At 71.6% G+C, this 55,808-nt stretch carries 56 protein-coding genes, 1 pseudogene and 1 riboswitch (1 of these 58 running past the window's edge); of the genes and pseudogenes, 22 read left to right on the top strand and 35 right to left on the bottom strand.

Going from position 1 to position 55,808, the window contains the following annotated elements:
- The 4 genes from OJ997_RS14365 to OJ997_RS14350 form a co-directional block, all read left to right on the top strand.
- A protein-coding gene (locus OJ997_RS14365) for a serine/threonine-protein kinase (RefSeq protein ID WP_270025807.1) crosses the window boundary here: on the top strand, positions 1-640 show its 3' portion. It extends 254 nt beyond the left edge of the window; only the last 640 of its 894 coding nucleotides appear in the window; its start codon lies beyond the left edge, outside the window; it ends in the stop codon at positions 638-640.
- Positions 641-763: 123 nt separating this feature from the next.
- Positions 764-1,909 (top strand): hypothetical protein, encoded by a 1,146-nt coding sequence (locus tag OJ997_RS14360; RefSeq protein WP_270025806.1) that lies wholly within the window; start codon positions 764-766, stop codon positions 1,907-1,909.
- Positions 1,910-2,018: 109 nt separating this feature from the next.
- Positions 2,019-3,134, top strand: a complete 1,116-nt coding sequence (locus OJ997_RS14355) for a hypothetical protein (RefSeq protein WP_270025805.1) — start codon at positions 2,019-2,021, stop codon at positions 3,132-3,134.
- 81 nt (positions 3,135-3,215) lie between these two features.
- Positions 3,216-4,328, top strand: coding sequence for a hypothetical protein (locus tag OJ997_RS14350; protein WP_270025804.1), 1,113 nt, complete (start codon positions 3,216-3,218; stop codon positions 4,326-4,328).
- Here the strand turns inward: OJ997_RS14350 and OJ997_RS14345 are convergent.
- Both OJ997_RS14345 and glyA read right to left on the bottom strand, forming a co-directional pair.
- Entirely contained in the window at positions 4,325-6,286 is a 1,962-nt protein-coding gene (locus OJ997_RS14345; RefSeq protein ID WP_270025803.1) for a hybrid sensor histidine kinase/response regulator, read from the bottom strand. The genes OJ997_RS14350 and OJ997_RS14345 overlap by 4 nt on opposite strands.
- Positions 6,287-6,301: 15 nt before the next feature.
- On the bottom strand, positions 6,302-7,585 hold the full coding sequence (gene glyA / locus OJ997_RS14340) for a serine hydroxymethyltransferase (protein WP_270025802.1): 1,284 nt from the start codon (positions 7,583-7,585) through the stop codon (positions 6,302-6,304).
- Positions 7,586-7,639: 54 nt separating this feature from the next.
- Here glyA and OJ997_RS14335 point away from each other — a divergent pair, with 54 nt between their 5' ends.
- Together OJ997_RS14335 and OJ997_RS14330 are read left to right on the top strand one after the other, a co-directional pair.
- Positions 7,640-8,167, top strand: coding sequence for an RNA polymerase sigma factor (locus tag OJ997_RS14335; protein WP_270025801.1), 528 nt, complete (start codon positions 7,640-7,642; stop codon positions 8,165-8,167).
- Between the two features lie 5 nt (positions 8,168-8,172).
- Positions 8,173-9,069 carry a hypothetical protein gene (locus tag OJ997_RS14330; RefSeq protein WP_270025800.1) on the top strand — a complete coding sequence of 299 codons (897 nt, stop codon included), beginning with the start codon at positions 8,173-8,175 and terminating at the stop codon, positions 9,067-9,069.
- Here OJ997_RS14330 and OJ997_RS14325 read toward each other — a convergent pair.
- The 7 genes from OJ997_RS14325 to OJ997_RS14295 form a co-directional block, all read right to left on the bottom strand.
- Positions 9,050-9,796, bottom strand: a complete 747-nt coding sequence (locus OJ997_RS14325) for a hypothetical protein (RefSeq protein ID WP_270025799.1) — start codon at positions 9,794-9,796, stop codon at positions 9,050-9,052. The two genes, OJ997_RS14330 and OJ997_RS14325, sit on opposite strands and share 20 nt — an antisense overlap.
- Before the next feature lie 104 nt (positions 9,797-9,900).
- Positions 9,901-10,449 (bottom strand): L-threonylcarbamoyladenylate synthase, encoded by a 549-nt coding sequence (locus OJ997_RS14320; RefSeq protein WP_270025798.1) that lies wholly within the window; start codon positions 10,447-10,449, stop codon positions 9,901-9,903.
- Positions 10,449-11,270 (bottom strand): peptide chain release factor N(5)-glutamine methyltransferase, encoded by an 822-nt coding sequence (gene prmC, locus OJ997_RS14315; protein ID WP_270025797.1) that lies wholly within the window; start codon positions 11,268-11,270, stop codon positions 10,449-10,451. Before prmC ends, OJ997_RS14320 begins: the two co-directional genes overlap by 1 nt.
- Positions 11,267-12,316, bottom strand: coding sequence for a peptide chain release factor 1 (gene prfA / locus OJ997_RS14310; RefSeq protein WP_270025796.1), 1,050 nt, complete (start codon positions 12,314-12,316; stop codon positions 11,267-11,269). The genes prmC and prfA overlap by 4 nt, the downstream gene beginning before the upstream one ends.
- Before the next feature lie 13 nt (positions 12,317-12,329).
- Entirely contained in the window at positions 12,330-13,262 is a 933-nt protein-coding gene (locus OJ997_RS14305; protein ID WP_270025795.1) for a DUF1385 domain-containing protein, read from the bottom strand.
- Between the two features lie 50 nt (positions 13,263-13,312).
- On the bottom strand, positions 13,313-13,534 hold the full coding sequence (gene rpmE / locus OJ997_RS14300; protein ID WP_270025794.1) for a 50S ribosomal protein L31: 222 nt from the start codon (positions 13,532-13,534) through the stop codon (positions 13,313-13,315).
- A gap of 31 nt (positions 13,535-13,565) precedes the next feature.
- Positions 13,566-14,267 (bottom strand): CARDB domain-containing protein, encoded by a 702-nt coding sequence (locus OJ997_RS14295; protein WP_270025793.1) that lies wholly within the window; start codon positions 14,265-14,267, stop codon positions 13,566-13,568.
- A 40-nt stretch (positions 14,268-14,307) separates the two neighbouring features.
- Between OJ997_RS14295 and OJ997_RS14290 the strand changes: the two genes are divergently transcribed.
- Positions 14,308-15,537: a Zn-dependent hydrolase gene (locus tag OJ997_RS14290; protein ID WP_270025791.1), complete on the top strand. Its 1,230-nt coding sequence runs from the start codon at positions 14,308-14,310 to the stop codon at positions 15,535-15,537.
- On the opposite strand, the gene OJ997_RS14285 is transcribed toward OJ997_RS14290, so the two are convergent.
- The gene (locus OJ997_RS14285; RefSeq protein ID WP_270025790.1) at positions 15,501-16,505 is read right to left on the bottom strand and encodes a TIGR03842 family LLM class F420-dependent oxidoreductase; all 1,005 of its coding nucleotides are present in this window, start codon (positions 16,503-16,505) and stop codon (positions 15,501-15,503) included. The genes OJ997_RS14290 and OJ997_RS14285 overlap by 37 nt on opposite strands.
- Before the next feature lie 63 nt (positions 16,506-16,568).
- On the opposite strand from OJ997_RS14285, the gene OJ997_RS14280 reads away from it, so the two are divergent.
- Entirely contained in the window at positions 16,569-18,098 is a 1,530-nt protein-coding gene (locus OJ997_RS14280; RefSeq protein WP_270025789.1) for a hypothetical protein, read from the top strand.
- Here the strand turns inward: OJ997_RS14280 and hydA are convergent.
- Positions 18,095-19,474 carry a dihydropyrimidinase gene (hydA, locus tag OJ997_RS14275; protein WP_270025788.1) on the bottom strand — a complete coding sequence of 460 codons (1,380 nt, stop codon included), beginning with the start codon at positions 19,472-19,474 and terminating at the stop codon, positions 18,095-18,097. The two genes, OJ997_RS14280 and hydA, sit on opposite strands and share 4 nt — an antisense overlap.
- 20 nt (positions 19,475-19,494) lie before the next feature.
- Here hydA and OJ997_RS14270 point away from each other — a divergent pair, with 20 nt between their 5' ends.
- Entirely contained in the window at positions 19,495-19,959 is a 465-nt protein-coding gene (locus OJ997_RS14270) for a DUF427 domain-containing protein (protein WP_270025787.1), read from the top strand.
- A gap of 170 nt (positions 19,960-20,129) precedes the next feature.
- Here the strand turns inward: OJ997_RS14270 and OJ997_RS14265 are convergent, their stop codons facing one another.
- The 8 genes from OJ997_RS14265 to OJ997_RS14230 all read right to left on the bottom strand — a co-directional run bounded on the left by OJ997_RS14265 (position 20,130) and on the right by OJ997_RS14230 (position 27,262).
- The gene (locus OJ997_RS14265) at positions 20,130-20,834 is read right to left on the bottom strand and encodes a hypothetical protein (protein ID WP_270025786.1); all 705 of its coding nucleotides are present in this window, start codon (positions 20,832-20,834) and stop codon (positions 20,130-20,132) included.
- A 626-nt stretch (positions 20,835-21,460) separates the two neighbouring features.
- Positions 21,461-23,158, bottom strand: a complete 1,698-nt coding sequence (locus OJ997_RS37565) for an electron transfer flavoprotein-ubiquinone oxidoreductase (RefSeq protein ID WP_270025785.1) — start codon at positions 23,156-23,158, stop codon at positions 21,461-21,463.
- Entirely contained in the window at positions 23,158-24,129 is a 972-nt protein-coding gene (locus OJ997_RS14255; RefSeq protein ID WP_270025784.1) for an electron transfer flavoprotein subunit alpha/FixB family protein, read from the bottom strand. Before OJ997_RS14255 ends, OJ997_RS37565 begins: the two co-directional genes overlap by 1 nt.
- Complete coding sequence (locus OJ997_RS14250; RefSeq protein WP_270025783.1) at positions 24,126-24,920, bottom strand: electron transfer flavoprotein subunit beta/FixA family protein; 795 nt, start codon at positions 24,918-24,920, stop codon at positions 24,126-24,128. The genes OJ997_RS14255 and OJ997_RS14250 overlap by 4 nt, the downstream gene beginning before the upstream one ends.
- Before the next feature lie 59 nt (positions 24,921-24,979).
- The gene (locus tag OJ997_RS14245) at positions 24,980-25,489 is read right to left on the bottom strand and encodes a TetR/AcrR family transcriptional regulator (protein WP_270025782.1); all 510 of its coding nucleotides are present in this window, start codon (positions 25,487-25,489) and stop codon (positions 24,980-24,982) included.
- Positions 25,490-25,589: 100 nt separating this feature from the next.
- Positions 25,590-25,991 (bottom strand): cobalamin B12-binding domain-containing protein, encoded by a 402-nt coding sequence (locus OJ997_RS14240; RefSeq protein WP_270025781.1) that lies wholly within the window; start codon positions 25,989-25,991, stop codon positions 25,590-25,592.
- A 30-nt stretch (positions 25,992-26,021) separates the two neighbouring features.
- Complete coding sequence (locus tag OJ997_RS14235) at positions 26,022-26,195, bottom strand: DUF1059 domain-containing protein (protein ID WP_270025780.1); 174 nt, start codon at positions 26,193-26,195, stop codon at positions 26,022-26,024.
- Entirely contained in the window at positions 26,192-27,262 is a 1,071-nt protein-coding gene (locus OJ997_RS14230) for an EAL domain-containing protein (protein ID WP_270025779.1), read from the bottom strand. The genes OJ997_RS14235 and OJ997_RS14230 overlap by 4 nt, the downstream gene beginning before the upstream one ends.
- Before the next feature lie 95 nt (positions 27,263-27,357).
- Here OJ997_RS14230 and OJ997_RS14225 point away from each other — a divergent pair, with 95 nt between their 5' ends.
- From OJ997_RS14225 to OJ997_RS14210, 4 genes are all read left to right on the top strand, one after another.
- Positions 27,358-28,878, top strand: coding sequence for a GAF domain-containing sensor histidine kinase (locus OJ997_RS14225; RefSeq protein ID WP_270025778.1), 1,521 nt, complete (start codon positions 27,358-27,360; stop codon positions 28,876-28,878).
- On the top strand, positions 28,865-30,640 hold the full coding sequence (locus tag OJ997_RS14220) for a PAS domain S-box protein (RefSeq protein ID WP_270025777.1): 1,776 nt from the start codon (positions 28,865-28,867) through the stop codon (positions 30,638-30,640). Before OJ997_RS14225 ends, OJ997_RS14220 begins: the two co-directional genes overlap by 14 nt.
- Positions 30,641-30,682: 42 nt before the next feature.
- Positions 30,683-31,027 carry a response regulator gene (locus OJ997_RS14215; RefSeq protein ID WP_270025776.1) on the top strand — a complete coding sequence of 115 codons (345 nt, stop codon included), beginning with the start codon at positions 30,683-30,685 and terminating at the stop codon, positions 31,025-31,027.
- Positions 31,028-31,097: 70 nt separating this feature from the next.
- A complete protein-coding gene (locus OJ997_RS14210) occupies positions 31,098-31,745 on the top strand; it encodes a response regulator (protein WP_270025775.1) in 648 nt (215 codons plus the stop codon).
- Positions 31,746-31,780: 35 nt separating this feature from the next.
- Here the strand turns inward: OJ997_RS14210 and OJ997_RS14205 are convergent, their stop codons facing one another.
- Positions 31,781-33,478 (bottom strand): sensor histidine kinase, encoded by a 1,698-nt coding sequence (locus tag OJ997_RS14205; protein WP_270025774.1) that lies wholly within the window; start codon positions 33,476-33,478, stop codon positions 31,781-31,783.
- On the opposite strand from OJ997_RS14205, the gene OJ997_RS14200 reads away from it, so the two are divergent.
- Positions 33,465-33,917 carry a hypothetical protein gene (locus tag OJ997_RS14200; RefSeq protein WP_270025773.1) on the top strand — a complete coding sequence of 151 codons (453 nt, stop codon included), beginning with the start codon at positions 33,465-33,467 and terminating at the stop codon, positions 33,915-33,917. The two genes, OJ997_RS14205 and OJ997_RS14200, sit on opposite strands and share 14 nt — an antisense overlap.
- A gap of 20 nt (positions 33,918-33,937) precedes the next feature.
- Entirely contained in the window at positions 33,938-34,840 is a 903-nt protein-coding gene (locus OJ997_RS14195) for a hypothetical protein (RefSeq protein WP_270025772.1), read from the top strand.
- On the opposite strand, the gene OJ997_RS14190 is transcribed toward OJ997_RS14195, so the two are convergent.
- The 3 genes from OJ997_RS14190 to OJ997_RS14180 are packed head-to-tail and all read right to left on the bottom strand — an operon-like array spanning position 34,789 to position 37,882.
- On the bottom strand, positions 34,789-35,910 hold the full coding sequence (locus OJ997_RS14190) for an acyl-CoA dehydrogenase family protein (protein WP_270025771.1): 1,122 nt from the start codon (positions 35,908-35,910) through the stop codon (positions 34,789-34,791). The two genes, OJ997_RS14195 and OJ997_RS14190, sit on opposite strands and share 52 nt — an antisense overlap.
- Positions 35,907-36,692: an HAD family hydrolase gene (locus OJ997_RS14185; RefSeq protein WP_270025770.1), complete on the bottom strand. Its 786-nt coding sequence runs from the start codon at positions 36,690-36,692 to the stop codon at positions 35,907-35,909. The genes OJ997_RS14190 and OJ997_RS14185 overlap by 4 nt, the downstream gene beginning before the upstream one ends.
- Before the next feature lie 17 nt (positions 36,693-36,709).
- On the bottom strand, positions 36,710-37,882 hold the full coding sequence (locus tag OJ997_RS14180) for an acetyl-CoA C-acetyltransferase (RefSeq protein WP_270025769.1): 1,173 nt from the start codon (positions 37,880-37,882) through the stop codon (positions 36,710-36,712).
- Between the two features lie 17 nt (positions 37,883-37,899).
- Between OJ997_RS14180 and OJ997_RS14175 the strand changes: the two genes are divergently transcribed.
- From OJ997_RS14175 to OJ997_RS14165, 3 genes are read left to right on the top strand one after another with little or no spacing between them, the layout of a single operon-like run.
- The gene (locus OJ997_RS14175) at positions 37,900-39,312 is read left to right on the top strand and encodes a leucyl aminopeptidase family protein (protein WP_270025768.1); all 1,413 of its coding nucleotides are present in this window, start codon (positions 37,900-37,902) and stop codon (positions 39,310-39,312) included.
- 40 nt (positions 39,313-39,352) lie between these two features.
- Positions 39,353-40,744 carry a hypothetical protein gene (locus OJ997_RS14170; protein ID WP_270025767.1) on the top strand — a complete coding sequence of 464 codons (1,392 nt, stop codon included), beginning with the start codon at positions 39,353-39,355 and terminating at the stop codon, positions 40,742-40,744.
- A gap of 12 nt (positions 40,745-40,756) precedes the next feature.
- Positions 40,757-42,130 (top strand): pyridoxal phosphate-dependent decarboxylase family protein, encoded by a 1,374-nt coding sequence (locus OJ997_RS14165; RefSeq protein WP_270025766.1) that lies wholly within the window; start codon positions 40,757-40,759, stop codon positions 42,128-42,130.
- Here OJ997_RS14165 and OJ997_RS14160 read toward each other — a convergent pair.
- Genes OJ997_RS14160 through meaB form a run of 3 tightly spaced genes read right to left on the bottom strand, consistent with a single transcriptional unit; the run spans position 42,117 to position 46,082 of the window.
- Positions 42,117-43,565, bottom strand: coding sequence for a hypothetical protein (locus tag OJ997_RS14160; RefSeq protein WP_270025765.1), 1,449 nt, complete (start codon positions 43,563-43,565; stop codon positions 42,117-42,119). The genes OJ997_RS14165 and OJ997_RS14160 overlap by 14 nt on opposite strands.
- 39 nt (positions 43,566-43,604) lie before the next feature.
- Positions 43,605-45,050 (bottom strand): Ig-like domain-containing protein, encoded by a 1,446-nt coding sequence (locus OJ997_RS14155; protein ID WP_270025764.1) that lies wholly within the window; start codon positions 45,048-45,050, stop codon positions 43,605-43,607.
- Positions 45,051-45,107: 57 nt separating this feature from the next.
- Positions 45,108-46,082, bottom strand: a complete 975-nt coding sequence (gene meaB / locus OJ997_RS14150) for a methylmalonyl Co-A mutase-associated GTPase MeaB (protein ID WP_270025763.1) — start codon at positions 46,080-46,082, stop codon at positions 45,108-45,110.
- A 29-nt stretch (positions 46,083-46,111) separates the two neighbouring features.
- On the opposite strand from meaB, the gene OJ997_RS14145 reads away from it, so the two are divergent.
- Positions 46,112-46,717, top strand: a complete 606-nt coding sequence (locus tag OJ997_RS14145; protein ID WP_270025762.1) for an acyltransferase — start codon at positions 46,112-46,114, stop codon at positions 46,715-46,717.
- The gene (locus tag OJ997_RS14140; RefSeq protein WP_270025761.1) at positions 46,714-46,953 is read left to right on the top strand and encodes a DUF3253 domain-containing protein; all 240 of its coding nucleotides are present in this window, start codon (positions 46,714-46,716) and stop codon (positions 46,951-46,953) included. Before OJ997_RS14145 ends, OJ997_RS14140 begins: the two co-directional genes overlap by 4 nt.
- Positions 46,954-46,967: 14 nt before the next feature.
- Here the strand turns inward: OJ997_RS14140 and OJ997_RS14135 are convergent, their stop codons facing one another.
- The 4 genes from OJ997_RS14135 to OJ997_RS14120 all read right to left on the bottom strand — a co-directional run bounded on the left by OJ997_RS14135 (position 46,968) and on the right by OJ997_RS14120 (position 51,129).
- Entirely contained in the window at positions 46,968-47,561 is a 594-nt protein-coding gene (locus OJ997_RS14135) for a transglycosylase family protein (RefSeq protein WP_270025760.1), read from the bottom strand.
- A gap of 38 nt (positions 47,562-47,599) precedes the next feature.
- Positions 47,600-47,759: riboswitch (cyclic di-AMP (ydaO/yuaA leader) on the bottom strand.
- 58 nt (positions 47,760-47,817) lie between these two features.
- Positions 47,818-49,092, bottom strand: a complete 1,275-nt coding sequence (locus tag OJ997_RS14130) for a 1,4-alpha-glucan branching protein domain-containing protein (protein WP_270025759.1) — start codon at positions 49,090-49,092, stop codon at positions 47,818-47,820.
- Positions 49,089-49,856, bottom strand: a complete 768-nt coding sequence (locus OJ997_RS14125; RefSeq protein ID WP_270025758.1) for a class I SAM-dependent methyltransferase — start codon at positions 49,854-49,856, stop codon at positions 49,089-49,091. Before OJ997_RS14125 ends, OJ997_RS14130 begins: the two co-directional genes overlap by 4 nt.
- 13 nt (positions 49,857-49,869) lie before the next feature.
- The gene (locus OJ997_RS14120) at positions 49,870-51,129 is read right to left on the bottom strand and encodes a cryptochrome/photolyase family protein (RefSeq protein WP_270025757.1); all 1,260 of its coding nucleotides are present in this window, start codon (positions 51,127-51,129) and stop codon (positions 49,870-49,872) included.
- A gap of 34 nt (positions 51,130-51,163) precedes the next feature.
- On the opposite strand from OJ997_RS14120, the gene OJ997_RS14115 reads away from it, so the two are divergent.
- A complete protein-coding gene (locus tag OJ997_RS14115) occupies positions 51,164-51,787 on the top strand; it encodes an LON peptidase substrate-binding domain-containing protein (RefSeq protein WP_270025756.1) in 624 nt (207 codons plus the stop codon).
- On the opposite strand, the gene OJ997_RS14110 is transcribed toward OJ997_RS14115, so the two are convergent.
- The 4 genes from OJ997_RS14110 to OJ997_RS14095 are packed head-to-tail and all read right to left on the bottom strand — an operon-like array spanning position 51,777 to position 54,661.
- A complete protein-coding gene (locus tag OJ997_RS14110; RefSeq protein ID WP_270025755.1) occupies positions 51,777-52,379 on the bottom strand; it encodes an ankyrin repeat domain-containing protein in 603 nt (200 codons plus the stop codon). The genes OJ997_RS14115 and OJ997_RS14110 overlap by 11 nt on opposite strands.
- A 1-nt stretch (position 52,380) precedes the next feature.
- Positions 52,381-52,785 carry a hypothetical protein gene (locus tag OJ997_RS14105; RefSeq protein ID WP_270025754.1) on the bottom strand — a complete coding sequence of 135 codons (405 nt, stop codon included), beginning with the start codon at positions 52,783-52,785 and terminating at the stop codon, positions 52,381-52,383.
- On the bottom strand, positions 52,782-53,120 hold the full coding sequence (locus OJ997_RS14100; RefSeq protein ID WP_270025753.1) for a hypothetical protein: 339 nt from the start codon (positions 53,118-53,120) through the stop codon (positions 52,782-52,784). The genes OJ997_RS14105 and OJ997_RS14100 overlap by 4 nt, the downstream gene beginning before the upstream one ends.
- Before the next feature lie 2 nt (positions 53,121-53,122).
- Positions 53,123-54,661: a Na+/H+ antiporter gene (locus tag OJ997_RS14095; RefSeq protein WP_270025752.1), complete on the bottom strand. Its 1,539-nt coding sequence runs from the start codon at positions 54,659-54,661 to the stop codon at positions 53,123-53,125.
- A 20-nt stretch (positions 54,662-54,681) separates the two neighbouring features.
- Between OJ997_RS14095 and OJ997_RS14090 the strand changes: the two genes are divergently transcribed.
- Entirely contained in the window at positions 54,682-54,903 is a 222-nt protein-coding gene (locus OJ997_RS14090; protein WP_270025751.1) for a sulfurtransferase TusA family protein, read from the top strand.
- Here the strand turns inward: OJ997_RS14090 and OJ997_RS14085 are convergent.
- Positions 54,886-55,808 (bottom strand): annotated as a pseudogene (locus OJ997_RS14085) (hypothetical protein); the annotation flags it as partial. The gene OJ997_RS14090 and the pseudogene OJ997_RS14085 overlap by 18 nt on opposite strands.

Below are 55,808 nucleotides of genomic sequence, written 5' to 3'. Positions count from 1 at the left end.
GCTCGAGCGCCTCGCGCACCCGGTGGTCGTGCGCGGGTTCGGGTCCGTCGTCGACGGACCTTTCCCCCACCTCGTCCTCGAGCACCTGGATGGCCCGACGCTCGATGAGCTGCTCGCCCAGGGCGGTCCGCTCGCGATCGAGCAGCTGCTGCCGCTCGGCCTGCACGTCGCCAGCGCGCTGCACTACCTCGCGAACGAGGGCATCGTGCACCTCGACGTCAAGCCGAGCAACATCGTCATGGGCGGCCCGCCGCGGCTCATCGACCTCAGCGTCGCGCGTGAGCTCGCCGAGGCGGCGGCGCTGCGTAGCCCGATCGGCACCGACGCCTTCATGGCCCCCGAGCAGTGCGCGCCGGACGGCCGCCTCGGCCCGCCCGCGGACGTCTTCGGCCTGGCCGCGACGCTCTACACCGGGTTGACCGGCGCCCGCCCCTTCCCGCCGTGCGAGGACCGCTGGCCGCAGCTCACCACGCAGGCCGGCCCGCTCCCCCGCCGCACCCCGCCGGCCCTGGCCGAGATCGTGACGGCGGGCCTGGCGCCGGATCCGAGCGCGCGTCCCAGCGCCCGCGACTTCGCCGTGGCCCTCGAACCGCTCGTCGCGGCCCTCCCCCGCCGGATGACGCTCGGCCGCCGCGGCTAGCCTCAACCGATCTCTCGCCCGTCCTCACGCACCGCGCTCGCCGCCGGCACGCTCCTCGGCGCCATCACGCTCGTCCTGCTGCACGAATGGCGCGGGCTCGAGTACTGGAACTACAGCGAGGGCGTGTACGCGCTGACGTCGAAGCTGTGGCTCGACGGCGCGGACCTGTACGGGCACGTCGTCGTCGCGCAGCCGCCGTGGCAGTTCTTCTACGGCGCCGGTGCCCTCGCGCTCGACGACTCGATGACGTGGCTGCGACTCGCGGTCGGGCTCGCGCAGCTCGGCGGGGGCGTGCTCGGCGCCGTCGCAGTCAAGCGCCTCACGGACAACCCGTGGGCGATCGCAGCAGCGCCCGCCCTCACGCTCCTCACGCCCTGGGCGGTGCGTGAGCACGGCGCGCTCACGCCGGAGCTGCTCGCGCCGCCCGTGCTGCTGGGCGCGGCGCTGCTCGCGTCCAAGCCCAAGACGGCGCTGGCGGCGGGTGCGCTCGCATCCGTCGCGGTGTTCCTGAAGTGGCCGTACGCGCTGCCGGTGCTGGCACTCGTGCTCTTCTCCGCGGCGCCGAAGCGGGTGTTCGTCGGTGCCGTGGTCGCCGGCGTCGTGCAGGCGGTCGTGTTCACCGCGATCTTTGGCTGGGGCCTGTGGGACGACACCGTGATCGCCCAGATGGCGTCCGAGCGGCGCGGCTTCGACGTCCTGCGCGGCGTCTGGGGCCAGGCGTTCTGGAGCCTGATCGGGCTCACCGCGCTCGCCTTCTTTGCCTGGCGTCACCGCGAGAAGGCGCAGGACCGCGCGCTGCTGAAGGTGCTGCTCGCGCTCGCGGTCGGCATGCTCGCCACCCTGGCGTCGAACACCAAGGACGGCACGGGCCTGAACATCCTCGTGCCGATCGAGACCGCGCTCGTGCCGCTCGCGCTCGCCGGCGCCGTGTTCTCTGGCCGCCGGCTCGTCCCCGCGCTCCTGCTCGCCTTCACGCTCGCGCAGTCGCTCTCGCTGATCATCACCCCGCGCAGCGCGACGCCGTTCATCTACCCCACCTCAGAGCGCGGCGCCTGGGGCATCGCGGGTGACGAGCGGGCCGTCGAGCGCGCGATCGAGCAGGCCGCTGCGTGCCCGCCCGGCGTCGTCTACTCGGGCGCGCCGTACCTGGCGTTCCTCACCGACCGCCCGATGCCCGACGGCCAGCCCGACCAGTTCCTCCCGCTGCACTCACCGCACCTGAAGGACGTCGGCGCGGCGATCAACGCCGCCCAGCCCCGCTGCCCCTAGAAACCTAAAGAGGGACTGTCCCTCTTTAAGGTTCTGGCGGCGCGGCGACAGGCCCCGTACGGCCAGCCGCACCACCTCGCGTTGCGCTCCCTGAGAGCGTGAGCGCATCATGAGAGTTCCAGCGCGCCGGGAATCCGAAGTGGCCGCGCAGCGCCGCCGCGAGCCACCGCCGCCGCATCCGCTCCTCGCCCTCCAGCAGAGCGCCGGCAACCAGGCCGTCGTCCGTCACCTCGCCCGCTTCGCCGAGCCCGAGCTGGACACGGAGCAGGTCATGGAGCGGCTCGCGTACGGCCGTCAGACGCTGTTCGCCGCGATGCGCAGCGCCAAGGATGAGAAGGAGCGGCGCCTGCGCACGATGGCGCTGCGCGCGTTCGACGCGCCGTGGCTCGCGCGGCTCCGCGCGGCCGGCACGGACAAGCAGCATCCCGACCCCGACGTGCAGGACATGGTCCTCGCAGCGCTCCAGCTCGAGGCGATCAGCACCGCCGAGGGCGTGCTCCGCGACCCCGAGGACGCGGCGCGGATCACCAAAGACTCCGTCGGGATGCGCGACGACCACCTCCCGCCGAAGGAGAAGTACGACTGGTGCGGCTTCTTCGCGGTCGACAAGTTCATGGAGTCCGACCTCGACCGCGAGCTCAAGGCCGGCTACTTCCACGTCGCGAACGTCTACGCGTACTTCACCTACGTGTACGGCAAGCGCGTGCCGCAGTGGATCTACGCCGACGACGCCTGGCACGAGACGCGCGAGTACCACAAGCTCCGCGGTGCCGAGCGCCGGTGGCTGACCGCCGAGGACATGGAGTGCCAGGAGGAGCTGGACATCCGCCCGGGCGACCTCGCGCTCGTCGACCACTCGTGGGGCGGCCGCGGCGACCACATCGTGATGGTCCACTCCTTCAACCCGCAGACCCGCGTCCTGCACACGATCGGCGGCAACGACTCCGGGCTGCAGGTGGACACCCGCAAGGGCGAACATGCGCCCGCGAACGAGAAGGAGGGCCGGCTCGAGGACGCCACGGGCACGCCGCTGCGCACCTACCGCAAGGGTGACGACCGCGTCGGCATGCGCGAGTACGACCTCGCCCACCAGCCGGACGTCACCGAGCGCACGCGCGACTACACGAAGATCCGGATCGCCGCGATCGGCCGCCCCTCGATCGTCGACTTCGAGAACCACCGCTACTCGGGGGAGGAGTTCCCACCCGCGACGGCGCCCCGCTGAACATAAAGCGGGACTGTCCCTCTTTAAGTTCGGGGTGGGCTCCCGATTGTCGGATCAGGGCGCCGGTGGGACGGTGGCGAGGTGCGCGAATACGCCCCCACGAGCCCCGAGCACCCGTCGCGGCGACGCCAGGCGCCGGACCTCCCGACGCACGCGCTGCTCGCGCTCCAGCGCACGGCGGGCAACCAGGCGGTCGCCCGCTACCTCGCGCGGCGCGAGGCCACGCCGACCGACGAGGTGCCACTCACGGCGCGGCACCGGACGGCGATGGAGGAGCTCGCGCGGACCCGCCTGAAGCTCTTCCTCCAGATGCAGGCCGCGCCCGACGAGGCCGAGCGGCGCACGCGGACGATCGCCCTGCGCGCCCACGACGCGCCGTACCTGGCCGACATCCGCAGGTTCGCGCCGTCGCCGCAGCAGCGGTTCGCGCACGAGGATCCGGTCGTCCAGGACGCGGTGCTCGCCGCCATCCAGCTCGAGGCCGTCGCCGACGCCGAGGGGGACCTCGCGAGCCCCAAGGACGCCCACAAGCAGGCCTACGAGGCGGCGGGCATGGCGCCCGAGCACCAGTGGTGCGGCTTCTTCGCGCTCGAGAAGTACCTGACCTCGAACTTCGACCAAGAGCTGCGCGCCGGCCTCTTCCACACCAACGACATCCAGCGCTTCTTCACGTACACCTACACGTTCGGGAAGGGCGCGCGGTCGCTGAAGTGGATCTACGCCGACGGCGAGTGGCAGGACGTCCGCGCCTACCACGCCAAGCGCGGCTCGCTCCGGCAGTGGATCTCGTCCGACCAGATCAACGGCCGCTCGTCGCTCGACATCCGCCCCGGGGACATCGTCACGGTCGACCACTCCGGGACGGCCGAAGCGGACCACATCATGATGGTCCACTCCTTCCACGCGGCCACCAACACGCTGTTCACGATCGGCGGCAACGACGGCGGCTACATGGTCGACACCAAGCCGGCGGCCAAGCGCGCCGACGATCCCAAGCGCGACCAGCTTGAAGCCGCGAGCGGCCAGTCGCTCAAGCCCGGCGGCGGCGGGAAGGTCGCGATGAACTCCTACGACCTCGACGACCAGGGCCGGATCCGGCTGCGGATCGCGGGCGTGGGCCGGATGTCGATCTCCGACTTCGAGGATCACCGCTACGACAGCACCAGCGAGAAGCACCCGCCTAAGACGGCCTAGGCGCCGTCCAGCACCTCACGCACCTTCGTCGTCAGCGCACGCTCGGTGAACGGCTTCTCGATGAACGCCGCCCGCTCCGACAGCACGCCCTGGCGCTGCACCGCCGCGTCGGAGTAGCCGGACATGAACAGGATGCGGACCGCCGGCGCCGCCGTGGAGATCCGCTCGGCCAGGGAAGGGCCGCTCACGTCGGGCATCACCACATCGGTCAGCAGCAGGTCGACGCCGAGCTCCACGCACGCGCGCTCGGCCTCGTAGGCGTCCTGCACCGTGAGCACCTTGTAGCCGTTGTGCTCGAGCAGCAGCCGGACGAGGTCGCGGACGTTCGTGTCGTCCTCGACCACGAGCACGGTTTCGGTGCCGCCGACGGGGTCGGACTCCACGACCACCTCGGCGGGACGGGCCGCGGGGCGCTCCGCCGCCGGCAGGTAGATCTTGAAAGACGTGCCGCTGCCGCGCTCGCTGTAGACGTAGATCCCGCCGCCGCTCTGCTTGACGACGCCGAACACCGTCGCCAGCCCGAGCCCGGTCCCCTCGCCGCCCTGCTTGGTGGTGAAGAACGGCTCGAACAGGTGCGCGCGGACCTCCTCGTCCATGCCCACGCCCGTGTCGGACACGGCGAGCAGCACGTGCGGGCCGTTCAGGTCGTCCTCGCCGTAGTGCTCGAGCTCGATGTTGGCGGTCTCGATCGTGAGCGCGCCGCCGTCGGGCATCGCGTCACGCGCGTTGGCGGCGAGGTTGACGATCACGCGCTCGATCTGCGCGCGGTCGGCCTTGACCGGCGCGAGGTCGGCGGCGAGGTGCGTCGCGACGCTCACGTCGTCGCCGATGATGCGGTGCAGCATCGACTCCATCCCGGCCACGATCTCGTTGAGGTCGAGCACGGTCGGGTGCAGCACCTGCCGGCGGCTGAACGCGAGCAGCTGGCGCGTGAGCCCGGCGGCCTGGCGCGCGGCGCGGGCGATCTCCTCGATCTCCTCCCCTTTGTCGCGAGCGCGCAGGATCTCCGCGTAGCCGGAGATGACGGTCAGCAGGTTGTTGAAGTCGTGCGCGACGCCGCCCGCGAGGCGCCCGATCGCCTCCATCTTCTCGGCGTCCGCGAGCCGCCGCTCGAGCCGCTTGCGCTCGCTCACGTCGTGCGCGACGACGAGCGCGGCGCGCCGCCCCTCGAAGTCGATCCGCCCGGACGTGATCTCCACGTCGATCAGCGAGCCGTCCGCGCGGCGGTGGCGCCAGGTCGCGGAGTTGCGGGACCCCGGACCGCCCTGGCTGGCGACGTCCGCGAGCAGCTTCGGGACGTCCTCGGGCGGCCGGATGTCCTTGATCGACATCGCCAGGAACTGCTCACGCGCGTAGCCGTAGTGCTCGACGGCGGCGTCGTTGACGGCGAGGAAGGCGAGCGTGTCCGCGTCGTAGACCCACATCGGGGTCGGCGACGCCTCGAACAGCATCTGGGTGCGGGCGCGGGTGCGGTCGGACTCGATCGCCGCGGCGGTGCGGCGGCCGATCTCCGTCATCAGCTCGAGCTCGGCGTTGCCGTAGTGGCGCTCGGTCGCGAGCAGCGAGAGCGTCCCGATCGCGCGGTTGCCGGTGCTCAGCGGCACGCACATGGCGGACTTCAGGCCGAGCTCGCGCATCACCGCCAGCGCCGCCCAGTTCCCACGCGCCGCAGCGAACAGCGCGTCCTCGGTCACCTCGCGCACGAGCTCGGGCTCGCCCGTGCGCATCACGATCGCGGGCCCGTGTGGCGCGTCCGGCGGCAGCGGCGGGAACGCCTTCGGGAGCGCGACCCGCCGTTCGAGCTCGCCGTGCTCACCTTCGAGGTCGATCGCGCACCAGCCCGCGAAGGCCGGCACGAGCAGGTCCGCGACGCGTTCGAGCGTCTCCTGGCGCGGCAGGCCCGACCCGAGGATCGCCCCCACCCGCGCCAGCAGCGTCAGCTGTGCCGCGGCTCCCATCGGAGCAAGTGTGGACTAAACGGCGGTAGGGGCGCCCAGTTGGGCGTAGAGCGGGAACTTGTCGGCGATCGCGGTGACGCGCTCGGTCAGCTCGGCCTTCGCGGACTCGAAGTCGGGCTGCAGCGCGCGGGCGATCAGCTTGCCGACCTCGACGAAGTCCTCCTGCTGGAGGCCGCGCGTGGCCAACGCCGGCGTGCCGACGCGCAGGCCGCTGGTGACCATCGGCGGGCGCGGGTCGAACGGCACCGCGTTGCGGTTGACGGTGATGCCGATGCTGTGCAGCCGGTCCTCGGCCTGCTGGCCGTCGAGCTCGGAGTCGCGCAGGTCCACGAGCACGAGGTGCACGTCGGTGCCGCCCGTGAGGACGTCGCTGCCGGCCTCCAGCAGCTCGGCCGCCACGGCCTGAGCGCCGGCGACGGTGCGCTCCTGGCGCTCCTTGAAGAGGTCGGTCGCGGCGATCTTGAAGGCGACGGCCTTGGCGGCGATCGCGTGCTCGAGCGGGCCGCCCTGCTGGCCCGGGAAGACCGCGGAGTTGATCTTCTTCGCGTACTCCTCGCGGGAGAGGATGAGGCCGGAGCGCGGGCCGCCAAGGGTCTTGTGGACGGTCGTGGTGACGACGTCGGCGTACGGCACCGGGTTCGGGTGCACGCCCGCGGCGACGAGGCCGGCGAAGTGCGCCATGTCCACCATCAGGAGCGCGCCGACCTCGTCGGCGATCTCGCGGAAGCGCGGGAAGTCCAGCACGCGCGGGTAGGCCGACCAGCCGGCGAGCAGCAGCTTGGGGCGGTGCTCCTTGGCGAGCCGCTCGACCTCGTCCATGTCGATCCGGTGGTCGGTCGGCGAGACCTCGTACGGGACGATGTCGTACAGCCGGCCGGACACGTTGAGCTTCATGCCGTGGCTGAGGTGACCGCCGTGTGGGAGGCTCAGGCCCATGATCCGGTCTCCCGGCTGCAGCAGCGCGTGGTAGACGGCCGTGTTGGCCTGCGCGCCCGCGTGCGGCTGGACGTTCGCGTGCTCGGCGCCGAACAGCGACTTCGCGCGGTCGATCGCGAGCTGCTCGATGATGTCGACGAACTCGCAGCCGCCGTAGTAGCGCTTGCCCGGGTAGCCCTCGGCGTACTTGTTGGTCAGGACGGAGCCCTGACACTCGAGCACGGCCTGGGGCACGAAGTTCTCTGAAGCGATCATCTCCAGCGTGCGCTGCTGGCGCTCCAGCTCATGGCCGATGGCCTCGGCGACCTCGGGGTCGACTTCGGCGAGCGGCCGATCGAAGTAGTCGGGCTGCAGGGCGGTCATGACAATTGACGGTAGCGCGTCACAAAGACGATCCCGGACGCCAGTAAGGCAGTGGTGGACGACGACGAGCTCCTGTCCCGCAGCGTGCGGGATCCCTCGGCCTTCGGGCTGTTCTACGAGCGCCACGAGCGGCTCGTGCTCGGCTATTTCGTGCGCCGGGTCCACGATCCGGAGCTCGCGGCCGACCTCGCCGCGGAGACGTTCGCCGCGGCGATGCTCGCGGCGCGCCGGTTCCGCGGCAACGGCGCGCCCGCCTCGGCGTGGCTGCTCGGCATTGCGCGGCACGTGCTGCTCGGGTCGCTGCGCAAGGCCCGCGTGGAGGACAAGGCGCGCCGGCGGCTCGGCATGGAGCCGATCGCGCTCGACGACGAGCTGCTCGACCGGATCGGGCGGATCGACATCGAGACGCTGCTCGCCCGCCTCGGACCCGACCAGGCCGCGGCGGTTCGCGCGCGGGTGCTCGACGACGAGGACTACGGCGTGATTGCCGCGCGCCTGCGCTGCTCGGAGAGCGTCGTCCGCCAACGGGTGAGCCGCGGCCTGGCGACCTTGCGAAAGCTGTACGAGGAGGAAGTCTCGTGACCGAGATGCCGGCCCTTCGAGACGCGTTGGTGCGCGCGGGTGAGCGGCGCCGTCGGCGCCGTCGCACGGTCGGCGCGGCCGTGCCGACGTTCGCCATCGCGGCCGCGGCGGTCGTGTTCGTGCTCGCACAGCCTTCGTCGCCCGAGCGTGACCTCACGCCCGCGAGCACACCGCTCGCGCGCACGTTCTCGGTGTTCGCGCGCCCGCAGACGTATCTGGACCGCACGCTGCCCGAGACGATGGCGTCGGCGATGACCGAGGGCAACCTGGACCCGGCGCTCACGCGGAGGGTCAGCGGCGCCTACGTGCTCGCGACCACCACCGGCTCCGTGTGCATCACGCAGCGCGACGGGGACCAGATCACCGGCAGCTGCGCACCCGCCGAGCTGGTCGTCGCCGGCGCACGGGTCGCGGCGCGGACCGCCGAGTCCCTGACGCTGCTGGTCCCGGACGGCGTGCGCGACATCCGCCTCGACTACCGGGACACCGCGCAGATGGTGTCCGCGATGGCGCAGGACAACGTGATCGCCGCCGTGAATCCCGACAAGCTGGCGTACCTGTCGTGGACGGACGCCGACGACGTCCGCCGCATCCAGCAGTACGGCAAGCGGCAGCGCTGGGCCGGCGGCAGGCGGTGCGTCGGCGTGTTCCCGTTCGACGCGCTGCCCGCCGACGCCGCGGCACTCGCGCGCCGCCAGGCGCTGCTCGACGCCGTCCAGATCGAGCCGACGGCCGCGTCGGCCCGGGTGCTGAGCGTCGAGGTCGCGCCGAGAACGCAATGCTCGAGGGACGTCTCCCAGCGCCTGGTCAAGGTCAAGATGGAGTTCGACGCGCGGCCGCAGACGGTGCTCGTCGGCTGGACCAAGGGCAATGCGCAGACGTTCAAGCCCCCGGCACGGTGAGCGTGACCGTCTTGCCGACGCGCAACCGGTTGCCGTTGAGGCGCAGCCGCACCAGGTCGTTCCCGCGCAGCCTCGGGACTTCGAAGCGGCGCACGCGCTGGGTGACGGTGTCGAGCGCCTGCACCCACGACGCGTCGCCCTGGTTGAGGGTGTAGGCCCAGCGGCCGTCGGTGGCACGGGCGGTCGGCAGGCCGGAGGCGGGCGCCGAGATCGCTTCCGGCGCGCCGGGGTTCCCGCGGTCGAAGACGACCACCTCCGAGCGGCTCGGGTCCCGCGACGGTGCGGTGTAGCGCTGCAGGTAGACGTAGCGGCCGTGCGGCGAGATCGCGGTGACGCTGTACCAGCCGGGGAACGAGAACCGCTCGATCCGGTGGAAGCGGGTCGGGTTCATGATCAGGAGCCTCGTCCGGCGGATCGGGAACGTGCGCGGAATCTCGGTAAGCACGAGCACCCGGCCATCCGCGGACAGCCCGGTCATCGAGCCGTCGTAGCCGACCTGCGGCACGCCGTAGCGGCCGGAGAAGTGGCGCCAGCGGTCGATCTCGCCGCTCCAGCGCTGCACGGCGGCGACGAGCGTGCCGCGCTCGGTCGGGAGCGTCACGTAGGTGTACACGCGGCCCGGCGCGCTCGCGCCTTGGCCGCCCCAGTTGGCGCTCATGCCGCCGCCGGACGCATGTGCCACGGCCGGCACGAGCAACGCCGCGGCGAGCGGGAGTGTGAGGCGCATGCCCCGACTACGCGCACCGCCGCCGGGGAGGTCCGAAAGTTAAACGTCCTGGACGTTTATTGACGCCGCAACCACATCCGCGGGGACGGCGTCGCAGGCCGAACCTAAAGGCCCTGGGTCTTTATTGACGCGGCAACCACATCCGCGGGGACGGCGCCCTGGCGCAGAATCGACCAGTCGCCCGTCGCTTCGTACGCGCGCAGGTCGATCACGGTGGAAGGCGTGCCGGGGAGCTCGCCGCCGTCGAGCACGAGGTCGGCCGCCGCGCGGATCTCCGCCGGGACGTCCTCGAGCCGCCGCGCGTCCGGGCCGCCGGAGAAGTTCGCCGAGGACTGCATGATCGGCCGGCCGACCGGCGCGAGGAACGGCACGCGCACGCCGAGTCCGCCGGGCAGGATCAGCGTCACGCCGCCGGGAAGCAGCCGGGTGACGGCCGCGTCGGTGCGCTCGCCCACCTTCGGCACCGACTCCACGTCGAAGTACATCGTCGCCGACGGCTTGTCGGGCGCACGCCCCTTGAGCGCGTAGAGCCGCGCGATCGCGTCCGCGTTGTCGGGGTCGCACGCGAGCCCGTACACGGTGTCGGCGGGGAAGACGGCGACGCCGCCCGCGGCAACGCACGCGCCGAGCGCGGCCGCGTCGTCGGGCGACATCACGCCGCGGCCTCGCGGCGCGCCACCGCGACGCGTTCGATGCCCGCGAGGTCCCGGACCCGTGACACGTCGTCGAAGTCGGCCTCGCGCAGCAGCGCCTCGATCGCGTCGGCCTGGCCCAGGCCGTGCTCGAGCGCGAGGAACGGCACCGGCGCGGCCACGAGCCGGCGAATCACGTCGAGGCCGTCCTCGCCGGCGAACAGCGCGCCGTGCGGCTCGAACATGCCGACGTCGGGCATCAGCCGGGAACCGGTCTCCACGTACGGCGGGTTCGACACCACCGCGTCCGCCTCGAGCCCGGCCCACAGGTCCCCCGCGACGAACGTGACGTCCAGCCCGAGCCGCAGCGCGTTGTGGCGCGCGACGTCGAGCGCGTCCTCGGACACGTCCGTCGCGACCACGTCCAGGTCCGGCCGCTCGTGCTTCAACGCCAGCGCGATCGCGCCCGAGCCGGTTCCCACATCCACGACCCGCGCCCCCGACGGCAACGACAACGCCGCCTCGACCACGAACTCGGTCTCCGGCCGCGGGATCAGCACGCGCCGGTCCACCGCCAGCTCGATGTGGCGGAAGCCCTTGCGGCCCGTGATGTAGGCGACTGGCTCGCGCTCGCGGCGCCGGCGCACGGAGTCCATGAACACGCGCGCGGCCGGCCCCGCCACGTCCCGCCGCGAGTCGGTGATCAGCTCGAGGCGCGAGATGCCCAAAGCCGCCGCGAGCAGCACCTCCGCGTCGAGCCGCGGCGTGTCGCAGCCCGCCGCGGTCAGCGGGATCGTCGCGGAGTCGAGCGCGTCGCGGACCGGAGTGCCCGCGCGGGTCACCCGACCGCTTGCTCTTCGAGCCGCCGGCGCTTCTCGGCGTCCTGCAGCGCGGCGCTGATGTCGTCCAGCTCGCCGGCCAGCACGGCCTCGAGGTTGTGGACGGTCAGGTTGATGCGGTGGTCGGTGATCCGGCGCTGCGGATAGTTGTAGGTGCGGATCTTCTCCGCGCGGTCGCCGGTGCCGACCTGCGACTTGCGCTCCGCCGACAGCGCGTCCTGCTGCTTCTGCAGCTCGGCCTCGTAGAGCTTCGCGCGCAGCAGCTTCATCGCCCGCTCGCGGTTCTGCAGCTGGGACTTCTCGTCCTGCATCGAGATCACGATCCCGGACGGCTTGTGCGTGATGCGCACGGCCGAGTCCGTCGTGTTCACCGACTGGCCGCCCGGCCCGGAGGAGCGGAAGACGTCGATCTGCAGGTCGTTCTGGTTGACCTCGACCTCGACGTCCTCGACCTCGGGCAGCACCGCGACCGTCGCCGTAGACGTGTGGATGCGCCCCTGCGACTCGGTCTCGGGCACGCGCTGCACGCGGTGCGTGCCGCCTTCGAACTTGAAGATCGAGTAGGCGCTGTCGCCCTTGATCTCGAACGTGTACGCGCCGTCGTCCGCGCTCATCGTCTCGAACTTGTAGCCCAGCCGGGCCGCGAACCGCTCGTACATGCGGAACAGGTCGCCGGCCCAGATGCCGGCCTCGTCGCCGCCCGCGCCGCCCCGGATCTCGACGATGACGTTCTTGTCGTCGTTGGGGTCCCGTTCGACCATGGCGAGCCGGAGCTCCTCCTCCAGGCGCTCGATCCGCGCCCGGGCGTCCTCCAGCTCGGCGCGCATGTCCGCGTCCTCGCCGCCCTCCTCGAGCATCTCCTTCGCGCCCTCGGCGTCCGACTGCGCCAGCCGCCACTCCCCCGCCAGCTTGTGCGCGGGCGCCAGGCGGTTGTACGCCCGTCCGGCCTCGGCGAAGCGCTCACGATCTCCGATCACGTCGGGGTCGGACATCGACGCCTCAGCTTCGGTGAAGCGCGCTTCGATTTGCTCGACGAGGGACTCGATCATCTCGAGTCCAAGTCTAGGCGGCTACTTCAACCCCCACGCGCGCCTCTTCCGAAGCGCTTCGAGGATCCTCGACCGCGAGCACCGCCTCCAGCGCCGTGATGGCGACGACGACCTGGTCGTCCTCGGGCTCACGCGTGGTCAGCTTCTGCAGCTGCATGCCCGGCCAGATGATCAGCTGGACCCACGCGCGGCCGCGGTTGCGCCCCGCGAACTTGATCAGCTCGAAGGAGACGCCGGCGACCAGCGGCACGCCGATCACGCGCGTCAGCAGCAGGATCCACCAGGCCGGAAGGCCGACCGGCGCGAAGACGAAGATCGCGACGACCATCACCACGAGCAGGAAGGACGTGCCGCAGCGGGGATGCAGGCGCCCGAAGCGCTGCACGTTCTCGACGGTCAGGTCCTGCCCGGCCTCGTAGCACGAGATCGTCTTGTGCTCGGCGCCGTGGTACTGGAAGAGCCGGAAGAGATCCTTCGCGCGCGCCAGCATCCAGATGTAGCCGAGGAAGATGACCGTGCGGACGACGCCCTCGACGAGCCAGAACAGCCACGCGGAGCCGAGCTGCTCCTTGATCAGGCTGGTCAGCAGCACCGGGACGGCGAAGAAGAGCCCCGTCGCCAGCGCCAGCGCGGCGACGATCGTGAACGCCCAAGTGCCCTTGCCGATCGGCGGGGCGTCCGGGTCTTCTTGCGCGTTGGCGCTGATCTCGAGCGCCTTGAAGCCGATCGACATCGACTGCGCGAGCGCGACGACGCCGCGGACGACCGGCCAGCGGAGCGCGCGAGAGCGCGTCACCCAGGACACGACCGGATGGGTCTCGACGGCGATCTCGCCGTCCTTGCCGCGGGTCGCCACCGACCAGGTGGAGACGCCGCGCATCATCACGCCCTCGAGGACGGCTTGACCGCCGACGGGGGCATCGCGCTGCTCCGGGCTGTTGCTCACACCTAGGTGATCGGCAGCCCGGAGCGCGCCTGAAGCGCCAAAGCGCTCCGCTAGCTCTTGTTACGCGCGGCGCCGGACTTGGCCAGCTTGCGCTGGAAGCGCTCGACGCGTCCACCCGTGTCGACAAGCTTCTGCTTGCCGGTGTAGAACGGATGGCAGTTGGAGCAGATCTCGACGCTGATGTCGCCCTTGGTGGAGCGAGTCACGAACTCGTTCCCACAGGTGCACCGAACGTTCGCGACTGCGTATTCGGGGTGGATCTCGGTCTTCATCGTTCTTCTTAGTGTAGGCCGGTGTTCAAGGTCAGCAGGAGGCCGTGAGGGAGTCGTTCTCCTCGTTGGCCTCGTCCACTTCCGAGCGGGGGTCGACGACCGCCTCGAGCGCCTCGCCGTCCGTGCAGGCCGCGCCGGGCATGAACACGTCGATCGACTCGCCCGGCGCCAGTCCGGCGACCCGCGCGCTGCCCAGCGGGACGCCGCCGACGATGAAAGAGACGTCGAACGGGCCGGCGGCCGAGCGGCCCCGGTTGACGACCTGCGCGACGTAGCCCGCCGAGTCGTCGGCGACGTCGCGCAGGACCAGGTCCGGTCGCGAGTCGGGCACCTTGCAGACCGGCGACGTCGCGCGCTCGCTCTTGATCGTGCGCCCCTTGGCATTGCGCCAGCGGAAGTTCACCAGCGTGCGGTAGTTCGAGCCCGGCAGCAGCCCTTCGACCGTCTTGTCGTACGTGTACTTGGCGAAGCCGCCCGGGATGCTGATCCACTCGCCGAAGCCGTCGGCCTCGACCGTGCGCCACTTCGCGCCCGCGGCGGACACCTGCAGCGTGAACTTCAGCTGCATCTTGCTCTCGCGGAACGCGGCCATGCGCCCCTGGAAGACGGCCGTGCCGGCCTTCGGGTCGCAACTGCCCAGCGTGGCCTTGCCGAGCCCAGCGGCGTTCGCCGCCGGCGTGACCAGGCAGAACAGGGCAACGCAGAGCCCGATGATGCGCCTCCAGCGAATCATGCGAGCCACAAAACCCACGAACGTCGCGTAAGTTGCGCCTATGCCCTCCTACGACTGGGAACGTTCGCTCACTGACCTGAAGGAGCTCGCGGACTTGACCGGCGGGCCCGAAGGCGCGCGCCGGCTCGCCTGGAGCGAGGACTGGCGCACCGCGCGCGAGTGGCTGCTCAAGAAGCTCGAGGAGACCGACGCGTCGGTGGAGCGCGACGTCGCCGGGAACCTGTGGGCGACGGTCCCCGGCGAGAGCGAGAAGATCGTCGTGGTCGGCTCGCACATCGACGCCGTCCCGCACGGCGGCTGGCTGGACGGCTGCCTGGGCGTGTGCGCCGCGCTCGAGGTGCTGCGCGCGCACAAGGGCGAGACGCCGAAGGTGACGCTGAAGCTGATCGACTGGGCCGACGAGGAGGGCGCGCGCTTCGGACGCTCCCTGCTGGGTTCGAGCGCCGCCGCCGGCACGCTCGTGCCCGACGAGGTGCGCCACCTCAAGGACGCGCAGGGCATCACGCTCCCGGACGCGCTGGCCGAGAACGGCGTCGACCTGGACACGATGGGCGAGGCGGAGCTGCCGGAGATCGCCGCCTACCTGGAGCTCCACATCGAGCAGGGTCCGCGGCTGGAGGAGGCCGGCAAGCCCGCCGCGGCGGTGATCGGCTGCTTCGGCGTCGAGCGCCACAGCATCACCTTCACCGGCAAGGCCAGCCACGCGGGTTCGACCCCGATGAACCTGCGCCGCGACGCCTTCCTGGCCGCGGCCCGGTTCGGCCTGGCGGCGCGGGAGAGCGCGATCGAGCGCGGCGGCGTGGCCACGATCGGCACCGTCACCGCCGAGCCCGGCATCCCGACGATCATCAACCAGCGCTGCGAGGTCACGCTCGACCAGCGCGCGTTCACGCCCGAGCAGTTGAAGGACATGCTCGCCGATGTGAAGGCCGCGGCCGACCGGATCGCGGACGAGGACGGCGTGAGCGTCGAGTGGAAGCGGATCTGGCAGATCGACCCGATCCCGTTCGACTCGCGGCTGGTCGACCTCGCCGCGCAGGCCGTCGGCGAGATCACCGGCGACGAGGACCCGCCACGGCTGCCATCCGGCGCGCTGCACGACGCCGCCGAGGTCGCCCGCCGCTACCCGACCGTGATGGTGTTCTCGTCCAGCATCGACGGCGTCAGCCACAACCCGACCGAGGACACCAAGGAGGAAGACCTGCGCGTCGCCCTCCGGGCCTACGGCCGGCTCTACGACTTGACCGCGGGGATGATCTCCGAGCCGTAGGCCTCGAGCGTCTCGTCCTGGCCCTCGGTCATCAGGTAGACGATCCACTCGTCGACGCCGATCGCCTCCAGGCCTTTCAGGCGCTCCACGACCTGAGAGGCCGAGCCGATCACGGTGAAGCGATCGCAGATCTCGTCGCTGACGAACGAGCCGTGCGCCGCGCCCACGCGCGAGTGGTCCTTGTAGTCGTAGGCGTCGCGCTGCTTGATGTAGTCCGTGAGCTCGCGCGGGATGTCGGACGTCTCGCCGTGCACGCGGATGATGTCGGCGACGTGGTTGCCGACCATCGCCGGGAACCAGCGCACCTCGTCGCGCGCCTGGGCGATGTCGTCGGTGACCTTCGACGGCGCGCACACCAGGCAGCGCAGCGCGGCCGGATCACGCCCGGCCTCCTCGGCCGCGCGTCGCGCCGTGGCCATCGTCCACTCGATGATCGCGGGGTCGGCGAGCTGGATGATCACGCCGTCCGCCACCCGCCCGGCGACGCCCAGCGCGCGCGGCCCGTACGCGGCGACGTAGAGCGGGATCTCCGGCTTGTCCTGCGCCCACTTGAGCTGGATCTCCGTGCCCTCCCAGTCCACCGGGCGGCCGTTCATGAAGTTCTTGATCATCGCGCAGCGCTGCTCGAACATCGCGATCGGCGTGGGCTTGCGCCCCATCACGCGCACGGCGCTGTCGCCGCGGCCGATCCCCATGACCATGCGGCCGCCGGAGATGTCCTGCAGGGTCGCGTGGGCGGAGGCCGTCACGGCCGGCTCGCGCGTGACCGGGTTGGTCACGCACATGCCGATCCGCATGGTCGACGTGCGGTCGGCGAGCAGCGTGATGAGCGGGTACGGCTCCTGCCAGAGGATCGGGGAGTCGTAGGTCCAGCCCGAGTCGAAGCCCAGTGACTCGGCCTTCACGACGAGGTCGACGAGCCGCTGGAACGGCGGATCGGGCAGAACGGTGACACCGAAATCGAGCACCGCCGGACCGTACTAGACGAAGGTCGCGGGCGGTGCCCCAGCCGCCTCGCGACGATCACCGGCGTGGCCCACTTGCTCAAGGTTCTCGCCGTGCTCCTCGCCGGCCTCGTCTTCGCTGCCCCGGCGTCGGCCGGGACGATCAACGTCTCGGCGTCGATCTCGGGCGCCGGCTCGATCACCAGCGGCTCGGGTGGCTGCGCGCGGTCCGGAGTGACCAACGGGACGCTCACGCCGTGCGGAACCATCGTCGGGAACACGATCCTCGTGCTCAACGCCACACCGACCGGCAACGGGACCTTCACGCGCTGGGACGGCACCGGCTGCGCGGGGCAGGGCAGTCAGTGCGTGATGGTCGACGGCTCCGCGGGCTCGTCCTCGTTCGCGCCGCGCGCGGTCTTCACGGACTCCACCGGGCCGACGCTCGGCGCGCCCGTCGCCACGCTCTCCACCGTCACCGACCGCACGGTCACGGTGTCCTGGACGACGGACGAGACGCTGACCGCCGCCGAGTGCGTGATCGACGGCACCGCCCGCCCCTGCTCCGGCCTGGGCTCGCACACCGCGACGCTCGCGGAAGGCGCGCATACCTTTCGCGTCCGCGGCTTCGACATCAACGGCACCCCCGGCGCGCTGACGACGGCGATCTCGTTCCGGATCCTCGACACGGCGCTGGTGAGCACGCCCGCCGCGAGCTCCAACGACAAGAACCCGACGTTCGTGTTCTCGTCGGTGACCGGCCTCTCGTTCGACTGCAGGCTCGACCTGCCCGCCTTCGCGGGCTGCGGGAACAAGAACCCGGGCGACAATCGCGGCTCGATCACGCTGTCGAACCTGGCCGACGGCACGCACACGTTCCGCGTGCGGGCTCGCGACAACACGGAGCTGGACGCCGTGCCCGCGATCTACACCTGGACGGTCGACACGGTCGCGCCGACCGCCACGCTCGGCGCGGCCGGCCCGGGCGAAGGCGCGCTGCAGGCCGTCAACCGCGAGACGTTCGTCTTCTCCTCCAGCGAGGTCGGGACGTTCGAGTGCCAGCTCGACAGCGCCGGCTTCGCGCCCTGCGCGTCCGGCATCACGCTCGAGAACCTGAGCGCCGCCCCGCACCGCTTCGAGGTCCGCGCCGTCGACGCCGCCGGCAACGTCGGCGCCGCCGTCGCGCGCAACTGGGTCGTCTTCGCCTTCCCGGCCGCCGCCCCGACCCCGCCGGTCGTGGTGAACCCCGCGCCGAAGACCGAGCAGGTCCTCGTCACGCTCGCGTTCTTCGTCAAGGCCGGCAAGAGGACGACGAAGTTCTCGTCGCTGCAGGTCAAGAACGTGCCGCTCGACGCGACCGTCAAGGTCACGTGCGCCGGCAAGGGCTGCCCCTCGGGTCTGAAGGGCAAGGGCTTCACCAAGACCAAGGCGTTCGGAACCGTGACGCTCGCGAAGTTCATCAAGAAGCCGCTCAGGGCGGGCGACAAGATCACGGTCACGGTGTCCAAGCCGAACGCGATCGCCGCGGTCAAGGTCCTCACCGTCCGGGCGGGCAAGAAGCCGCTGATCGCGACCCGGTGCGTGCCGCCCGGAACGGCGAAGCCGGTGACCTGCTAACCCATCGCGGGCTCGAACAGGGAGCGCTTGAGGAAGCGGCCGCGGCCGGGCTCGGAGATGATCTTGCCGTCCGCGTAGACCGTCTCGCCGCGAGAGAGGGTGAAGCGCGGCTTGCCCTGCACCTCCCAGCCCTCGAACGGGTCGTAGTCGACGTTCATGACGTGCGTCTCGGCGCTGATCGTGTGCTTGACCTCGGGGTCGAAGACGACGATGTCGGCGTCGAAGCCCGGGGCGATCGCGCCCTTCTTGTCGAGGCCGAAGATCCGCGCCGGGCCCCACGACCCGTGGCGGACGACGTCGACGATGTCCATGTGACCGCCGCGCACGGAGCGGTCGTAGAGCAGCGTCAGCCGGTGCTCGATCGCCGGGAGCCCGTTCGGGATCTTCGTGAAGTCGCCGAGCCCGAGCTCCTTCTGCTCCTTGAAGTTGAACGGGCAGTGGTCGGTGCTGATGCCCTGGAGCGCGCCCTGGCGCAGCGCCTGGTAGAGCACGTGCTGGTTGTAGGCCTCGCGCAGCGGCGGCGAGCAGACGTACTTGGCGCCCTCGAAGCCCGGCCGGTCCAGGTCGTCGACGGTCAGGTAGAGGTACTGGATGCAGGTCTCGCCGAAGATGGGAAGCCCTCGGTCGCGCGCGGCCTGGATCTCCTTCACCGCCTCCTCGCACGTGACGTGCACGACGAAGAGCGGCCGGCCGGTCCACTCGGCGAGCCGGATGGCGCGTGACGTCGCCTCGCCCTCGACCTCCGGCGGCCGCGTGGACGCGTGGAACTTCGGGTCGGTGTCCCCGGCCTCGAGCGCCTCCTTCTGGTAGCGCACGACGGCGTCGCCGTTCTCGCAGTGCACCATCACGAGCCCGCCGGTCTTCCCGGTCTGCTCGAGCACGGCGATGAACTGCTCGTCGTCGACCATCAGCGCGCCCTTGTAGGCCATGAAGACCTTGAAGGACGTCACGCCGTCGGCCACGCACTGCTCCATCTCGGCCACGACCTCGGGCCGCGCGTCGGTGATCGCGCAGTGGAAGCCGTAGTCGATGTGCGCCGCGCCGTCGGCGCGGCCGTGCCACTCCGCCAGCGCGTCCTTGAGCGACCCGCCGACGTACTGGATGCAGAAGTCGACGATCGACGTCGTCCCGCCCGCGGCGGCCGCCGCGGTGCCCGTCGTGTAGTCGTCGCAACTCCACGTGCCGCCGAACGGCATCGAGAGGTGCGTGTGGTTGTCGACCAAGCCCGGCAGCACGAGGCAGCCGGAGGCGTCGATCTCCTCGTCGCCGGAAAGGCCGGTGCCGACCGCCACGATCGTCTCTCCATCGATCAGGACGTCGGCGTCGAACGCGTCGGTCGCGGTGACCACGCGCCCCCCGCGGATGAGCCGTGTCATCGGCCGAAGCGTACTGGTGGATGATGGAACGTGTTTGGGACTACCCGCGGCCGCCGGCGGTCGAGCCCTGCGCACGACGCGCACGGGTCGAGCTGGGCGGCGAGACGATCGCGGACTCCACGCGCGCGCTGCGCGTGCTGGAGACGAGCCACCCGCCGGTGATCTACATCCCGCCCCACGACGTCGTGGACGGCTGGCTGGTGCGCAGCCACTCCCGCACCAGCTGGTGTGAGTTCAAGGGCCGCGCGCACTACTTCTACGCCGTCGACCGCCCGGACGCCAAACCGGTCGCGTGGACCTACCTCAGCCCGACCCCGGGCTACGAGGCGCTCAAGGACCACATCGCCTTTTACCCGGGCCGGGTGGACGCCGCGTACCTCGACGACGAGCGCATCGAAGCGCAGGAGAGCGACTTCTACGGCGGCTGGATCACCAGCGACCTGGTGGGCCCGTTCAAGGGCCCAGCAGGCACGCTCGGCTGGTGACACACCTGCGATTCATCCTGTGTCTTCGCGTTGGTGACCTTCGAGCACGTCGAGAGTCGAGGCGACTCTCGTGGAGCGCCGACGCCGGTCGTCGCAGCGAGCACCCCGCCTCGTCGATCCGTCGCATCGCGTACGTCGCGGTACGACTGGCGACGGCGATCGCCCGGAGCCTAGGTTGTCGGGCCCAGCAGGGCTCCCGGAGGGATCATCGCCAACTCCGGCAGCAGCTGAGGCATCGCCATGAAATTGGTCGTATCAAACGTGAAATGGGCCGGCCAGTCGACCGCCTCACGCAAAGGGCCAACCTCTACCCACGCATTGCCGAGATGACCGATTTCCAGCGCCTGAACTAGCCCGGCGTCGCGCGATCCCATGACCATCAGCGTCAGACGATCGAAGGCGACCAATGAAGTGAACATCCGGGCGTGCCGACCACGGTGTGCAATCTTGCCGCCGAAAGCGTGCTGGAACGCCCCTAGAGCCTGTACACGACCTGCCCAAACACGCACGGTGGATGGGAGCGTGGACGACCGCCGAAACTGCGGGTATAGCTCGGCCGGGACAACCCGGTTCACCAGAGGCTCCAAGGCCTGAAACATGAGTGCTGTCTTCGCGCCCCATCGGGCCAGAACCGCCGCCTCAGCAGGTCGAAGAGTCTGCGGTGTTCCTCGCATCAGCGATGTCACCAGCGTCTGCGCATCGACCTCGAGAGCCGACATCCAGCCGTTGTTGCAGCTCTCGCAAACAACCTTGGCCTTGAAGTCAGGCCGAACCGCACTCCATTGAAGGGTAGGACTATCGGCTCCGTAGTCCGTGTACTCGTGATCGAGCTTCCCGGCCCCGTGCAGCGAGTGCATCATCCACTTCGGAATCACGTGCTCGAGGGTGAGTGGCCCCTCCCTGCCGCACCACCAGCACGTACGCCGAGACGTGGGCGGCGCGATCGCGCCCGAGAAGTTCGATCCTCCCGGCAGCGATGAAGCGAGAGGAGCGCTCGCCTGGCGACGAGCCACTGCGAGTGCCTTCTGATACGGGATACGCAACTCCCTTTGGAGCCTCCGCGCATCGCGTTGCAACTGTCGATTCGGGCCTCTTGACACAATGACCTCCGAGAACGACGCCCATGCCACGTCATCGTTGATCACCGTGCTGATGGCGCGCGGGCGTCGTTGCCGCTTCTCCGCGTAACCGCCGCGGGCATGGGCCGCGACATCGCTGGAACGCCTCCGCAGGCGCATCTCCGAAGGTACCTCACCGGAGGCGCTCCAGCAAGTTACTCCCGACCGGTGTGACTGATGCCGAGGGTTCGAATCCAACGATGACATACGCGCGCGAACTGCTCACTTGCTTGGTGAAGGCGATGGGCCGGTTGTTTACCACGCCAACACGAAGGCCCGGCGTCGGGCGTGCCGATCACTCGCGGCGAATAGACGCAGCCGGTCGCGCTGCAGTCAACCAGTGAAGGCGCGCCGCCCACAATGGCGCGGCGGCGCAAACGCTGTCAGGTGATCTGGTAGACGGGACCGTCTCCGCCCTCAGGGGGCGTCAGGCGGCCGCCCTTGGCGGTGATGGCGCCGCACTGGACGCAGTTGGAGGGGTTGACGATCAGGTCGACCATCCCCTCCTCCGGTGCGTCCTCCGGCACCTCATAGACGCCGGCCGGGCACATGTAGGTCCAGGCGTCGGCGACCTCACGCGGGACGCGCTGCTGGAGCTTGATGTGCGACGGCGCGTCGTCACGGGTGGCGTTGCCGGTGAGGAAGACGCCGCTCAGCTTGTCGAACGTGTACTTGCCGTCCGGCTTCGGGTAGCGCTCCTCGCGGCCCGAGTAGCGCAGCGGCGCCTCCGAGTCGCGGTGCGTCGCCCAGTGGCCGCCCGGGAAGCGGCCCTTGGTCAGGACCATCGCGTTCGTGAGCGCGCCGCCGACGACCAGGCCCTTGCCGAACGGCTGCTTCATGTTGCGCGACTCGTAGAGCTCCTGGCCCATCTTGGACTTGTAGACCGCGTCCTCGTAGCCCTTGAAGTCCGACGAGCCGTCCTTGAGCTGGCGGTAGATCGTCTCCGCGGCCAGGCGGCCCGACTCGATCGCGTAGTGGATGCCCTTGAGCTTGGGCACGTTGACCATGCCGCCCGCGTCACCGGCGATGACCATGCCCGGCGCGTGCAGCTTGGGCATCGCCCAGTAGCCGCCCTCGGGGATCGCCTTCGCGCCCCAGGCGACGCGCTTGCCGTCACCGAGGATCTTCTTGACGAGCGGGTGGAGCTTGAACTCCTGCAGCACGTCGTGGACGGAGAAGCGCGCGTCGGTCCAGTCCAGGCCGGTGACGAAGCCGATCGAGACCTTCGGCGTCTCGCCCTCGCGGTTCATGCCGTAGATCCAGGAGCCGCCGAACTCCTTCCACTTGGCGCCCGCGCGCAGCGGCCAGCCGAGCGTGTGGACGACCTTCTCGAACGGCTGCTCGATCTCCCAGACCTCTTTGACGCCGAGCGCCCACACCTGCGGGTCCTTCGGCGCGAGGTCCAGCGCCTTCAGCGCCGCGCCGGTGAGGTGACCCCAGCAGCCCTCGGCGAGCACCGTGGCCTGGGCCATGACGTCGCTGCCCGGCTCGAAGTTGCCCTTCTCACCGCCGGCCTTGTCGCGGCCCTTGTCGCCCGTGCGGACGCCGACGACCTTGCCCTCGTCCACGAGGAGCTTCTGGCCCGTGGTCTCGGTGAGGATGTAGGCGCCCATCTCCTCTGCCTTCTCGCCCAGCCAGCGGTTGAGCTCGGCGACGGAGACCACGTAGTTCCCGTGGTTCTTGAACGGCGGCGGCGTCGGCTTGAGCGGGATCGCGCGCTTGCGATTCGGCATGAAGTACACCGTCTCGCGCTTGACCTCGCCGTAGTGCGGCCACGAGTCGTCGTCCGGGAGCAGCTCCCGGATCGCGCTCGGGTTCATCACGCCCCCGGAGAGCTGGTGCGCCCCCGCGACCCGCCCCTTCTCGATCACGGCCACCGGCACCTCGCCGAGGCGCTCGGTCAGCTCCTCGTCGTCGGCCAGCAGCTGCAGCAGGCGGATCGCGCAGGCCAGCCCGGCCTGCCCGCCGCCGACGATCGCGACGCCGACCTCGATGCGCTCATCCGGGTCGTCCGTCGGCGGGCCGACGAACTCCGCCGCCGAGTCGACCGGCGGCGGGAACTCGATCGGGGCGTGAGCCACTAGGACCCCTTCTTCGCCTTCACGGCCTCGGTGAGCTTGGGCACGATCTTGTTGAGGTCGCCGACGATGCCGAGGTCGGAGAACTCGAAGATCGGGGCGTTGGAGTCCTTGTTGATGGCGACGATGTTCTCGCTCGCCTGCATGCCGACCTTGTGCTGGATCGCACCGGAGATGCCCGCCGCGAGGTAGAGCTTCGGCGACACGGTCTTGCCCGTCTGGCCGATCTGCGCGGAGTACGAGTACCAGCCCGCGTCGACCACCGCGCGCGTCGCCGCGACGGCACCGCCGAGCGCGCCGGCCAGCTCCTCGAGCGCGTCGAAGCCTTCCTTCTTGCCCAGGCCGCGGCCACCGGCGACGAGGATGTTCGCGTCCTCGATGTTCACGTCGGCGCCACGCTGCTCGCCGCGCTGGACCATCTTCGCCTTCAGCGAGTGCGCCTTGAACTCGACGGCGAGGTCCTCGACCGTGGCGGTGCCGCCGGTCTCCTTGATCTCGAACGCGTTGAGGCGGCTGATGATCACGCCGACGCCCGAGCGGTAGTGGACGGACGAGATCTGCGAGTCCTGCAGGATCGGCCGCTCGGCGACGAGCTTGCCGTCCTCCACGCGGACGTTCGTGACCTCCATGCAGACGCCGGCGTCCAGGCGCGCGGCGAGGCCGGCGCCGATCTCGAAGCCGAGCAGGCCGCCGCCGAACAGCGCGTACTCGTGCCCACCCGCGGCGATCGCGGCTTCCATGGCGTCGATGACCGGCTGCGCGAGGCCCTCGGGCCCTTCGACGCGGAAGACCTTCGACGCGCCGTACTTGCCCAGCTGCGCCGCGAGGTCGTCGCTGACGCCCTCGCCGATGACGATCGCGTGGCACTCGGTGCCGAGCTCGGCCGCAAGGCGCGCGCCCTCGGAGACGGCGCCGAGCGAGTTCTTGTTGAACGCGCCCTCGTAGTGGAGCGCGTAGACCAGGATCCCACTCATGCCAGAAGCTTCCTCTCGTCCAGCCACGCGACGATCTTCTCGACCGTCTCGTTGGTGTCCTCGTCCTCGATGATCTGGCCCGCGGCCTTGGCCGGCGGGGCGGCGAAGTCGCTGCAGTGGGCGCGCGCGTTGTCGTAGCCGACGCGGTCGGCCTCGATGCCGACCTCGCCCGCCGCCTTGGTCTCCAGCGGCTTCTTCTTGGCGCCCATGATCGCCTTCAGCGACGGGTAGCGCGGCTCGTTGATCGCGTCACCGACGGAGATCACGGCCGGCAGCTCCACCAGCACGGTGTCGTAGCCGTACTCGGCCTGACGCTCGCAGCGCAGCGCACCGTCCTCGACGTCGATCTTGATCACCTGCGTGAGCGACGGCATCGCCAGGTGGTCGGCGACGACGGCGCCGATCGTGTAGCACTCGCCGTCATCGGACTGCTGGCCGAGCAGCACCAGGTCCGGCGACTCGGAGGCGAGCACCTGCGCGAGCGCGTAGCCCGTGCCGTTGACGTCCGAGCCGGCCAGCGCCTCGTCGCTCAGGTGCACGGAGCGATCCGCGCCCAGCGACACCGCCTTGGTGAGCGCGCGCTTGGCGCTCTCCGGGCCCATCGTGACCGCCACCACCTCGTCGACCGAGAGGGCACCGCCCTCCTTGAGCTGCATGGCCGCCTCGATGGCGTGCGTGTCGAACGGGTTGAGGTTCTTCTCCCCGCCTCTGTCCAGCCGCCCCGTCGAGGGGTTGATGCGCTTCTCGACGGCGGCGTCCGGCACCTCTTTGACCAGGACGCAGATCTTCACAGGGTCAACTCCTAGGAACTCAGACGATCGGAGGCCATCGTAGCCAATTGACTGACCAGTCAATCCAGTGGTTCGGCCAGGTCCAACAAACGTTGGAGTACCCGCTCACGCAACTCACCTGTCGGAGGTCCCATGCCGAGGAGCTCGGCGAGCCAGAGCCCGTCGGCGGCGAGCCGCGCGACGGTGGCGTCGACTGGATCACGCCCTTCGCGCTGGACGCGATCCTGCCAGATGCCGTACTGGTCGCGCACCGCGACCAGCAACGAGGGATCGGCGACGAGCGCGGCCAGCATCCCGAGCTCGTGCTCATCAGGAGTGCTGGCCTTGATGTAGCCGCGCACGAAGGCCTCGTCGGCCTCTTCCATCTCGGCGCCGAACTGGCTGAGCCAGCGGTCCACCATGGCCTGGACGAGGTCGTTCTTGGACTTGAAGTGGTAGAGCAGCCCGCCCTTGGAGACCGAGGCCTCCTTGGCGACGGCGTCGAGCGTCAGCGCCTGCGCACCGTCGCGATGGACGACGGTGCCGGCGGCGTCGAGGAGGCGGTCCCTAGTTCCGGTCGTGGGAGTCATTGACTCCCAGCAAGGCTAAGGAGCCGACGATGGACGAGAAGGCGGCAGCAGCGATCTTGATGGTCTTCATGCCACCACTGTACCGTCTGGACGGTACAGTTCAAGTGCGCTCGCGCACAGTGGACTCGATGAAGTCGATGATCGTCTGCGTCGGCGCGCCCGGCGTGAACACCTCGGCCACGCCGAGCTTCTTGAGCTCCGGGATGTCCTGGTTGGGGATCGTGCCCCCGACGGTGACGACGACGTCGCCCGCCTCCTGCTCGCGCAGCAGCTCGATGATGCGCGGGACGAGCGTCATGTGGGCGCCGGACAGGATCGAGAGGCCGACGGCGTCGGCGTCCTCCTGCAGCACCGTCTCGACGATCTGCTCAGGGGTCTGATGGAGGCCGGTGTAGATGACCTCCATGCCCGCGTCCCGTAATGCGCGCGCGATGATCTTCGCGCCGCGATCGTGGCCGTCGAGACCGGGTTTGGCCACGACGACGCGAATTTTGCGTGCCATGGCCGTGCACCGTAGTACGAGGAGTTCCTCCTATGCGCTGCGGATGTGCGAGCGCACCGCGCCGACCAGCTCGTCCGGGATCTCCGTGAGGCCGTGGTCGTGACGGGCGTGGTGGGCGACCTGGGCGAGGATCTCGCCGTCGTCGGCGCCGCGGAAGGTGGCGGTGCAGCCGGGGACGACGGCGCCGCAGGAGAACGACTTCATGGGTGGGTCCTTTCGGTGGAGGCCAGATGGCGGACGAGTTGCTCGAACGGGAGCAGCCCGATCAGGCGGCCCCGTTCGTCGATGCAGCAGATGGGGTCGAAGCGCTCGACGCTCGTGCGGGTGAGCGCGCGTTGCGCGACGTCGGCGGGCTGATCGGTGACCAGCGCCGTCATCGGCAGGCGCACCTCACGGCCCTGCGTGAGCAGCGCGGCGGGGCGCAGCAGGCGGTCGACGACGACCGCCGCCTCGCTGCCCGCCGGCGGATGCTCACCGTCGCCGAGTACCGGGAAGGCGGTGCACAGCAGCGCGCTGAGCGCGTCGGGCGCCGCGGGCGCGCCCGGGACGCGCAGGCCGGCGTGCATGTCGGCGGCGGGGCGGCCGAGGCCGAAGCCCTGCGCCAGCGGCACGCCCATCGCGGCCAGGACCTCGCGCTCGCCGTCGCGCTCGATGCCCTCGGCGAGCAGCCACGCGTCCAGCCGGCCGGCAAGGACCCCGAACGTCTCGACCAGCGCGTGCTTGGCGGGATCGCGATCCACGTCCATGACCAGCGCCCGGTCGAGCTTCACGAAGTCCGGGCGGATCTGCATGACGTGGTTGAGGCTCGCGTAGCCCGCCCCCGCGTCGTCGACGGCGATCATCGCGCCCGCATCCCGCAGCACCGAGAGCGCGCGCAGCAGCGCGTCGTAGTCCTCGACCGGCGCGGCCTCGGTGACCTCGACCACGATCCGGCTGAGGTCCTGCCCGGCGAGCACGGCCCCGACGGTGTCCGACAGCAGCGCGTCCGGGCCGACGTTGACGGCGAGGAAGCAGTTCTCGGGCAGGCGGTGGCGCGCTTCCAGCCCGCGGGCGATCAGCGCGGCCTCGAGCTGGTGACCGATCCCGAGCTGGGCGGCCGCGGCGAACCACTTGTCCGGCGCGGCCTGCAGCTCGGAGTCGAAGCGGGCGAGCATCTCGAACCCGCAGACCACTCCGCGCTGGAGGTCGAAGATCGGCTGGAAGACCGGGCGGATGCGCTCGGGCTGATCCAGCACTGCAGGCACTGCGGTGCGCCACTCGGGTACGGCCATGGTCGCTGCCACCTTCTGGTGGATCGGCACCGCTGAGCGAAAACCTCAGTCAAGAGTTGATCAAGGGACAGCGAGTCGACAAGCTTGGCGCGCGCGTGCCCGCTCACGAGTCACTTGACGCTGCCGATCTGCTCCGCACGGGGCACGTCGTCGTGCGCGTTCTGGCGGAGGCGCAGGGCGAGGCCGACGCCTATCCCGCGCTGCTCGAGGCGATCGGAACCTCGCTCGGGAGCGCGGGCGGCGCGATGTGGCTGCCGGTGGCGCGCGCGACGCACCGCCGCGCCCACGCGTGGGGTGACCCGCCGGACGCGCCCGACGAAGGGCTCAGCTTCGACGTCCCGCGCATCGGAGTCATGAACTTCAGCGCCCGCGTCGCGCCCGACGCGATGTTGCTCGAGACGATGCACAGCCTCGGGCTGCTGATCTCGCACTTCGCCGAGCGCTGCCGTGCCCAGCGGGCGGTGGCGGCGAACGTCGCCGACGCTTCCGAGCGCGAGCGCGTGCTGCGCCACCTCGCGACCGAGCAGGCGGCGCTGCGGCGCGTGGCGACCGCGATCGCAACCGAGAGCGACCCGCGCAACGCGTTCGCGGTGGTCACGGAAGAGGTCGGCCGGCTGCTGCGCGCGCCCAGCGCGAACATGATCCGCTTCAACGAGGACGAGACGGCCACGGTCCTCGCGCGCTGGCACGACACGGACATCCCCGTGCACGAGGTCGGCGCGACCGTGCCGCTCGGCGGCGACAGCGTGTCGGCGCGCGTGTACCGGTCCGGCGCCCCCGCACGGGTGGACAGCTACGAGGACCTCGAAGGAGAGCTCGCGGCCAGCCTGCGCCAGCTCGGGCACAACTCCGCCGTGGCCGGGCCGATCTTCCAGGAGGGCCGGCTGTGGGGCGCGGTGATCGTCTCCGGCGGCGCCGGCGACCCGTTCCCGCGCGGCGCGGAGCAGCGCATCACCAGCTTCGCCGAGCTGGCGGGGCAGGCGCTCGCGAGCGCGCAGGCGCGGGAGGACCTCGCGGCGTCGCGCGCCCGCATCGTCCAGGCCGGCGACGACGAGCGCCGGCGGCTGGAGCGCAACCTGCACGACGGCGCGCAGCAGCGCCTCGTCTCGCTCGCCCTGATGCTGCGGCTCGCGTCGCGCCGCCACCCCGACGACGTCGAGCTCGTCCGCGCCGGCGAGGAGCTCAACTTCGCGCTGCAGGAGCTGCGCGAGCTGGCCCGCGGCATCCACCCCGCCGTGCTCACCGAGCGTGGCCTCGAGCCCGCCGTGCGTGCGGTCGCCGACCGCGCGCCGATGGCCGTGGAGCTCAACGTGGTCCTGGACGAGCGGCTGCCGGGCCCGGTGGAGGCGGCCGCGTACTACGTCGTCGCCGAGGCGCTGACCAACGTGGCCAAGTACGCGCAGGCGTCCGAGGTGTCGGTGGGCGTGGAGCGCACGAACGCGCACGCGCGGATCGAGGTCCGCGACGACGGGGTCGGCGGCGCCTCGCCGGGCGGCGGGACCGGGCTGCGCGGGCTGGCCGACCGCGTCGAGGCGCTTGGCGGGCGGTTCGAGATCGACAGCCCCGCCGGCGCGGGCACCACGCTACGGGCGGAGATCCCGGTTGCGGCCGGCTGAGCTGCTGCGCGCGGTCACCGCCGCGCTCGCCTCCCCGGACGAGGAGACGGCGTTCGCGCGGCTCCCCGGGAAGCTGGCGCGCAGCCTCAACGGCCACAAGGTGCGCTGGGACGGCGCGCTGCTGGCGATCCCGATCGCGGGCGTGGGCGAGCTGCTCGTCCGGACGCCGCCGCCCGACGACGACCTGATGGCCGCGGCGGAGAGCGTGGGCGTGCAGATCGCCCAGTTCGTCGAGCGCTGCGCGGCCGAGCGCGAGATGCGCGACTTCGAAGCGCGTCGGAAGGCGATGCTCGACGTCGCGTTCGACTCGGTGTTCACGATGGACGACGACGGCATCGTGCTGTCGGCCAACCGCGCCGCCGAGCGCACGTTCGGCTACAAGGCGGAGGAGATCGTCGGGCGCGAGCTCGCCGCGTTGATCATCCCGGAGAGCCTGCGCGACGCCCACCGAGACGGCCTCTCGCGCTACCTGAAGACCGGGCGCGGACCGATCGTCGGCCGGCGCGTGGAGTTGACCGCGATGCGCCGCGACGGCACCGAGTTCCCGGTCGAGCTGGTCGTGACGCGGCCGGAGATCCCCGGCGAGCGCATCTTCTACGGCTACCTGCGGGACCTGACCGCGCGCAACGTCGCGGAGGCCGCGCTGCACCGGCTCGCGGACGAGCAGGCGGCGCTGCGGCGCGTGGCGACGGCGGTCGCGGCGTTCAGCGATCCGGCGCGGCTGTTCGACCTGCTCAGCGAGGAGGTCGGCAAGCTGCTGGAGGCGGAGACCGCCCACATGTTCCGCTTCGACTCCGACGGGCGTGGGGGTGAGATCGTCGGTGGCTGGGCGCTGAAGCCCGAGCACGTGCTCGGGCACGGGACGCGGATGCCGATGGACGGCGACACCGCCGCCACCCGCGTCTGGCGGACCGGGCAGGCCGCGCGAATGGACAGCTACGCGGGCGCCGAGGGCGATCTCGCGCGGATCATGCGCGACTACGGCGTGCAGGCCGTGGTCGCCGCGCCGGTGTTCCTCGGCGGGTCCCTGTGGGGCGCGGTGATCGTCTCCTCGATGAGCGCCGGGCCGTTCCCGGACAGTGCCGAGCAGCGGATCGCCTATTTCGCCGAGCTGGCCGCGCAGGCGCTCGCGAACGCGCAGGCTCGGGAGGACCTCGCGGCGTCGCGGGCGCGCATCGTCCAGGCCGGCGACGCCGAGCGCCGGCGGCTCGAGCGCAACCTGCACGATGGCGCGCAGCAGCGCCTGGTCTCGCTCGCGCTGATGCTGCGCCTGGCCGCGCGGCGCCACCCGGACGATCCCGACCTCGGTCGCGCGGGCGAGGAGCTCGCGCACGCGCTGCAGGAGCTGCGGGAGCTCGCGCGCGGCATCCACCCGGCGGTGCTGACCGAGCGCGGGCTGGAGCCCGCCGTGCGTGCGGTCGCCGACCGCGCGCCGATCCCGGTCGAGCTGGAGGTCGACCTCGAGGAGCGCCTGCCCGGGCCGGTCGAGGCCGCCGCCTACTACGTCGTCAGCGAGGCGCTCACGAACGTCGCCAAGTACGCCCAGGCGTCGATCGTGCGCGTCAGCGTCTCGCGCGCGGGCGACCGGGCGCTGATCGGGGTCGCCGACGACGGCCTCGGCGGGGCCGATCCGACCGGTGGATCCGGTCTGCGCGGGCTCTCGGACCGTGTCGAGGCGCTCGGTGGCCGGCTGGAGATCGACAGCCCGCTCGGGCTCGGCACGACCCTGCGTGCAGACATCCCGGTCGCAGACCTCCGGTGAACCCCCCGAACGTGCACGTCCTGGACGTCTAGCTTTCGAGGCATGCCGCGTTCCGTGCTCGTCGTCGACGACTCCGCCGCCTTCCGGGCGACGGCACGGGTGCTGCTCAACGCGCGCGGCTACGAGGTCGTGGGCGTGGCCGACAGCGTGGCGGCCGGGCTGGCCGCGGCGCGCGAGCTGCGCCCCGACTGCGTGCTGCTGGACGTCAACCTGCCCGACGGTGACGGGCTGTCGGTGGCCGGCGCGTTCGACGCGACGGTCGTGCTCGTGTCGACGTTGGACGCGGACGAGCTCGGGGACGCGCTGGCCGGGTCCGGCGCGCGCGGGTTCGTAGGGAAGGCGCAACTGGCATCGCCGCGTCTGATTGAGTTGCTGGGACCGCCGTGAATATCCGCGAAGCGATATTCAAAGTGACCCCCGATGGCGCCGCGTCAGCGGCTGCCCGGTTGGTTCACCCGTGAGAATCGTCATCGGTGAAGATCAGGCGCTGCTGCGCCAGGGGATCGTGAGCCTGCTCGTGGCCGCGGGCTTCGAGGTCGTGGCCGAGGCCGGGGACGCACCCGACCTGCTGCGCAAGGTCGCCGCGCACAAGCCCGACGTGGCGATCGTCGACGTGCAGATGCCGCCCGACCACACCGACGACGGGCTGCGGGCGGCGCTGGAGATCCGCGCGTCCCTTCCCTCGGTCGGCGTGCTGGTGCTCTCCCAGTACGCGGAGGAGCGCTACGCCGTGGACCTGATCGGCGACAACGCCGAGGGCGTCGGGTACCTCTTGAAGGACCGCGTGACCGACTTCACGGGCTTCGCGGACGCGGTGCGGCGCGTGGCCGCGGGCGGCTCCGTGCTCGACCCGACGGTCGTCGCGCACATGCTCGGCCGGCGCCGCCGCGACGACCCGGTCGACCTGCTCACGCCCCGCGAGCGCGAGGTGCTGGAGCTGATGGCCGAGGGCCGCTCGAACAAGGGCATCGCCGAGCAGCTCGTCGTCACGCCCCACGCCGTCGAGAAGCACGTCACGAACATCTTCGGCAAGCTCGACGTGGCCGCCGGCGCCGAGGACCACCGCCGCGTCCTGGCGGTCCTCGAGTTCCTCCGCCGAACCTAAAGCAAGTTAAAGGGGTCTGACCCCTTTAGGTTGCTTTAGGTTGGGATGACAGCCCGGATGTGGGTGCCGGCGCCCGTCGGGGAGTGGATCTCGAGGGCGCCGTCGAGCGCGCCGACGCGGTCGCTGAGGCCGCGTAGACCGGAGCCGGTGGACGTGTCCGCGCCGCCGATGCCGTCGTCGCGGATGTCGATCACGGCGTGGCCGTTCTCGCGTCGGACCTCGACCTTGGCGTGCGTGGCGTGGGCGTACTTGGCGACGTTGGTGAGCGCCTCGGCGACGACGAAGTAGGCGGCGGTCTCGACCGGGCTCGGGAGGCGCTCGGCGAGGTCGCTCTCCAGCTCGACCGGCACGGTGGAGCGACTGGCGAGCGACTCGAGCGCCGCGTCGAGGCCGCGCTGGGAGAGCACCGCCGGGTGGATGCCGGCGGCCAGGTCGCGCAGCTCGTGCACCGCCTCCTGCGCGTTGGCGAACGCGCTGTCGATCAGGCCCTTGGCGTTGGCGGGGTCGCTCTCGAAGTGCTCGCGGGCGAGCTGGAGCTCGATCATCAGCGCGACGAGGCGCTGCTGGGCGCCGTCGTGGAGGTCCCGGCCCAGCCGCCTCCGCTCGGCGTCGCCGGCCTCGACGAGGCGGGCGCGCGAGGCGCGGAGCGCTTCCAGTCGCGCTCGCAGCTCGACCTCCAGGCGCTGGTTCTCGAGCGCCAGCGCCGCGGCCGCGGCCGCCTCGCGCAGCAGCTCCGGCTCCTCGTTCAGCGCGGCCGAGTGGGTCAGGGCGCCGACGCGGCGGCCCTCGTGGTCGATCTCGGTCAGCGTCTCCGTGGTGGCCTCCGCGGGGCGGCCGTCGCGGTGGACGTAGCCGCCGTCGACCCAGTACAGGACGTCGAGCGTGGGGTCGCTGAGCTCGATCGCGAGCGCGTCACGGATGCCGCGCGGGTCCAGGCTCAGCCGCTCGATCACGCGACCGACGGCGGCGGTGCGGAAGAAGCGGGTGCGCACGAGGCCGAGCAGGAAGGCCGCGGGCACGAGCGCGAACGCGGAGAAGGACGCGATCTGCAGCGCCTGCGTGATGCCGGCGTCGAAGCTGATCGCGAACACGGTCGCGACGCCGAGCACGAGGATCGCGGCGCCGAGCAGCAGCACCGGCTCCAGCCCGCGACGCAGGAGCGGGCTCGCGGCCTGGCGGCGGCCGATCAGCACCACCAGCGTCGACACGAGCATGAACAGCAGCAGCGTGACCTGGGGCAGCGTGAAGAGCGCGGAGAGCACGTCGCTGTCCAGGACCAGCCACGGGTTGCCGGCCGGGCAGTCGCCGCACGACGTGACCAGCAGCGCGGGGAGCTGGAGCGCGGCCGCGGCGTACGCGGCGACGACCGCGCGACGCGGCCACCTCCCCTCCACCCGGCCGGACGGGAACGCGATCAGCAGGTGCACGAGGGCCGAGATCGAGGCCGTGTCGAACAGCGCGCCGATCGCGAACAGCACGGGCTCGTCGAAGAACTGCAGCCCGGTCACCGCGACGAGCGTGCCGGTCATCACCATCAGCCGGCCCGTGCGGTTGTCCGGCCGGCGCGCGTGCGCGAACGCGCCGACCGCGACGAAGCCCCACGCGATGATCACGCCGATATAGAGGATCGACCGGCCGCCGGGCGGGAGCCGCGTCACATCCGGCGCCCGGATGAGCAGGGCGACGCCGATCCCCGTCGAGATCAGGCAGGCTGTGGCGATGGCCCAGCGCATCACGATCGCGAGCCTATGCCTCTGGCTCGCGCTTGTGGGTACGGCGGAGGCTACGTCCTATGTAGGGAAGACCTCACAGGGGCGCCGCGCGACGGTCGTCACCGGCACCGACGGGCTGGTCACCCGGATCCGGATCGGCTACAGCGCGCCGTGCCGCTCCGGCAAGGACTACCGGTTTCCGAACATCTTTCGCCTGGAGCCACCGTTCAAGACTTCGACAGCCGACGACGTGACGGACACCGTGGTCGTGCGCGACCGCCTCAAGGGCGGCGGACGCACGCGCCAGACGGTCACCGTGACGGCACACCGGACGATCGATGCGGCGGGGGTCGAGACATGGAGCGGGACGTTCAAGACGCGGGTGGTGCTCACGCGCTCGGGCAAGCGGCTCGACGTCTGCGAGCTCGAGCGCGTCTCCTGGTCGGCCTCGTCGGCCTGATCGCGCTGGCGCTCCCGGCGATGGCCGACGCGCGCCGGGTTCAGGTGCGGATCTATCACGACGGCCGGTTCGGCCCCTACGGACCACCGATCCAGGAGCGACTGCGCGTCACGCTGCCGGACACGGGCAAGGTCTCAGACGGCTCCTTCGCCCGCGAGTACCGGAGCGGACGCTGCAAGCTCGTGCTGGAGGCGTACACGTATCCCGACGCCAAGCGCAAGACCGCGAGCCTCGTGCGCCGCTTCCCGTACGCGAACGGCTACGTCTACCTCCGTGCCCGGGGAGGGCAGCGCTGCGCGTCGGGGTTCGCCGCGCGGACCGTGCGCTCGGCCAGGCTGGACCGCTCGCGCCTGCCCTGCGACGCCCTCGGGACGACGCGGGCCGAGAACGACCAGGTTCGCGTCTACGAAGTCCGCACCCGGCTGTGGGTGTGCGCGACCGCGAACCGCTACCGGTTCGACATCGGCATCTCGAGCGCCGGGAACGGCTGCGGGGGCGGCGACTTCTGCAGCGAGAACCTCCCGACGGTGGCCGGGCCGTTCGTCGCGTACACGTCCGAGTACGCGGGCCGTCGCGACTCGTCCAGCCAGGTGTCCGTGCGTGACGCGCGAACCGGCGCCGAGGTCCACAGCCTGCAATCCGGGCGCGATTGCGGCGACCCGCGGTACCAGGCGGGTCCGGTGCACTCGCTCGTGCTCACGCCCGAGGGGACGCCCGCGTGGATCGTCGCGGACTGCTTCGTCTATCAGGAGCCCCGGGTCTACGAGGTGCGCACGCTCGCCGGGGTCGTGAGCTCGGGGGCCGGGATCGACCCCGGGTCGCTCACGCTCGCCGGGGACACGATCAGCTGGGTGCAGGACGGCGCGGTGCGTCAGTCGCGCATCGACTCGCCGAGGATCGCGCGGGCGATGACGAGCTTCTGAATCTCGCTCGTGCCCTCGTAGATCTCGGTGACCTTCGCGTCGCGGTAGTAGCGCTCGGCCGGGAACTCCTTGGTGTAGCCGTAGCCGCCGAGGATCTGGATCGCCTCGCCGGTCTGGTGGCGGGCGACGCGGGACGCGAAGAGCTTGGCCTGCGCACCCTCGACGGTGTGGGGCTTGCCGGCCTCCTTCAGGCGCGCGGCGCGCCAGACGAGCGCGCGGGCGGCCTCGATCTCGGTCTGCATGTCCGCGAGCTTGTGCTGGATGGCCTGGAAGCGGGCGATCGGGCCGCCGAACGCGTTGCGCTCTTTCGCGTAGCCCGCGGCGGTGTCGAACGCGGCCTGGGCGATGCCGACGGCCTGCGCGGCGATGCCGATCCGGCCGCCGTCGAGCGTGCGCAGCGCGACGCGCATGCCGTTGCCCGGCTCCCCCAGGCGCTCGGCGGGCGTGTCCTCGAACGCGAGGTCGGCCGTGGAGCTCGAGTTCAGCCCCATCTTCTCCTCCTCGCGCGTGACCGCGAAGCCGTCGGCGCCGGCGCGGACGAGGAAGGACGACGCGCGCTCACCCTCCTTCGCGAACACGATGAACGTGGACGCGAACGAGCCGTTCGTGATCCACTGCTTGGCGCCGGAGATCTTGTCGTCGGCGGCGCGGGTGCGCATGGCACTCGCGTCGGAGCCGCTGCCGGACTCGGTGAGCGCGAACGCGGCGAGCTCCTCACCGGACGCGAGCCGCGGGACGTACTCGGCGATCTGCTCCGCGGACCCGTGGTTGAGGATCGGCAATGTGCCCGCGCTCGTGTGCACGGCGACCGTCACGCCGACGCCTGCGTCGGCACGCGACAGCTCCTCGAGCACGAGCATGTAGGTGAGGAAGTCGGCGCCGGCGCCGCCGTGCTCCTCGGGCACGCACACGCCCATCAGGCCGAGCTCGCCCAGCTCGGCGAACAGCTCGCGCGGGAAGTGGTGCTCGCGGTCCCACTTGGCCGCGTGCGGCGCGACCTGCTCGTCCGCGAAGCGCTTGGCCAGCTCGCGGATCTCCCGCTGGTCGTCGGTCAGCTCGTGGAGACTCATTTGGCGGTCGCCACCCGCGCCGCCGCCGCACCGCCCGCCACCGCCGCCGCGGCGCCGAGTACTCGAAGCTTCCGTCCCAGCCGTTCGAAGCGCATGATCTCCCACCCCTCCTCACGCGCGACGCGCGCGAGCTCCTTGTCCGGATTGACGGCCACAGGATGGCCGACGAGCCGCAGCATCGGCAGGTCGGACTCGCTGTCGCTGTACGCGTAGCTCGCCGCGAGGTCGATGTCCTCGCGCTCGGCCAGCTCGCGGAGCGCCTGCGCCTTGCCCTCGCGATAGTTGAACGGCCCGCCTTCGCGGCCCGTGTAGACGCCGTCGATGACCTCGGCGACCGAGCCGACGGCACCGTCGAACGTGAGCACGACCGCCAGCAGCTCCGCCATCTCCTGCGCGGCAGCCGTGCAGATGAAGATCGGGCGGCCTTCGTCCTGGTGCGCGTAGGCCGTCGCGAGCATGCGCGGGTACAGCCGCGGGAGCACGCCCGCGAGGACCGGGCCCGAGAGGCGCTGCAGGTCCCGCACCTTCGCGCCCTCGAGCAGCTTGCCGACGCGCTCTTTGACGAGGTCCGCGGTGGCGTCGGTGGAGCCCTGCAGGCGGAACTTGACGTTCTCGTACGCGTCGCGGGCGAGATCCCGGCGGGAGACCATCCCGGCCTTGTAGGCGGCGCGGCCGAACTGGAAGCTCGAGCTGCCGGCGATCAGCGTGCGGTCCAGGTCGAAGAACGCGGCGCCCTTCTCCCCTTCGCGCTTGATCGCTCCCCCGCCCGGCGGCGGGGGCAAGATATGTGGTCTCTCCGTCAAACCTGGACGATGATGGCGTCGCCCTGGCCACCGCCGGAGCAGATCGCCGCGCAGCCGTAGCCGCCGCCGCGCCGGCGCAGCTCGAGCACGAGCGCGCCGATGATGCGCGCGCCGGACGCGCCGATCGGGTGCCCGAGCGCGACCGCGCCGCCGTTGACGTTCACGCGCGCCTCGTCGATGCCGAGCATGCGGGTGCTGTTCAGCGCGACCGAGGAGAACGCCTCGTTGATCTCCCACAGGTCGATGTCGCCGGGCTGCAGGCCCGCCTTGTCGAGCGCCTTGATCGCCGCGTTGGCGGGCGTGCGGGCGAGGTAGGCGAACTCGTCGGCGACGGCGGCCTGAGCGATGATCGTGGCGAGGATGTCCTTGCCGTTGCGCTCGGCCCAGTCCTCGGACGCGAGCACGAGCGCGCCGGCGCCGTCGTTGACGCCCGGCGAGTTGCCGGCCGTGTGGCTGCCGCCCTTGGTCAGGCCCGGGAGCTTGGCGAGCGACTCCAGGCTGGACTCGCGGCGCGGCGACTCGTCCGTCTCGACGACGGTGTCGCCCTTGCGGCCGTGGACCGTGACGGCGACGATCTCGTCCGCCAGGCGGCCCTCGTCGGTGGCCGCGATCGCGCGCTCGTGGCTGCGCAGCGCCCACTTGTCGAGGTCGGCGCGCGTGATCTCCAGCTCGTCGCTGACGTCCGTGGCCTCTTCGAACATCTGCTTGCCGGAGAACGGGCTGCGCAGGCCGTCCTGGATCATCGCGTCGAGCGCCTGCACGTCGCCCATGCGGAAGCCGCCGCGGGCGCCCGGCAGCAGGTACGGCGCCTGCGACATCGACTCCATGCCGCCGCCGACCGCGACCTCGAGGTCCCCGGCGCGCACGGCCTGGTCGATCATGCCGACGGCGCGCACGCTGCTGGCGCACACCTTGTTGATCGTCTCGGAGGTGACCGCGATCGGGATGCCCGCCTCGATCTGCGCCTGGCGGCTCGGGATCTGCCCCTGGCCGGCCTGCAGGACCGTGCCCATGACGACGTGCTGGACCTGCTCGGGCGCGACGTCGGCACGGTCGAGCGCTTCGCGGATCACGACGCCGCCGAGATGGGTCGCGGGGAGGGTGGACAGGCCTCCGCCGAGCTTGCCGATCGGTGTCCGGGCGCTGCTCAGGATCACGGTACGAGGCATGCTGCGAGTCTATTGCGATGCGAGTGACAGCCACGACGGACGCCCCTCCCGCCACCGACGCCGACACGATCGTCGTCGGCGTGTTCGAGGATGAGGGCATCGCCCACGACCACGGCGGCGCCTTGCAGGCGCTGGTGGACAGCGGCGAGGCGAAGCGGGGGCTGCGCAAGCTCGCGGTGACGCATGCGGAAGGGCGCCGGTACCTCGTCGCGGGCCTCGGCGGACGCGGCGACTTCGACCCCGAGCGCGCTCGTGTGGTCGCGGCGGCGGTCGTCGGGCGTGCGAAGGAGCTCGGCACCAAGACGCTGTGCTGGGAGGTCCCGCACCACGTGTCGGACGCCCACGTGGCGGGGCTCGTCGAGGGCACGCTGCTCGCCGCGTACACGTACCGCGAGTTCAAGGAGCCCGAGACCGACGGGATCGAGGCGCTGGTCCTGTCCGCGCATCACGACGTGGGCGCGGCGTCGACGGCGGCCGCGACCGTGGCTTCGTTCGTGAACCGCGCACGTGACCTGCAGAACAAGCCGGCGAACGTCCTGACGCCGACGGCGCTGGCCGAACGGGCGTCGGAGCTGGAGGGCGTGCGCGTCGAGGTGCTCGACGGCGACGGCATCCGCGCCGCGGGGATGGGCGCCTTCGCGGCGGTCGCGCAGGGCTCCTACGAGGACCCGCGGCTGATCACGATCCGCTACGAGGGCGAAGGCGCGACCGGGCCGCTGCTCGGCTACGTCGGCAAGGCCGTCACCTTCGACTCGGGCGGCATCTCGATCAAGCCCGCCGCGAAGATGCACGAGATGAAGTTCGACATGTCGGGCGGCGCCGCGGTGCTCGAGGCGCTGGGCGCGATCGCCGCGCTCAAGCTCCCGGTGCGGGTCGCGGGCGTGATCGGCGCGACGGAGAACCTCCCGTCCGGCCGTTCGATGAAGCCGGGCGACATCGTGCGCTCCAAGTCCGGCGTGTCGATCGAGATCAACAACACGGACGCCGAAGGGCGGCTCGTGCTGGCGGACTGCCTCACGCACGCGATCGAGCTCGGCGCGGAGCGGCTGATCGACCTCGCGACGCTGACCGGCGCGATGGTCGTCGCGCTGGGCAAGACCCACGCGGGCCTGCTGGCGAGCAACGACGACTGGGCCGCCGCGGTCGAGTCGGCCGGGGCGCGCGCGGGCGAGCTGAACTGGCGACTGCCGCTGCACGCCGAGTACGACGAGCAGATCAAGGGCCGCTACGCGGACATCGTCAACTCGCCGGCGGACCGCGGCGCGGGCGGCATCACCGCCGCGCAGTTCCTCAAGCGGTTCACCGGCGACGTGCCGTGGGCGCACCTGGACATCGCGGGGACGGCCTACGACAACAAGAAGCCCTACACGCCCAACGGCGGCGCCGGCTACGGCGTGCGCACGCTGGTCGAGCTCGCCCGCGGAGCCTAAGGGACGGATAAAGGGGTCTGACCCCTTTAGGTTTGTAGGGGTGCGGTTCGTCGGGTTGTGGATCCTGCTGGTCGCCGTGTACGCGGCGACCCTCGGCGTTCCGGCCCAGCCCGGGCTGGATTACGCGGGCAACGAGCCGCATCACCTGCTCGCGGCCGAGTCGCTCGTGTCCGACCGTGACGTCGACCTGACCGACGAGTACGCGAGCCGCTCCTACGCGGGCTGGTACCCGCGGGAGCTCAAGACGGACGGGCGCGTGGTGCAGGGCCGGCTGGTGGAGCCGCACGGCGTCGGCTTCGCGGTGCTGATCGCACCCGCCTACGCGATCGGCGGCGCGCGGGCCGTGCAGTGGCAGATGCTCGCGATGCTTGCCCTGGCGTTCGTGCTGGCCGCGGCGCTCGCGCGCCGGATGGTCCCCGAGCCGTGGGCGACGCTCGGCGTCGGGCTCGTCGGCCTCTCGCCGCCCGCCGTCGCCGCTTCGACCACGATCACGCCCGGGGTCGCCGCGGCGGTGCTGCTGGCGGGTGCGACGCTGTGCGCGCTCGCGGTACGCGAACGCCCGCGCCGGCGGTACGTCGCCGTCGGCGCACTGCTGCTCGCCGGGTTGCCCTGGCTCGGCTGGAGCTACCTCGCCGCGGGCGCCGTCGTGGCGTGGGCGCTCGTCGTCTGGACGCTGCGGGAGCGCCGCCGCTTCGCCGCGCTCGTGGCCGGTGAGGCGCTCGCGGCCTCGCTCGTCTTCTACGCCACGGTCAACGACCGCTTCTACGGCGGGATCACGCCCCGCTCCGCCAGCACGGCGACCAAGGCGGACACGCCGGTCGAGTACCTGGAGCGCATCCCCCGGCTCGTCGGCGTGTGGCTGGACCGCGAGATCGGCCTGCTGCGCTGGGCGCCGCTGCTCGCGCTGGCCTTCTTCGCCGCCTGGCTCCTGTACCGCTCACGCCGCGACCAGCTCGCCCGTGTCGCGCCCGCTCGCCGCGAGGCCGAGGCGACCGCCGGGCTGCTGCTGGTGGTGATCGGGGTGCAGCTCGCGGTGACCGCGCTGCTGGCCTCCGGCGCGCTCCGCGCCGGGACGTCGTTCCCGGGCGTGTCGATGGTCGCGGTGTTGCCCGCGCTGGCCGCCCTCTCGGCGTGGGGGCTCCGGCATGTCCCGCGCGTGGTCGGCGGCGTGCTTGCGCTGCTCACGCTCGGCGGGACCGCATGGCTGCTGTGGCTGACCGACGTGCCCGGGTGGCTCGACGTGGACAGCGACGCGCCGTGGGGGCCGCTGGTCGTGGTGTTCCCGGACTTCACGTCGCTGACCTGGTGGCCGGTGGTGGCGTGCGTGCTGATCGCGGTCGGCGTCGCCGTGCTGGTGTGGCGCGAACGGCGCGCGGCAGGACGGTGGCGGCGTGAAGCCGCGGCGTCACGCACTTCGAAGGCGCTGCACTAAAACTCCGCGGCGATGTTCGTCAGCCCCGATCCCAAGAGCCACGCCGACCTCCGCCACGCCACGATCGCGATGACCGAGGCGATCATCAGAGCGCTGAGCGTGCCCGGCCCGCGCAGCGCCCTCGACCCGACCGAGCTCGCGGCGCAGGTCGCCGCGATCGATCCGCTGCCCGAGCAGGGCGCTTCACTCGACGCGGTGCTGACCGACCTCGCGCCCATCCTCGAGGGCGGAATCCGGCTCGGGGACCCGAACTGCGTCGCGCATCTGCATCCCGCCCCGCTGATCGAGGCGGCGGTGGCGGAGCTGGCGGTCGGGGTGACGAACCAGTCGATGGACGCGTTCGACGCGTCACCGGCAGCGACGTTCGTGGAGGACGCGCTCGTCCAGCGGCTCGCGCAGCTGCACGGGTTCCCGGGCGGGTCGGGCGTGATGACGATGGGCGGGACCGCTTCGAACCTGCTCGGGCTGCTGCTCGCGCGGGACGCGGCGGGCGAGGACGTGCGGCGCAACGGCGTGCCGCAGAACCGCTGGCGGATCGCGGCGAGCGCGACCTCGCACGACAGCATCCGGCGCTCGGCCGCGCTGCTCGGGCTCGGGACCGAGGCCGTGATCGCGGTGCCGACGGAGCCGGACGGGCGGATGTCGGTGGACGCGCTGCACGCGGCCACGCGGGGCGAGGACGTGATCGCGATCGTCGGGACGGCCGGAACGACGGACCTCGGCGCGATCGACCCGCTCGACGCGCTCGCGGACCACGCGCGGGCGCTCGGCGCGTGGCTGCACGTCGACGCCGCGGTCGGCTCCGGGCTCATGCTCTCCGACACACACCGCTCCCGACTGGAAGGCATCGAGCGCGCGAACTCGATCACCGCGGACCTGCACAAGCTGTGGTGGATGCCGTTCGGCGCCTCCGCCCTGCTCGTGCCGGACGTGGGCGCGCTGCGCGCCGTGCACCACGCGAGCGTCTACCTCAACCGGCCGGAGGACGAGGCCGAGGGCCAGCTCAACCTCGTCGGCCGCTCGCTCGACACCTCGCGGCGGTTCGACGCCTTCAAAGTGCTGGTGGCGCTGCGCACGCGTGGCCGCCGGCAGCTCGGCGCGATGGTCGACACGGTGCTCGACCTCACGCGGTACGCGGGCGAGGCGATCGAGCGCCACCCGGAGCTCGAGCTGGTCGCGCCGCCGCACACCGTGATGGTCGCGTTCCGCCGCGTCGGCGACGACGCGCGCAACGTCGCCATCCACCGCGACCTGTTCGCCTCCGGCGAGGCCGTGATCGGGCGCACGACCGTCGACGGCCGCGTCGCGCTCAAGCTCACGTTGCTGAACCCGAGCACGACCCGCGCGCAGATCGACGCGCTGCTGGACCTGATCAGCGCAGCTTGATCCGCACGCCCCGGGTGCGGCCGTCCGCGCCCACGGCCTTGCCGCTCACGCGCGCCCACGCCACCGTGCGGCGCGGCGGGAGCGTGCCGCGCTTGAGTCGCAGCGTGACCGCGCCGCCGGCTGCCGCCTGCGCCCGCACGAGCCGACCGGAGATCACGCGCCCGCTGCCCAGCTTGACCCGCACGCGCAGCGAGACCGTGCACGCGCGGTCGCAGGTGCCGCGCACGGTGACGCGCCCGCGCCGGTCGAGCTTGAGCGTGCCCGCCGCGAGCGTGAGCTTCGGCGCCGCCGGCCGCGGCATCGCCGCGACGACGGCCACCGTCACGCGGATCGGCGCCGACACCCGACCTTCGCGGCTGACCGCGCGGAACGTGAACGTGTCCGGCCCGACGTAGCCCGCCGCCGAGCGGTAGCTCACGGCCCGCCGGGTCCCCGACGCGATCGTCACGGTCCCGTGCGCGGGCGCGTCGACGAGCTCCATGTGGTCCACGCCGACGTGGCAGCTGTACCCGACCGACGTCGAGCGCGCGGTCTGGACGGTCAGCGGCGAGCTCGTCGGCGAGAGCCGGCACTCCGGTCCGGGCCGCGCGGCCACCGGCGTCGTCGACGTGCACGACACGCGCGTGATCACCTCCGAGCACGGCTGCCAGTCCGGCTCGCTCTGGCCGCCGCCGAACGTGCTCAACGCCGAGCCGTCGAGCAGCCCCAGCTGCGGCACCCCGTTGACGGTGCGCGTGAAGATGATCCGCCCGTTCGGCGAGATGTCGGGGTCGCCGTCGACGACGCCGGGCTCGTTGGTGAGCCGCAGGTCCTCCGGCTCCTCGTCCTCGGCGGCCCGGAACAGGGACGTGGCGGAGCCGACGCGGCGCGGGAACACGACCGAGCCGTCGGCCCCCAGCGCGGGCCCGCCCGCGACGCCGTCGAACGCCGGCCCCTGGTCGGCGATCGGCGCGATCCACGCGTCGATCCGGTCCCCGACCAGCAGCGTCAGCACCTCACCGCCGTCGAACCACGCCAGATCGGTGACGCCGGTGCCGTCCGCGGCGACGACGGTCTCCGCGCCCGCCAGCGTGCGGGTCACGACCTGGGTGCCGCGCACGAAGGTGATGCCGGCCCCGTCGTGGGTCCAGGTCGGCGCGGCGCCCGCGACGAAGTCCGTGACCTCGCCGGAGACGGCCGAGTACACCTTCACGGTCCCGCCCTCGGCGAACAGGATCCGGTTGCCGTCGGGTGACCACTGCGGCGCGCTGAGGTCGCCACCGGCGTAGAGCTCGTGGCGTCCGCTCAAGCCCGCCACGTTGTAGGTCACGAGCGCCTCGCCGGCACCCGCCCGCGCGATCGTGACGATCTGCCCATCCGTGGTGGCCGCTGCCGCCGTCCCCGGGACGACGGCCAGCGCCGCGGCGACGAGCGCCGCGCAGCTGACCCTGCTCATTGCGCCCACCGTAAAGGCTCGCGCGCCGGCGGCGCAAGCTCAGCGGGCGGCGGTGACCGGCAATTTCACAGGCCGTGAAGTGCCGTTGGCGCCGCGGACGGTGCCGGTGATCCAGATCGACCTGACCTTGCCCGCCGGCTTGGCGGGCAGCTTGAGCTTGAGCGCCAGGAGCTGGTCCGGCGTGAGCGAACGGGTGAGGGCCTTGCCCTTGATCGTCTTCGTCTTCTTCTTGACCCGCACCGTGCCCTCGAGCCGGACCGTGAAGGTGCAGGCCTGGTCGCAGACGAGCCGCGCCGTGGTCTTGCGCTTGCGGTCCAGGCGCGGCTTGACCCGCAGGCTCAGGAACGGCGGCGCCGCCACCGTCGGCGGGGTGACGGCCGCGGGCGGCCCCGTGCCCGCCGGCCGCCGGACGACGAAGATCGAGACCTTGATCACCTCGGAAGCGCTCGCGCCGTTGCTGACCTTGTAGGTCACGGCGTCCTGCCCGACGAAGCCCGCGTTGGGCGTGTACACGGTGCCGGCCAACGTCCCGCTGTCCGGCCCCTTGACGAGCACGAACGAGAGCGGCAGCGCGTTCGGGTCGCTGCACGGCGCCGGCGGCAGCTGCACCGGCTGGTCCGTCTGCGTGAACACCTGGACGGAGTTGGTGACGCAGGTCGGCGGCACGCTCGAGCGGCACGTGACCGTCGCCACTCCACACGGCTGCCAGTCGATGGCGGACACGCCCAACAGGCCCGGGATCGCGGTCGACGTGGCGTCCTCGACCGCCGACACGGTCCGGGCCTGGCCGTCAGCGACGTAGACCAGCGCGGTGCCGTCGGGCGAGAAGCGCGGCGCGGCCGCCGCGGTGCGCGTCACGTAGAAGCGGGTGGACTGCGCGAGGCCGGGGCTCATCGCCACCCGCAGCCGGCCGCCCTGGATGTAGGCGAGCTTCGAGCTGTCGGCCGACCAGGCCGGTGCGCCGCTGACGCCCGCCTCGACCTCGAGTGGGTTGGTGGAGACGAGCAAGACGTCCAGCAGCGTGTACGCCCACCGGTCGAGCGACGACGCGTACGCGAACTCGACCGGAGCCGTCGCAAAGGTCCCGAGGACCGCTTCACGGGCGTCGAGCGTGACCCGCATGCGCTGGTGCGTCACGCCGGTGATGCGTCGAAACCCGATCGCGTCACCGCCTGGCGCCCAGGTGGGATTGATGTCCTGCGCCCCCACCGGCGCGGTCAGTGACGTCACGTCCCCGTTGCGCAGGTCGTAGAAGGCGATCTTGCCTGCGTACGAGAACGCGACCTGGTTGCCGTCGGGCGAGAACGAGAGCCCGGTGATCTCTCCCGTCGGGGCCCACAGGGTGCGCAGGCCGGTGCCGTCCGGGTTGACGGCGACGAGCTTGCCGCCGGCGACGGCCACGAGCTGGCCGTTCGCCGCGTGCGCAGGGGCAGCCACCGCCATGGCGAGCACGACGCAGGCGAACGCAACGACGGCCCTCCGCATGCCGAGACTCTAGGCCTCCCACCCCCGGTTGCAAACCGGGACTGGACGAAAATTGGGTCAGTCGGCGACGTCTTCGCGGGCGGCGGCGCCGGGGTCCACCGCGCCGCGGGCGAGGATGGCGCTGGCGGCGCTGGCGGGGTCCATCCGGCGGGCGACGACCTCGTCGAGCAGCGCCTGCACTTCCGTGTCTCGCTCGAGTGACGCCTCGAGCGCTCGCCGCAGGCGCATGGTCGCGATCCCCAGCACCTCGGCCATCAGGTTGCGACGGCGGCGCTCGGACAGCGTGCCCTCGGCCTCCACGAACGCCCGGTGCTCGTTGAGCTTCTCGGCCAGCGCCTCGATGCCCTCCCCACGCGAGGCCTCGGTCTTGAGGATCGGGACGCGCCAGCCCTCCTGCGGCGCCAGCGCGAGCACGCCGCGGATCTCGCGCACCATCGTGTCGGCGAGCGGGTGGTCGGACTTGTTGACGACGATGATGTCCGGGATCTCCATCACGCCCGCCTTGAGCGCCTGGATGCTGTCCCCGCTGCCCGGGATGAGCACGAGCACGACCGAGTCGGCGTGATCGATCACGTCGACCTCCGCCTGGCCCACGCCGACCGTCTCCAGGAAGACGTCGTCCTTGCCCGCCGCGTCCATCAGCAGCGCGGCCTGCAGCGACGCCTCGGCGAGCCCGCCGAGCGCCCCGCGGGTCGCCATCGAGCGGATGAACACGCCCGGGTCCAGGAAGTGCTCGGTGAGGCGGATGCGGTCGCCGAGCAGCGCGCCGCCGCGGAACGGCGAGGACGGGTCGATCGAGAGCACCGCGACGTCGCGCTCGGCGGCGCGTTGCACGCGGATGAGCGCGCCGATGAGCGTCGACTTGCCCGCGCCGGGTGGCCCGGTGAAGCCGACCACGGACGCGTTCCCCGTCTTCGGGTAGACCGCCTTGACCAGCGCCCAGCCGGCGGGATCGTCGTCCTCGACGAGCGAGATCCCGCGTGCGAGCGCCCGCTTGTCACCGTTCAGCAGCCGCTCGGCAAGATCCGACATCGAACGCCGCAGAATATCCTCGGGGGGAGATGGCGCCGTTGACGCTCCTGCGCTTCATGGCGCGCAACCGCATGCTCAACCCCAAGTACGCGCGGCTCATCGCGCGCTGGGCGTGGCTCAAGCTGCGCTGGGGCAAGCGGCTGCAGACCGACGGGCTGTGCTTCGTCGGCCCCGAAGTCACCTTCGAGATCGGCAAGGACGCGGTGCTCCGGCTCGGCCGCTGGTCGTGGATCGGCCACGGCACCAAGATCCGCGTCCACGAGGGCGAGTGCGCGATCGGCGCGAAGACCGTGCTCGGGCAGGAGTGCACGATCTCGTCCTTCCAGCACGTGTCGATCGGGCGTGAGTGCGTGATCGCCGACCGCGTGATGCTGATCGACTTCGACCACGGCGTGACCGAGGTGGAGCGCCCGATCCGCGCGCAGGGCATCTACAAGCGCGACGTGCGGGTCGGCTCGAACAACTGGATCGGCTACGGCGCGTGCATCCTGCGCGGCGTCACCGTCGGGGACAACTGCGTGATCGGCTCCAACACGGTGGTCACGAAGGACGTGAAGTCCAACTCCGTGGTCGGCGGCGCGCCCGCGAAGCTGCTGCGGATGCGCGAGACGCCGAAGACGCTGCGATGGCCGTGAGCGACGCGGACATCGAGCGCACGATCCTCGCGCTGCTCGAACAGCGTGACGAGGGCAAGACGATCTGCCCGTCGGAAGCCGCGCGTGCGCTCGCCGAGGGCGAGGGCTTTCGCGAGCTGATGGACCCCGTGCGGCGCGTGGCCGACGGGATGGCGCAGGTCGAGATCACGCAGAAAGGCCGCGTCGTGGAGCTCGACGCGGCCCGCGGTCCGATCCGCCTGCGCTTGAAGCGCTAGCGCTAGCGCTAGCGCTAGGAAGCGTCTTCTTCGTCGAGGCCGAGCTGCGCGGAGCAGGACGGCCACGGCGCGGTGCCGCGCTGCTGGTAGAGCTTGTAGGCGAGCTGGTCCTGCGTGGCCTCGTCGGCCGCCGCGGGGCTGCCGGTGCCGCCCATGGCCTCCCACGTGGGCTGGGAGAACTGGTACTTGCCGAAGTAGCGGCCGTTGGGCGACTCGGCGGCGATGTTCCCTCCGGACTCGCACTGCGCGAGCTGGTCGAGCACGGCCTTGTCCTCGGCCGGGATCGGCACGGGGGTGGCGAGCGTCGTCGAGTTCTGCGGCTGGCCGATGAGGCCGAGCGAGCGCAGCGTGGCCGTGTCGGCCTTGCCGGTGACCTTCAGGCCGTTGCGGCGCTGGTAGGTCTTCAGCGCGCGCTTGGTCTTCGGGCCGAAGACGCCGTCGGCCTTGATGCCGAGCGCCTTCTGGATCTGCTTCGTCGTCGGCTTCTTCGCCGGCGCCGGGGCCGTCTGCGCCGGCTGGGACTCCGCCGGCTGGGACTCGGCGCCGCCGGTCTGCGCCATCGCGGGCGCGCTCACGCAGAGCGACAGGCCCACGAACAGGGCGACCAACCGACGTAAATGCACTGCTTTTGACACGCGGGGAAACTCCTTGGTCTCATCGCGCCTACGGGGTTAGCTGTCGGGCTCGCGCGTAGACCTGCGCTACGCCACCACTGGTGGCGATTCGCCCCGGGAGCGCGACCAACGCTCCATCGGTTCCCCCGCTCCCATCCAGACAGACCGGACGGGACTCGGCTCTTATGCGGGCGACACTCTACACATCGCCTCATCCGAATGATCGACCGAACGGCCGATCGCTTAACCCCTAAGGCTGCACGAACGCCCAGTCCGCGAGGTTCGGCGCGAGGTTGCGAAGTTCGTCCTGCGAACCGTCACGGAGGGCGGTGGCGAACGCCGAGAGGTGGCCTTCGGCGCGGGCTCGCGGGTACTCGCCGGCGCTGTCGTTGGCGATCTGGAAGGCCCAGTCCGAGCTCTGCAGCGCGAGCAGCTCCCGCAGCGCCCGCGGGCTCGCCGCGGCGCCCAGCGCGGTCAACTCGGCGCGACGCTGAGCCCACGCCAGGCCGCCCGCCCGGGGCGCGCTCCAGGTGCGCAGGTCGCGCCCGGTGCCCCAGCTCGTCGGCGGGATGTCCGCGGGCGCGGCAGCGGGTTCCGCGACCTCCACCGGGACGACGTCGGCGAGCTCGAGCACGCGCTCCAGGAACGCGACGCCCTCGTGCCAGTGGTGGCCGAAGAGCTCGGTGTCGAACGCGACGACGGCGCCCTCTGTGACATCGCTCACGAAGCGCGCGGCGTCCTCGCGCGCGCGGGCGTGACCGCGCTCGGGGTCGTACGGCGCGCCGTCGACCGCCCACGCCTGGTGGGCGTGCGGCGTGAGCCGGTTCGTGTCCCGGTAGTCGCCGTGCGACGGGTAGCCCTGGTGGTCCCAGACGAGGTCGATGCCGTGTCGGTCCAGCGGGACGAGCGCGATGCCCGCCTCCGTGCGCCGCGGATCGGCGACGCCCACGTTGGTCCAGTCCACGCACGTGACGTGGACGCCGGCCTCCTCGAGCAGGTGGTCGATCCACGGCGCGTGCGCGCACTCGGGCAGCCAGAAGCCGCCTTCCCAGGCGCCGAACCGCGCGCGGTGGGAAGCGATCCCGGTCTCGATCTGCAGCCGCACGCCCGCGTCCGTGGCCAGCAGCGGCAGGACGGCGTGCGTCGCGGCGGAGGTCCAGCTCACGTGCGGGCGGAAGGCGGCGATCAGGTCTCCGCGGCGCTCGAGCGCGTCGGCGGCCTCGACGTACCGCTGCGCGCTGTACGCCAGCTGCGGGTAGTCGGGCTCATCCAGCGCGTGCGAGGCGGGGCGGATCTCGCGCAGGAACGTCAGGCAGCGCTCGAGCGCGCCCGGCGCCTCGAGCTGGTCGGCGAGCACCGGCGTGATGCTCAGCGTGACCTTGCCGGGCTGGCGGTCGAGGACGTCGAGCAGCGGCAGGTAGCTGGTCGCGACCGCCTCCCACAGCCATTCCTCGCCGAACGGCCACGTGCCGAAGCCCTCGACGTAGGGCATGTGGGTGTGCAGGACGATCGAGAGGCGCTTCACGGGCGCAGCACCGCCACCAGGTCCAGGCTGCGCTCCAGGTTGCCCGTGCGGAGCGTGAAGTCGCGCGCGCTGATCGCCGGGTTGAAGCGCTCGTAGAACGGGCGGGTGAGGTGCAGCGACTGGTGCACGCGGTCCCAGGCCAGGCGCTCGAGCGCCACCTGGTGCGCGCGCAGCTTGCGCGCGTGGAACAGGCCGAAGAGCTCGACGTCGCCGAAGTGGCGCTCGCACAGCTCCCGGTACTCCTCCGGCTTGTACTCGCGCACGTGCCACGGGTTGCCCGAGCGCTCCTCGCCCTTGGGCGCGAGCGTGAGCACGTTCGGCGTGGAGACGTAGGCCACACCGCCGGGCTCGATCAGCGACCGGATGTGGGCCATCATCGCGTCCGGGTCCTGGATGTGCTCGATCGTCTGCAGGAACACGACGCAGTCCACGTCGCCCCGCCAGATCTCGACCATCGTGCGCTGGAACTCGACCCGCTTGTACTTGGCGCTCGCGTGCGCGAAGGCCTCCGGGTTGGCGTCGACGCCGATCACGCGCGCGGCCGTGTTGGCGAGCACGTCGGAGCCGTAGCCCTCGCCGCACGCCAGGTCCACGACGCGCAGGCCGTGGACGCGGTCCGCGATCCACTCGTAGACCACGAGGTGGCGGCGGAACCAGTAGTTCTCCTCGGGGACGTCGGGGAGCGTGCGCTCGCCGGTCAGGTGCAGTGGCGGGACGCCTTCGGGCTGGTCGCGCTGGACGTAGAGCTCAGGGGAATCGGGCACTCGGCGCCGCAGCTTACGTGCCGCGGGCGGCGCTGTACGCCGCAAGTGTCCGTTGTCGTTCCACGGCGTGCTCGACGATCGGCGTGAGCGTCTGGCTGTCGGGCGCCCAGGTCTGCACGTAGACGCCGTCGGGATCGTGGCGCTGCTGCTGGAGCGCCGGGTTGTAGAGCCGCCGCGTGAGCGGTGCCGGATCCACGCCGACGGAGCTGATCCACTGCCAGTTGCCGTTGTTCTGGGCGACGTCGCCGTCGAGCAGGTAGCGCATGAAGTGCTGCTCGCCGCGACGCCAGTCGATGTGCAGGTCCTTGACCAGGAAGCACGCCGTGATCAGCCGGGCGCGGTTGTGCATCCAGCCCGTCTGGGCGAGCTGGCGCATGCCGGCGTCGACGACGGGATAGCCCGTGCGGCCTTCCTTCCACGCCTCGAAGTGCTCGTCGTCGCCGTCCCACTCGATCGCGTCCATCTGCTCCTGGTGGGCGTGATGGGTGTTGCGCGGGTGGTGGAGCAGCACGTGCGCGTAGAAGTCGCGCCACACGAGCTGGCGCGCGAACGCGCCGCCGACGCGCCCCTCGAGCTCCCGCGCGGAGACGCAGCCGAAGTGCAGGTACGCGGACAGCCGGCTCGTCTCGCGGTCCAGCCGGTTGCGGACGTCGTCGTAGGTCGTGTGGTCGAAGGCCAGCATCTGCTTGCGGCCGGCCGACTCTCCCCCGTGCTGGTCGCCGCGCGCTGTGCCGGTCGGGATCTCGCCGACTTTGAGGTCCGACGGTGTTCTGACCTTGCGCGGCGCGCCGTGCAACTCGCGGCGCGGGAGCTGGCTGTGCGCGCGCCAGAACGGCGTGAAGACGACGTACGGCTTGAGCTTGCCGATGTCGGCGATGAAGTTGCCGGGCGTGCGGCGCGGCTCGACGCCCGCCTCCTTCAGCGCCTCCTCCACCCGCTTGTCACGGGCCATCGCGAACGGGGACACGTCGGAGGCGAAGTAGGTCGCGGTCGCGCCGTGCTCGCGCGCCAGCTTCGGCAGCTCGGCCTCGGGCTTGCCGCGCACGACGACGAGGTTCCCGCCGCGCTCCTGCAGCGCCGTGCGCAGGTCCTTCAGGCAGTCGAACAGGAACGAGGCGCGGTTGGCGCTCTCGAAGCGCCCATCGAGCAGCCGGTCGTCGAGCACGAACACCGGGATCACGCGCTCGAATGCGTCGAGCGCCGCGCGCAGCGGCGGATGGTCGTGCACGCGCAGGTCGCGCCGGAACCAGACAAGGGCGGTCGAGGCCATCATCCGCTTTACGGGGCGAGCCGTAGACTGGATCGTCGTGGAGCTGGTGCGCGATTTCCCGCTGTTCCCGCTCGGCCTCGTGGCTTTGCCGAGTGAGCTCGTCCCGCTCCACATCTTCGAGGAGCGTTACAAGGCGATGGTCGCGCGCTGTGAGGAAGAGGGGTCCGAGTTCGGCATCGTGTGGCTCGCCGACGACGGGCTCCGGCCGATCGGCTGCGCGTGCGAGATCGTCGAGGTGCTCGAGCGGCTGCCGGACGGGCGCCTCAACCTGGTCGCGCGCGGCACGCGCCCGTTCCGGATCGAGGCCCGCCAGGATGAGCTCGCGTACCCGGCGGGCGTGGTGGAGTTCCTCGCCGACCGCGACGACGGCCTCGACGATGACGTCGCCGAAGCCGCTCACGGCGCCTACGCCGAGCTCGTGCTGCAGGCGTCCGACAAGGCGCCCGACCCGGCCGCGGTCGCCGCGATGAGCGCCTACGAGATGGCCGCGACCGTCGAGTTCGGGCTGGACGCCAAGCAGGGCCTGCTCGACCTGCGCTCGGAGACCGCGCGCCTGAAGCTCGTCACCCGCCTCTGCCGCGCCGCCGCCAAGCGCCTGGACTTCGTCGACCGCGCGCAGGCTCGCGCGCAGTCGAACGGCAAGGTCCACTTCACGGGTTGAACAACGCGCGGATGGCCTCGTCCGAGGTCATGTCGCGCGGGGTGTGGCCCTCGTCGTCGCGGATCTGCGGGTCCGCCTCGAACTCGAGCAGCAGCTTGATCATCTCCGCGTCGTTGTTGTGCGCGGCGGAGTGCATCGCCGTGTAGCCGCCCTCCTGCTGGAGGTTCGGGTTCGCGCCCGCCTCGAGCAGGAGCCGCGCGCTCGCGTGGTTGCCGACGGCGACCGCCGAGTGGATCGGGCGCGCCTTCATGCGGTTGACGGCGTCCGCGTCGACGGGCGCGCCGGCTTCGAGCAGCACGCGCACCGCCTCGGTCCCGCCCATGTAGGACGCGAGGTGCAGCGGCGTGAAGCCGTCGACGCCGCGGGCGTGGACGTCGGCGTCCTTGAGGAGCTCGACCTCGCCGAGCACCGCGGCTTCGAGCGGGCCGACCGGCACGCCGACCGCGATCAACGCGGCCGTCGCCTCTGGCAGGCGCAGGTAGCGCGAGAGCATCAGCGCCGAGGTGCCTTCGATGTGCGCGGTCGCCAGCTCCGGGTGCTCCCGCAGCAGCCACGGGAACCGGCCCGACTTGAGCGCTTCCATCAGGTCCATGTCAGCGCCTCACGATCCCACACACGTCCTCGCTCACGTCTTTGGTGAAAACGCTGAGCCGTGCGAAAGCTGGCGGAAGTGGGCGCGAGTTGTCCGCGAAAGCGAGGGTTCCGGCCTCCATACGCACACGGTACGCCAGCACGGAACCCTGACCGGGTTCGAGCACGAGGTGCAGTTCCGCGGACTCGGCGAGGTCCCGTTCGAGCTCGCGCGCCCGCAGCAGCAGCTCGTTCTCGATCGATTGGCGCTTGCCGCCGTTGCAGGTGACGCTGCCGTCGTCGGACACGAGCAACGTCAGGTTCGCCTTCGCGTCGGCGCCCGTGCGCGTGACCTCGAACAGGTCGGCCGACGGCGAGCCGCAGCCGGCGAACGCGACGGCGAGCGCGAGGATGGTCGCGCGCCTCACACGAACACCAGGCGCGCACCCGCGGTCTCTTTGAGGAACTGCGGCGTCGAGATCGTCGCCAGCCGGCTGACCCCGGTGGCCTGCGCGGCCGCCGCGCAGGCCTTGACGTCGCAGGTGGCGAGCGCCGTGTCGCGGAGCGCGCTGAGGGTCGCGCGGAAGGGCTCGCGCTCGGACTCGATCACGTGGGTCGGCGGCGGTGGGTCGAACAGCGCCCTGAGCGCGCCGAAGCCGACCAGCGCGCGGGCCTCCTCACCCGCGGACGCGGCGCTGACGAGCAGCGACAGGCCCATGTAGAGGCGCTCGGGGTCGTCGGTCTCGAGGATGGCGGCGAGCATGGTCAGAGGCGGATCCTGGCACGCAGGCGTGAGTCGTCCAGGTCCAGCTCGTGCTCCATCTCGCGGAGGATGTCGTCGGGGTAGGCGCTTTCGCGGCGCATGTCGCGCAGCACGTCGCGCTCGGCCTCGATCATCTCGGCCATCAGCTTGCCCGCTTGGGCGATGTCGGTCTGGCCGCCCTCGTCGTGGTCGCCTTCGACGCGGGCCTCCAGTCGCTCGAGGCGGGAGCCGTAGCGGTCGCGGAGACGCTGGACGACGTGGTCGGGCGCGTCGCCCTCGAGCTCGTCGAGGCGATCGAGCGCGGCCTGCGTGAGCTTCAGGCGCGCTTCGGCGTCCTGGCGCTTGTGGTCCTCGCTCTGCTGCAACCCGAGCCGCTTGACCAGCGTCGAGAGCGTCAGGCCGGGGATCACGAGCGTGAGGACGATCACGGCGTAGGCGACGAAGATCACGAGGTCGCGGTTCGGGAAGCCGTCGACGGTGATCGCGAGCGCCGCCGCCAGCGAGACACCGCCGCGCATGCCGCTCCAGGCGATCACCACCCGCTCGGCCCGGGTCGTCTCCGAGTGCAGGATCGTCGGGACGACCAGCATCCACAGGGCGCGGACGCCCATGACCACGGCGAAGATCAGCAGCGCGTAGAGGCCGAGCGTGACCTCGTCGGCGTCCTCGATGCGCTCGAGGATCGTCGGGACCTGCAGACCGATGATCACGAACAGCAGCCCGTCGAGCAGGAACGCCGTCGATTCCCAGAACGCGAGGGTGCGCAGGCGCGTCGAGGGCTCGATGATGTCGAGGCTGCGGGAGCCGACGTACAGGCCGGCGGTCACGGTCGCGAGCACGCCGGAGACGTGCAGCTCCTCGGCCGGGACGTAGGCGACGAACGGCGTCAGCACGGAGAGCGCCACATCGAGGCTGGGATCGGTGACGATCCGCCGCAGGTGGGCGAAGATCCAGCCCGCGACGAGCCCGATCGCGATGCCGGCGGCCGCGACGCCGACGAACTCGAGGCTGACGTCGAGGACGCTGCCGGCGGTCGAGCCGACCGCCGCGAGCGCGAGCCGGTACGCGGTGAGGCCGGTGGCGTCGTTGATCAGCGACTCGCCCTGGAGGATCGTCTTCGAGCGGCCGGTGACGCCGAGGCGGTCCAGCACGGCGGCGGCGGACACGGGGTCGGTCGGGCCGAGCACCGCGCCGAGCACGAACGCCGCCGCCCACGGCACGCCGAGCACGAGGTTGGCGACCGCCGCGACGGCCGCGATCGTGACGAACACCAGGCCGACGGCGAGCAGGCCGATCGGCTTGGCGTTCGCCCTCAGCTCGGACGCGGAGGCGCTGATCGCCGCGGAGTACAGCAGCGGCGGCAGGAAGACGAACAGGATGATCTCCGGGTCGACGACCGGCGACGGCAGGCCCGGGACGAGCCCGATGACCAGGCCGCCGAGCACGAGCACGACCGGGTACGGCACGCCGGAGCGCAGGCCGACGGCCGCCAGCACGACGACGGCGAACAGCAGGAACACGAACAGCTCGACTTCGGCCACGGCATCATCTAACCCGGATCGTGGAGGTACTACTCGACGCTCGCGGGTTGCTCTGCCCGTTGCCGCTGCTGCGGGCGCGTGAGGCGCTGCGCGGGTTGGCGCCCGACGACGTGCTCGTGGTGCTCGCGACCGACCGTGAGGCGCCGATCGACCTCGCGGCGCTGGCGGCGGACGTCGGGCGCGGGTGCGCGGTGACGTCGGCCGGCGACGTCTGGCGGGTGGAACTATCCGCCGAGGAGTGACAACAGGTTGATCGTCGTGCGCGGGTCGACGCCGTGCTCGGCCTCGAAGTCACGCGCACGGCTCTCGTCGAACACCGCGAGCGCCAGCTCCTCGCGGGAGACGCCGACCTTGCACGCGGCCTCGTTGAGCTCGTTGAGCACGCGGGCCTGGATCTCGCCCGCGAGCCCGCTCGAGCCGGGCACCGCGCGCGGGTCGCACGGGTCGGCGAGGGTGACCTTCGGGGCCGACTCGTCGTTGGCCTCGGTCGCGTAGACCACCGCGCACCCGGCGGCGACGGCGGCCGCGAGCAGGATCGCGGGACGGCGCAGGAGCGGCAGGTAGAACACGGCGGTCAGGAGCGCCAGCGCGGCCGCGATCAGGTACGCGACCTTGAACGCGTCCAGGACCGCGGCGACCACGACGTCGTCGAGTCGCTGCCCGAGCCGGTCGTACACGTCCGCGTTGTCCGTGAAGTCGCCGCGGCGGTTCTCGACGGCCTGCGTGAGCGTCTCGCGCGGCGCGTCGGTGTCGACGTCGTCGAGCAGCGCGGGCGCGAGCCGGAGCTTCTGCAGCGGGTCGATCTGCGCGTCCAGCACGAGCGACGCGCCCTTGAGGATCGCGTCGTCGGTGGCGGTCGTGAGCCGCGCGGTCGCGACCGGGGCGAGGATCGCCAGTACGAGCACGATGCCCACGTGGCGCGCGACGAGCGTGCGCGCGGCGTCGGTCAGGTCCCGCTCGGGGCTGAGCGCGGGCAGCGCGAGCCCCATGCCCGCGCCCGCGAGGAGCTGCGGGACCACCGTCCACGCGATGCCGGCGTCGGGCAGGAACGCGAGCGACGCCGCGCCGCCGGCGAGCAGGAGCGCGCCGGCGAGCGCGCGGGCGTCGGCGGGGCCGGGGATCGCGGCGGCCGCGAGAAGTCGGATCG

It is taken from the genome of Solirubrobacter phytolaccae (assembly GCF_027587195.1).
Taxonomy (GTDB): Bacteria; Actinomycetota; Thermoleophilia; order Solirubrobacterales; family Solirubrobacteraceae; genus Solirubrobacter; species Solirubrobacter phytolaccae.
The sequence above is the reverse complement of the archived record's forward strand: the minus strand, read 5'-3'. Positions and strand labels throughout refer to the sequence as shown.

Bases quoted from the DNA above. Each gene is read 5' to 3' on its own strand.
- OJ997_RS14325 (WP_270025799.1), bottom strand. From the start codon at position 9,796: ATGCGCCTCACACTCCCGCTCGCCGCGGCGTTGCTCGTGCCGGCCGTG.
- OJ997_RS14120 (WP_270025757.1), bottom strand. From the start codon at position 51,129: ATGATGGCCTCGACCGCCCTTGTCTGGTTCCGGCGCGACCTGCGCGTG.
- OJ997_RS14200 (WP_270025773.1), top strand. From the start codon at position 33,465: ATGGCCCAGCGCATCACGATCGCGAGCCTATGCCTCTGGCTCGCGCTT.
- OJ997_RS14345 (WP_270025803.1), bottom strand. From the start codon at position 6,286: ATGGGAGCCGCGGCACAGCTGACGCTGCTGGCGCGGGTGGGGGCGATC.
- OJ997_RS14190 (WP_270025771.1), bottom strand. From the start codon at position 35,910: ATGAGTCTCCACGAGCTGACCGACGACCAGCGGGAGATCCGCGAGCTG.
- OJ997_RS14195 (WP_270025772.1), top strand. From the start codon at position 33,938: ATGGCCGACGCGCGCCGGGTTCAGGTGCGGATCTATCACGACGGCCGG.
- hydA (WP_270025788.1), bottom strand. From the start codon at position 19,474: ATGACACGGCTCATCCGCGGGGGGCGCGTGGTCACCGCGACCGACGCG.
- OJ997_RS14110 (WP_270025755.1), bottom strand. From the start codon at position 52,379: ATGGACCTGATGGAAGCGCTCAAGTCGGGCCGGTTCCCGTGGCTGCTG.
- OJ997_RS14155 (WP_270025764.1), bottom strand. From the start codon at position 45,050: ATGCGGAGGGCCGTCGTTGCGTTCGCCTGCGTCGTGCTCGCCATGGCG.
- OJ997_RS14330 (WP_270025800.1), top strand. From the start codon at position 8,173: ATGCCGGCCCTTCGAGACGCGTTGGTGCGCGCGGGTGAGCGGCGCCGT.
- OJ997_RS14270 (WP_270025787.1), top strand. From the start codon at position 19,495: ATGATGGAACGTGTTTGGGACTACCCGCGGCCGCCGGCGGTCGAGCCC.
- OJ997_RS14230 (WP_270025779.1), bottom strand. From the start codon at position 27,262: ATGGCCGTACCCGAGTGGCGCACCGCAGTGCCTGCAGTGCTGGATCAG.
- OJ997_RS14235 (WP_270025780.1), bottom strand. From the start codon at position 26,195: ATGAAGTCGTTCTCCTGCGGCGCCGTCGTCCCCGGCTGCACCGCCACC.
- OJ997_RS14165 (WP_270025766.1), top strand. From the start codon at position 40,757: ATGTTCGTCAGCCCCGATCCCAAGAGCCACGCCGACCTCCGCCACGCC.
- OJ997_RS14245 (WP_270025782.1), bottom strand. From the start codon at position 25,489: ATGACTCCCACGACCGGAACTAGGGACCGCCTCCTCGACGCCGCCGGC.
- OJ997_RS14145 (WP_270025762.1), top strand. From the start codon at position 46,112: ATGGCGCCGTTGACGCTCCTGCGCTTCATGGCGCGCAACCGCATGCTC.
- OJ997_RS14290 (WP_270025791.1), top strand. From the start codon at position 14,308: ATGCCCTCCTACGACTGGGAACGTTCGCTCACTGACCTGAAGGAGCTC.
- OJ997_RS14255 (WP_270025784.1), bottom strand. From the start codon at position 24,129: ATGAGTGGGATCCTGGTCTACGCGCTCCACTACGAGGGCGCGTTCAAC.
- OJ997_RS14205 (WP_270025774.1), bottom strand. From the start codon at position 33,478: ATGCGCTGGGCCATCGCCACAGCCTGCCTGATCTCGACGGGGATCGGC.
- OJ997_RS14180 (WP_270025769.1), bottom strand. From the start codon at position 37,882: ATGCCTCGTACCGTGATCCTGAGCAGCGCCCGGACACCGATCGGCAAG.
- OJ997_RS14240 (WP_270025781.1), bottom strand. From the start codon at position 25,991: ATGGCACGCAAAATTCGCGTCGTCGTGGCCAAACCCGGTCTCGACGGC.
- meaB (WP_270025763.1), bottom strand. From the start codon at position 46,082: ATGTCGGATCTTGCCGAGCGGCTGCTGAACGGTGACAAGCGGGCGCTC.
- OJ997_RS14175 (WP_270025768.1), top strand. From the start codon at position 37,900: ATGCGAGTGACAGCCACGACGGACGCCCCTCCCGCCACCGACGCCGAC.
- OJ997_RS14355 (WP_270025805.1), top strand. From the start codon at position 2,019: ATGAGAGTTCCAGCGCGCCGGGAATCCGAAGTGGCCGCGCAGCGCCGC.
- OJ997_RS14295 (WP_270025793.1), bottom strand. From the start codon at position 14,267: ATGATTCGCTGGAGGCGCATCATCGGGCTCTGCGTTGCCCTGTTCTGC.
- prfA (WP_270025796.1), bottom strand. From the start codon at position 12,316: ATGATCGAGTCCCTCGTCGAGCAAATCGAAGCGCGCTTCACCGAAGCT.
- OJ997_RS14215 (WP_270025776.1), top strand. From the start codon at position 30,683: ATGCCGCGTTCCGTGCTCGTCGTCGACGACTCCGCCGCCTTCCGGGCG.
- OJ997_RS14100 (WP_270025753.1), bottom strand. From the start codon at position 53,120: ATGCTCGCCGCCATCCTCGAGACCGACGACCCCGAGCGCCTCTACATG.
- rpmE (WP_270025794.1), bottom strand. From the start codon at position 13,534: ATGAAGACCGAGATCCACCCCGAATACGCAGTCGCGAACGTTCGGTGC.
- OJ997_RS14160 (WP_270025765.1), bottom strand. From the start codon at position 43,565: ATGAGCAGGGTCAGCTGCGCGGCGCTCGTCGCCGCGGCGCTGGCCGTC.
- OJ997_RS14320 (WP_270025798.1), bottom strand. From the start codon at position 10,449: ATGTCGCCCGACGACGCGGCCGCGCTCGGCGCGTGCGTTGCCGCGGGC.
- glyA (WP_270025802.1), bottom strand. From the start codon at position 7,585: ATGACCGCCCTGCAGCCCGACTACTTCGATCGGCCGCTCGCCGAAGTC.